This window comes from Rickettsiales bacterium (assembly GCA_035765535.1).
In the GTDB taxonomy this organism is placed as follows: Bacteria; Pseudomonadota; Alphaproteobacteria; order Rickettsiales; family JABCZZ01; genus JABCZZ01.
In genome coordinates, this window is sequence record DASTXE010000004.1 from 288,357 (window position 1) to 338,646 (window position 50,290).

Below are 50,290 nucleotides of genomic sequence, written 5' to 3' on the forward strand. Positions count from 1 at the left end.
TCACCGGCGGAGCGATGACCGTGCCGCTGAACCGGATCACCCAGGCCTCGCAAAGCACCATGCAGAACATCATGAACCAGCTGGATTATGAAAAATACCACCTTGCCAGCTATCTTCCCGACTGGCTGAAGAACATTATCGTCATGATTTGCAATGGGTTCTCCATATTGTTTGACACTATGGCCGATGAATTCCACCAGTGGTTCGACTAGGCCGTAATCCCCTTTAAATGCATATTTCCAAAACAAGGGCTTACGGAAAGCGCCGCTTTCGTGTAGAAAAGCGGTAAACTTACCGTAAAACCTGCATTTATTTTACAAAACTCATATGTTTAATTCCCTTTCCACCAAAATAAACGGTGTATTAAATAAATTACGCGGTCGCGGTGCATTGACCGAAGCCGATATCGACGAAGCACTGAGAGAAGTCCGCATCGCGCTGTTGGAGGCCGATGTCGCCCTGCCCGTCGTGAAACAGTTCACGCAATCGCTCAAGGAAAAAGCCGTCGGCGCGGAAGTGGTAAAGAGCATTTCGCCGGGCCAGATGGTTATCAAACTCGTGCAGGACCACCTGACCGAGTTGCTGGGCAGCGAATCCGCCGAACTGAATCTGGCTGCCACTCCCCCGGTCGTCATCCTTATGGCAGGTTTGCAGGGTTCCGGTAAGACCACCAGCACCGGCAAGCTCGCCCTGCGCCTGAAAAACCGCATGGGCAAGAAAATCCTTCTGGCCTCGCTGGACGTGTACCGTCCGGCAGCGCAGAAGCAGCTTGAAGTCCTCGCTCAGCAGGCAGGTGTCGGGTCTCTTCCCATCGTGGAAGGCGAGAAACCGGAAGCCATTGCGCGCCGCGCACTCACCACGGGTAAGCAGGAAGGCTATGACATCATCATGCTCGACAGTGCAGGCCGCCTGCATATCGACGACGAGTTGATGGACGAGCTGAAGAACGTGAAACAGATCGCCAATCCTCTGGAAACCTTGCTGGTGGCGGATGCGCTCACAGGTCAGGACGCAGTCAATATCGCACGCCAGTTCCATGAGAAAATCGGCGTGACAGGCATTATTCTGACGCGTCTGGACGGTGACGGGCGCGGCGGCGCGGCGCTCAGTATGCGTTCGATCACAGGCCAGCCTATCAAATTCGCAGGCGTCGGCGAAAAGCTCACCGATTTCGAGGAATTCCACCCGGCGCGTATCGCCAGCCGTATTCTGGACATGGGCGACGTCGTTTCGCTCGTAGAACGCGCGGTCGAAAATATCGACAAGGAAGAAGCGGAGAAGATGGCCGCCAAATTCCAGGAAGGTTCTTTCGACTTCGACGATCTGCTCTCTCAGCTGCGTAACATGAAAAAGATGGGCGGACTGGGCAGCCTGATGGGCATGCTCCCCGGTATCGGCAAGATCAAAGATAAAATGGGCGAGGCAAATATTGACGAGAACATTCTTGCGAAGCAGGAAGCCATCATCATGTCCATGACGAAAAAAGAGCGCAAGAACCCGAAACTCCTGAACGGCTCACGCAAGCTGCGCATCGCGAAAGGCTCCGGCACGACCGTGCAGGACGTCAATAAGCTGTTCAAGGCCTGGCAGCAGATGGAAGGCATGATGAAGCAAATGCGTAAACTGGGCAAGAAAGGTTTCCTGCGCTCCGGGGGACTGAAAAACTTCCTCCCAATGTAAAATCCTGCCGCAGGATTGGCAGAAATATTAGGTTATCTTAACAAAAACAATTATATTGATTGAATATTCTATATAATAAGACAATCAATAATATATTTTTGCATACCAGATTCCGGCCGTCACAAAAAATTCACTACGCCCGCATACCCGCGCCGTGCTACCCTTTTTGCTTATCCATTGGCGCGCGCGGGGACAAAGATGTTCCACTATTGCTTATGCGTTCCGCCAATTGCGGCACGACGTAATGCAAGCACGACGCGCCACATATCCAAGCCACGAGCAGCCGCTCAAGGCTTTGATGCACCGGGAGGTGACAGAGTGTCCCGAGAAGTGCGAAAACATGCACTGGCAGCAGTCGCAAGGTACGATGGGACGCGCGAAGCGGTAACAGAAGCATTCAACCGCTTCGCCCAAGAGTCTGGAAAGGCCCTGGGCAGCGTGCGCCACGCTGTCAATGGCCACGCCTTCGACCTCGCACGTGCGGGCGACCAGGCGACGGACTACACCCAACGTCTCAGCGCAGCACATGCGAAGCTCGCTGTGATCACGGAAGCCTTGGAGGCCGCGCTGGGCAGCGCTGCCGACGAGGAAACCAAGGCGGGCGATACCAGACTGTGGCACGCCCGCATGGAACTGCTGGAAGAACTCTGCGGGATATTGGGAGTCGATCCCAGCATCCTCGCACCGCCGGAGGAGGAGGCCGAAGAGGCCGACGCCACGGCGGTACCAGCAACGGGTGAGCCTGCGGCACGGCGCACCCAGCCCAGGCGCCGCACTCGCAGACGCAGGCGAGGGCGGAGGTAGTAGCCTGCCGGTCCCCTTTGCTCCCCTCGTGGGTCAGCAGGGGGGACCGGCGCGTCTCTCATAACATTCCACATTCACCGACTAACGCAAGAATACAAGACTCCTGAACGGGTCGCGGAAGCTCTGCATGGCAAGGGGCTCCGGCACGACAACCGGACAGAACGTCAATAAGCTGTTCAAGACCTGGCAGCAGATGGGAAGGCATGATGAAGCAGATGCGTAAACTGGGCAAAAAGATTTTCTGTGCTCCGGTGGACTGAAAACCTCAGTCCCGATATAGCACAACCAACATAAGCATCTATTATTTATAAGAATATACTTAAAATAAATCTATTATAAAATTTACCTCAACTAGTAGTTGACAAGAGGACATCATATTCAACATAGTGGCGCGCTACTTTTTCAACAACAATCTAGGAGCGAAACTATGGCTAACGTCGTCAACCACGGTCAGGTTCTTCAAGCACTGACTACCAGCGGTATCATCAACAAAGGGATCACAGTTGATCAATTAACTGCTGCAAGCCAGCAGATCGCCAGCTTTATCGGCGACAAAGTAGCCGACTGGACCTTCGTCTCTCCGAACTATGTCTATAAAGGCAGCGATATCGCCGGCGTTGTAGTAAGCCAGGAAGCACAGGCAAACGTGTTCAAATCGCTGACTGCAAACGGCATCATCAACAAAGCCATCACGCTGGAACAGATCGTTGATGCAAGCCAGCGCGTTTCAGCTCTGGGCGTCGCAGCGGCGAAGGGCGACTGGACCTTCATCTCGCATAACTACGTCTACAAAGGCAGCAACGTTGCCGCTGGTGACATTGCCACGCATATCGCAGGCAGGTAGTTAGTTAACCTGGTGGCGCTCTTCCGCCGTTGAGGGAGAGCGCCATTTCCTTATTCATACCCCGGAATTGACATGAACGTATTGCAATCGATCTTTAAGACCATCTCCGAAAACCTGTCCTTCTTTTCCTTTGAAGAGGAATTCAGTCAGAATCTCTACAAGCGCTTTTCTGAGCTGGCTATTTTCATGCATTACGCGTCGATGGACAAAGACTGCCGCTCCTATGAGGGATACGCAGAGACAGTTGAGCATCTTGCCGCAAAGATGAAATGCATTACCCCGGACGATGTATTCAAAAATTTCTATACGTCCTACCACATCATCATGCCGTATGTATTCATCCGCCCGCACCACCGCATAGACACGCTCGAGAAGACACTGGCAATCGTGTGTGACGGTGAGTTTTATTCCTCCGAAATTCCACCGCACCGCCAGATGGAGTGGAATCTGATGCTCTATAAGCTTGGGCGAAAGAAAACCCTCCAGGCAGAAAAAAGCTCCATCCTGCTGCGTAACCATTATTTACCATTCGTGGACCGCGACCTCGTCTACGCCCTCACACATGCGGTCTTTTACCTCACCGATTTCGGCTTCCGCCAAAAAGCCCCGGCCCGGATCGACATCGACGGAACCGCCTTTCGCATCGCCTGCCTCGTCGCAAGATTTCGCGCAGTGCAGGATGTGGATGTCGCCCTCGAACTCATCATCAGCTTCCTCGCGCTCTATCCCTTCATGCAGGACCGCGCATTGGCAGAAAACCTGCTGGTCGATAGCTGCCTGTTGGCAGACGCACTCCTGCGCGAAACAGATTTCCTGAACCTGATGCCACAAGGCGAGGAAACCATGGAAGAACTGCTGGATAAAAAATACCACACGCTATTCGTGCTCGGCATGCTGCATGCATTGCTGAAATGCCAGGAGGCAAAGACTCCCTTGCCACAGCAAATCAAAGAAACCCTGCTCTTTGCAGATGAAGCCACTCCTGTGCCCACCGTTGTACTGGATGAGCTTGCACCGGTAAAAGCATCTCAGATTATAGAAGCGCTGAAGGCCAAAGCCTACGCCAAAGAATCTTACCATGAATACCGGGATAATTTTGGCCGCTCAGAGCATTTAGAGAAAGAAATCACCTTCTACCTGCGCATCCTGCAGAAACGTAATCAGGAAGGCATTTTGTGGAATAATGAGTTTGAATTCCTCGCCGTGCCCGCTGAACAACAGGCCGCTCTGCAGGTAGACTCACACACCGATCTGGAAGCCAAGATGTGTTACGCCTGAGTCTGGCAGGCAAAATTACTTTTTAGGAAGACCGCAGCTGTGATCCAGCAGTTCCTCGCCATTGGCAAAATCCGCATGCAGCGGGGAGATATGATGGGAAAGCAGCACGAATCCGGAAGTTCCATCCGTCAGGGTAATGCCCGTTACTACCAGCGTTTCACGCCCCATATCGGGGTGCTCTGCTGCAAGCAAGGCAAACAGATTGGTTCCTTTCAGGCTGCCGGACTTAAGCAGCATCGCCTCATATTCATGCCCTTGCAGCCGGACGGGCAGCCTTGTCCATGCCGTGCCGATTTCGTCTTTCACCGCAGCAAGCAGCCCGGTTACTTCCGGTTTCATGCAATCGATATGAATATGCAGCTGGTCCTGCGTGCGACCCAGTGAGGAATTAACCGCCATCCCCACTCCATCGCGCGGGAGCGGATGGCCGAGTTTGCGAAATACATATTTGCGCGCATCCCATGCCGCCTGCCAGTAATTCGGCGCATGATCGCCGAGAATCGCCGGGTCTTCAATACCGGATACGCGTTCGGTCGGCATCAGCAGATACTGCGCTGGACCGACACGGTCCTTAAACAGCGCATAGCCATCCTGAAGATCGACATACGTGCAGGGGTGGGGATTGTCATGTTGCTCTTGCCCGGCTACACACCGGTCATGCACGATACGCCACAGAATCTGGCGGTCGCCCGCCTCTTTCTGACCCGCGCAGGAAAGCAGCAGCGCGCAAGCGGCTACAACCAGGTAGGCAACAGAAAACAGGGAACGATCAGTTGCTGGCATGGACATCATTTTTAAGCTGCCGCACCGTATTTTACAACTGAATCTTTACGAATTCACCATCCACATCGCTTTTTCGCAATGAATGCGGAAAAGCTCCCGGAATTCTTCAGAACCTCAGGCTGCCGTCTGCAATAACGGTTTCAGATACTTGCCTGTCACGCTGCTTTTGCTCGCGGCAACCTGCTCCGGCGTGCCGGTGGCAACCACCTGCCCGCCTTTATGGCCGCCTGCCGGACCGATATCGATAATCCAGTCCGCGGTTTTGATCACGTCAAGATTATGCTCAATGACAACGATTGTATTACCCGCATCCACGAGCTTGTGAATCACCACCAGCAGCTTGCGGATATCTTCGCTGTGCAGGCCGGTCGTCGGTTCGTCAAGAATGTAAAGCGTGCGGCCCGTGGAGCGTTTGGAAAGCTCCTTGGCAAGCTTGATGCGCTGCGCTTCACCGCCCGAAAGCGTGGTCGCGGACTGGCCGAGCGTAATATAGCCAAGCCCCACTTCCTGCAGCGCCACGCATTTTTCAAGCACGGAAGGATTGGATGCGAAGAACGGGACGGCTTCATCCACCGTCATATTGAGCACATCCGCAATGGACTTGCCGCGATACTTAATTTCCAGCGTTTCACGGTTATAGCGGTTGCCATGGCATTCGTCGCACTTCACATACACGTCCGGCAGGAAATGCATTTCGATTTTGATCATGCCGTCACCCTGGCAGGTTTCACAGCGCCCGCCCTTGACGTTGAATGAGAAGCGACCGGATTTATACCCGCGCGCAGCCGATTCCGGCAACGCCGTGAACCAGTCGCGGATCGGTGAGAATGCGCCCGTGTAAGTCGCCGGATTCGAACGCGGCGTGCGGCCGATGGGAGACTGGTCGATCTCGATGATCTTATCGATATATTCCATGCCCGTGATGCGATCATGTGGCCCGGCCTGCTCCTTGCTGCCATGCAGGGTGCGCATAACGGCCTTATAAAGCGTTTCGATTACGAGGCTCGACTTGCCGCCGCCGGAAACCCCCGTTACGCAGCACAGCACACCCAGCGGAATATCCACATTCACATTCTTGAGGTTATTGGCACGCGCACCGGTAATCGCAATTTTTTTGTTTTTCGATACAGGCCGCCGCTTGGCCGGAACGGCAATCTGCTTTGCGCCGCTGAGATATTGCCCGGTGATGCTGTCCTTGTTCTTCATCACTTCCTTGGCTGTTCCTTGCGCGATGATTCTGCCGCCATGCACGCCCGCGCCCGGCCCCATATCGATCAGGTAATCGGAATGGCGCATCGTGTCTTCATCATGTTCGACGACAATTACCGTATTGCCCAGCTCCTTCAGGTGCTGGAGCGTGCCGAGCAGGCGCTCATTGTCGCACTGATGCAATCCGATGGAGGGTTCGTCCAGTACATATAATACGCCGGAAAGGCCCGAGCCGATCTGAGAGGCAAGGCGGATACGCTGCGATTCGCCGCCCGAAAGCGTGCCGGATTCGCGCGCAAGCGTCAGGTAATCCAATCCCACATTGATGAGGAAGCCTAGCCTGTCGCAGATTTCCTTGAATATCTTCTCGGCGATCTGCTGATGCTTCTTGCTGAGTTTCTTTTCAATTCCCGCGAACCAGTGCGATGCCTGTTCGATCGTATAGCTGCAGACTTCGCCGATATGCAGCCCGCCTACCTTCACGCACAGCGCCTCTTCATTCAGGCGATGGCCGTTACAGGCGCTGCAATGCGTGATATTCTGGTATTTCGCCAGTTCTTCACGGATATATTCGCTTTCCGTCTCGCGCAGGCGACGCTGCAAATTCGGGATCACACCCTCGAACGGCTTGGTCGAAACGAACGAACGCGTGCCGTCATGATAGGGAATCTTCACATTCTCATCGCCGGAACCGTGCAGGATAATCTGGCGGATTCGCTCCGGCAGATCCTTAAACGAGGTGTTAATGCTGAACTTATAATGCTTCGCAAGCCCATCGAACGTCTGCATGAAATATTTGGATGTCGTGCCCGCCCACGGCGCCACGGCTTTTTCATACAGCGACAATGTCGGGTCAGGGACGACCAGTTCTTCGTCGAACACCATTTCCGTACCCAGCCCATCGCACACTTTACATGCGCCGAACGGACTGTTGAACGAGAACAGACGCGGCTCGATCTCACCGAGCGTAAAGCCGGAAACCGGACAGGCGAATTTGGAGGACAGCGTAATAATTTCGTGCTCTTCGCCCTTGCCCAGCACTTCCACGAGCAGCAGCCCGTCGCTCAGGCGAAGCGCGGTTTCAATACTGTCAGGCAGGCGGTTACCCAGATCGTCGGACACAACAAGGCGATCCACCACCACTTCAATATTATGCTTCTTGTTTTTGTCGATCTCGGGCAGTTCGGACAGCTCGTAGATCTCGCCGTCGATCTTAATGCGCTGGAACCCTTCTTTCTGCAAGCTTTGCAGTTCTTTGCGATGTTCGCCCTTATGCCCGCGCACGATCGGCGCAAGCAGGTAGATCTTCGTTCCCTTGGGAAGTTCCAGAATACGATCCGCCATCTGCGAGACGCTCTGGCTTTCAATGGGCAGGCCTGTGGCAGGCGAATACGGAATGCCGATACGCGCATAAAGCAGACGCATATAATCGTAAATCTCGGTAACAGTGCCGACGGTCGAGCGCGGATTGCGCGAAGTGGTTTTCTGGTCGATCGCAATCGCCGGAGAAAGCCCGGTGATGGATTCGACATCCGGCTTGTCCTGGATATTCAGAAACTGACGGGCATAGGAGGAGAGACTTTCCACATAACGCCGCTGTCCTTCCGCGTAAATCGTGTCGAACGCGAGCGAGGATTTACCCGAACCGGAAAGGCCGGTAATAACAACAAGCTGATTGCGTGGGATGTCCACATCGACGGATTTTAAATTATGCTCTTTCGCCCCGCGTACGCGGATAAAATCATCCGTATTCATCATTTCTCCGTTTTTTAGACCCGAAACTATAGCGGATTATTAAGGAACATGTAACTATATTTTACATGGAATTATGGGGTTTCTCGCGGCTAGGGTCCTGGGGCAGGGCACTTCTCAAGGAAGTTAGCGCACGAATATTACAACTTCTACGCGGCATTTAATAAAAAATTAATATATTTCTTATAGCATAACGATATTGCCTGCCTTAAAATGATTACAGCAGTAATTACCGGAAGTTACCCCCTATGCGCTGCCTTTATTCCCTTCTGCTACTGGGAGTTACAATCTGCGTGCTGATTCCTCCGTCCGTCCGGGCCGCAACCCATAATCGACTGGAAGGTGTCAGCCTTGCGGGATTGGAAATGCCCCAGGGGACATTCCCCCCAACCGCACAGGAAGCAGATTATTATGCCGCCGCCGGCATGAATATCCTACGCCTGCCCTTCATGTGGGAACGCCTGCAACCCACTTTATACGGTCCGCTGGATAAAACCTATCTCGGCCATATCCTTTCCTTTGTAAAAGCCGCAAATGCTGCCGGGGTAAATGTGCTGATCGACTGCCATAATTACGCCATGTATAATGGCTGGCAGCTTGGCTCGCCACGCCTTCCCGCAAAAGCACTGGCCGATATGTGGCAGAAACTCGCCACCGCCACCAAAGACATGAATGTTTCCTTCGACATCATGAACGAGCCCTACCACCAGAACGGGCAGCAATGGCGAGCCGTGCTGGACGTGGTCATCCCCGCCATCCGCGCGACCGGGGCTACCAACACTATTTTCGTTGAGGGAGTCTGGTGGGCGAATGCCGCCCTCTGGCCGGAGCGCACCGGTCCTTATTTCACAGGCATAAATGACAATAATTATATCTTTGAAGCGCACCAGTATTTCGACTCCGACGGGTCGGGAACCCATACGGACTGCACAAACGGCGCTGCTGCCATCGCCAAAATTCAGCCTTTCGTGACCTGGCTGCGGCAGAATAAAGCGCATGGGTTTCTCGGGGAATTCGGCCTGACGGCAGATCCAGGCTGCACGCAGACACTGGCGACAGTGTTGCAATACTTGCAGGACAATGGGGATGTGATAGATGGCTGGGCTTACTGGGCGGCAGGTCCCGCCTGGGGTAACTATATGTTCTCGATAGAGCCGCATTTTAATAAAACGCCTGCGCAGGAAGCCGTGCAGATGCAAACCCTAAAACGGTTCCTGCCCCATGGCTAAGCACACAGGAACATCCGGTTTCACACTGATCGAGCTCAGTATCGTGCTGGTGATCATCGGCCTGATTGTCGGTGGCGTACTGACAGGGCAGAATTTAATCCAGTCCGCCGCCATCCGCGCCCAGATCGCCCAGATCGAGAAATTCAATGTCGCAGTCAATGCCTTCGACAATAAATACGGCGCCATCCCCGGCGATATGGGCCTGACCAATGCCAGCAATTTTGGCTTCACCACGACAGGCTGCACGGGCGGGGAAGGCAGCCGGGACGGCAGCGGCGTTATTGAAGGGTATTTTGGCGGCGTACGCATTCTTGAATACGGAGAAGCAACACTTTTCTGGTCGGATCTGAGCCAGGCAGGGCTGATAGAAGGTGCATTCCCCACCGGAAACAGCTACTCATCCGGCTGCGGCATCACTGCCTCCAACTGGACATTGACATCGGGCGCTACTTATATCGGCAATTACCTTCCTGCAGCGAAGATCGGCAACGGCAACTTCATTTATGTCTATGACAGCGACACGTATGAAGGCGGCATCGACAGCAATAACTGGTATGGGCTTTCCGCTGTAAACTCCGTGCATACGGATGGAAGCATGGTCTCTACTCCCGCTCTCTCGGTGCTGACTGCTTACCGGCTCGACCAGAAAATGGATGACGGCAAGCCGGTCACCGGCAGCGTGCAGGCGCTATTCATTACAAGTTACTGGATCAACCAGCCCAATGCTCAAGCCAGCGACAGCGCCACTTCCTGTTATAATACGACATCAGGCACTTATTCGGTGGGAATCAACGGGGGCAACGGCGTAAATTGCGCCATATCGTTCAGGCTGCAGTAGGCTCGCTAATCTTTATGACTATCAGTATGGACTGGAGGAGCAAAGCGACGACTAGCCGCACTGAGCGGCGCAGCCCGCGTGGCGCCAAGGCGCGAAAGCGCCTGAACGCAAAGCAAAAACTCTAGCCGTCTTCGAGATGGAGGAGCAGCCCGCCGCCAAACATCATCGCGATCATGGCTGGAGCCCAGGCCGCAAGCGTGACCGGTATCTCGCCGGATTGCCCGAAAGCAAACACAAGCTGCGTCAGCAGATGCACGAGGAACCCGGTGACGATCCCCGCCACCACCAGCAGCATGATGCCACCGCGGCGCGGCAGGCGGAGCGAAAACACCGCGGCAATCAGGATCATCGCACATAGCAGCATCGGGCTTGCCAGCAGCGAATGCCAGTACATGCGGTGACGCATGGCGGAAAACCCGGCACGCTCCAGCGTATGGATGAACGAAGGCAGCTGCCAGAAAGAGAGCGTGTAAGGCAGAGCGAAACTATCCTGAATCTGCCCGGGCGTGAGGTCCGTATCCAGCAGCAGATCGTCCTTATGTTCGGGGAACTGGCCGGGCCGGTTGATCGTTACATCGTGCAGGTGCCACTTGCCGTCTTCCAGGCTCGCATACGCCGCATCGGTTCGGCTGATAAATTTGCTGTTCGCGCCGAATCCGAACACGATCACATCCGACAGCTGAATGCCTTCCTGCTCCACTTTCATCGCATGGAAAATATTCTCTTTGATTTCCCCGCCGCCATGCTCCACCTGACGGATCCATAAGCCCGTGGAAGAAACCGCAAGCATGCTGGTCTGTCCCGTCACGTACTTTGCCTCCAGCTGTTCGAAGCGCGAGAGCATCGCTGCCGAGATCGGGTTGAAGATCGTCACAAAAATCCCGCCGAGCGCCAGCACGAGCACCAGCGCGGGCATCAGGAACTGCCAGACCGAAACACCGGCCGCGCGCACGACCACAAGCTCGTTGCTGCGCGTGAGCCTTGTCAGCGCCACCATGCCGCCGATCAGCACCGCAAACGGCAGAATGCGCGAGCCGGTATCCGGCACTTTCAGCAGCAGCATCTCCAGCACGATGGGAAAGCCGACTTTCACATCCGACGTACGGCGGATCAGTTCCACCAGATCGCCCAGCGCCACGATCACAAGCATGATGCCCAGCACCATCGCAATGGAGGCCAGGAACTGTCTGCCGATGTAAAACGATAATGTAAACGGAAGCCGCATGCTTCTTCCTGAAAGGTTAACAACACTTCCATATAATAACAGCGGCGCAAAACCGCCAGTTATTTCTTCTTGTTTTGCCCCTGCAAAAGCCTGCTGGCTTTTGCAATGAGCCTGACGCCTTCGGCGACTGAAGGGGTGCGGCCTGCTGACCGCGCTTCTTGTTCCCCTGATAGGTTAGTCTCCCTTAAACATCGCAATCGCCGCTTCCCTTGCCTGCCCATGCTCGACCATCGGCGGGTAATAGGAGCATAGCAGCCCGGCTTTCCACGGCGCATGGATATAGCGTTTGTCTGCATCCTTCAGCTCCGGCACGTAGCGGCGGATATAAGTTCCTTCCGCGTCGAACTTCTCACCTTGCATGACGGGGTTGAACACGCGGAAATAAGGCTGTGCGTCCGTGCCCGTCGAAGCCGCCCATTGCCAGCCGCCGACATTGGAAGCCATGTCATAATCCATGAGATACTGCGCAAAATGCTGCTCGCCCTCACGCCAGTCTGTACGCAAATGCTTGGTCAGGAAACTCGCCGTCACCATGCGCAGGCGGTTATGCATCCAGCCTTCCTCAAGAAGTTGCCGCATTCCGGCATCCACGAACGGATAACCGGTCTTGCCTTCTTTCCATTTCGCAAGCCAGTCCGCATTACGTACCCAGTCCAGCTTGCCCCGGTATTTCGGATTCCAGTTTTCCGTCACCGATTCCGGGAAATGGTACAGGATCATTGCATAGAATTCGCGCCAGATAAGCTCATTCAGCCATGTCTCCGCTCTTATTTCCAATGCCATCTGCACGCATTCGCGGATGGAAACCAGCCCGAAACGCAAATAAGGTGAAAGACGGCTGGTGCTATCCTGCGCCGGGAAATCACGCGTATCCGCGTAACCTGTCGCCTTCTTCGCCGCAAAGCCGGTGAGCCAGCCGCTGACATCCCGCGGCTGCCACAACGGATCGGGCTTATAGACATAGCCTATCTGCTCCAACACGGCCTGTGCACCGCCGGAAAGGTTAACCTGTTTCATATCCGCGGGCAGTACCGGCTTGCTCATCCAGCGCTCAGTATAAACATAAGTATGCGGGTGACAGCAATCCGGAGTAAACCGTTTGCGCCATGCATTTGCGTAAGGTGTATAAACCTTATAAGCCTCCCCGCCCTCCCGCAAAATTTCGCGCGGGTTGAAAATCACCTGATCCTTGACGAACCGCACCCGCGCCTTTCCCTCCAGCGCTGCCGCCACTTCCTTATCGCGTATCATGGTTTGCGGCTCATAATCCTCCGCCGCATAGACCCCTGTCACCTGAAGCGCTTCAGCCAGCCTCGGAATCAACTCCTTCGCGCTGCCATGGAGCACGAGTAGCTGCCCGCCCGTCATGCGCAGCTTACGATCCAAAAGGCACAGGGTTTCTGCTATAAATCCCACGCGCCGGTCATAAGGGCCTGGAAATGCGGCCAATATATCGGTATCGAAGATGAACACAGGCTGCACTTTACCCTCCGCCGCAAGCGCGTGGGCCAGTGCGGTATGGTCGCTAAGACGCAGGTCGCGCCTCAGCCAGACGAGGTTACAGGCGGGAGAATCCGGCATAAGAACTTGTCAAATCATTGGAAATGAAATAATCATGTAGCATATTTAACAGCCTGAACGCAATCAACTATGGAAACCGTCAATCTCTCCGGCCCGGAACAAAAACCTGCTTCCGGCCAGCCTCCCAAACATCTGGTCATTCTCCTGCACGGCTACGGTGCGGATGGTAACGACCTGATCGGCCTTGCCCCCATGCTGGCTCAAAGCCTGCCGGATACGCATTTCATTTCCCCCAATGCGCCCTTCCCCTGCGAGATGGCGCCGTATGGCCGCCAGTGGTTTTCACTGCGGGACTGGTCACCCAAATCGATGCTGCGCGGCGCACAGGAAGCAGCCCCGGCGCTCAATATGTTCATCAGCCAGCAGCTCCAGCGTTTCAGCCTGACGGACGACAAACTCGCCCTGATCGGCTTCTCGCAAGGCACGATGATGGCGCTTTACACGGCGCTACGCCGTCCCACACCCTGCGCGGGCATCGTGGGTTTTTCCGGCTCGCTGATCGGCGAGGAAGGTATGGTAAGCAAACCGCCTGTCTGCCTCATCCATGGCGATATGGACAATGTTGTCCCGTTTGGCGCGATGGCGCTGGCCGAAGCCGTGCTCAAGCATGACGGTATATCGGTGGAAACCCATAAACGCCCCAGCCTCGGTCACGGAATCGATCCGGAGGGGCTGGACATCGCCGTCAAATTCCTGAAAGCGAACCTGAAATGAGCCACGCCTCTTACCCCTCCACGCGCCTGCGCCGCAACCGTAAATATCCCTGGCTGCGCGAGATGCTGGCTGAAACGCGCCTCGCCCCGCAGGATTTTATCTGGCCTGTCTTCGTGCAGGAAGGCAGCAACGAGCGCGCGCCGATTGCCAAAATGCCTGGCGTCTTCCGCCTGTCGATCGATCTGCTCGTCGCGCAAGCAAGACACGCGCAATCACTGGGCATTCCCGCCATCGCCATTTTCCCGGTCACGCCGCAGGACCGCAAAACCCCGGAAGCCGAAGAAGCTTTCAATCGGGATAACCTCGTCTGTCGCGCCGTAAAGGCCGTGAAGGATGCCGTGCCGGATATCGGCATTATCTGCGATGTGGCGCTCGATCCGTTTACCTCGCACGGCCATGACGGCGTCGTCCGAAATGGCGATGTCGCCAATGATGAAACCATTGCGGTGCTGTGCAAACAGGCCGTCGTGCAGGCCAGGTCAGGCTGCGATATTATTGCGCCGTCGGATATGATGGACGGGCGCGTGGGCCAGATCCGCGCCGCGCTCGATGCGGAAGGGTTCGATCATGTCGCCATCATGGCCTATGCCGCCAAATACGCCTCCGCTTTCTACGGCCCCTTCCGTGACGCGGTAGGCTCAGCAGTCAATCTCGGCAAATCCGGCAAGCGCACCTACCAGATGGACCCGGCCAACCGCACCGAAGCTTTGCGCGAAGTGGCGCTCGATATCAGCGAAGGCACGGACATCGTCATGGTCAAACCCGCTCTGGCCTATCTGGATATTATCCGCGAAGTGAAAGACGCTTTCCCCGTGCCCATCACCGCCTATCAGGTGAGCGGCGAATATGCGATGCTGAAACTGGCGGGCGAAGCCGGAGTGCTGGATTTCAACGCCGTGATGACCGAAAGCCTGCTCGCCTGCAAACGTGCCGGCGCGAATGCGATTCTCACTTACTCTGCACTGGAAATCGCCGAGCAGTTATAATTTAGCCTTCTATGACAATTCCCGTCTTCGGCGTGAACGGCATATTCAGCCCATGCTTTACGAACCCAACAGCCATACAGGCTTCTTCCGCTTTGCGGCAGGTATTCACACTATCTTCCAGCACAAGAATCTGTTCCGGCTTCGCGCCATACATGGCTGGAAGGTGATTGAGCAGGAAATCAAGCTTGCGCTCCGCTATCGGCAGGCTCTGATTGGGGAAATTATCGCTGGTATGAAGTGCGCTGAATAAATCACGCGTTCCCCAGAAGGCAAGAATCGCTTCTATCACCGGCTGCATATTGTTGGAAACGATGACGGGCTTCATCTTCCCCCGCTCCGCAAACTCCCGGCAGATACCGTGGACCACTGCATTGGGTTTGAGTCCCGTCGAAAACACCGACTCCAGAAAAATGGTTTCGCGCTCCTGCACCAGTTCTGTGACGGGCGGCGTAAGCTTATATTCTTCGCGCAGCACTGTCAGGTTATGCACCGCCGTATTGCCGATCAGTCGCGGGGCAATATCCGCAATCGCAACCTCCACGCCAGCATGCTTCTTAATGATAGTGAGATAGGCTTCCATCTGAAGCCCCTCGGTAAACCCCTGCACCCCGTCAAAATCTGAAACGCAAAGCGCATATTGCTCGTAAATCTTTTCCAGCATCAATTCCGAATCTCTCTTGATTGCTTGCGTGGTCAGGAAGACCATACCCTTCAGTCGCCGAAGGCGTTAGGCTCATTGCGAAGGCCAGAAGGCCGAAGCAGGAGCAATTTACATGAATTGTTCTTTAATAATCCGCTCTTCCAGATTGTGCTCGCCGTCGAACAGCAGGGTAATACGTGTCCGCTGATCTTCATGAATGGCAACGGAAACCACGTCGCGCACTTCCGTGAAGTCCGCCACGGCGTTGATGGGGCGTTTGATGGGGTCGAGCGTCTCGAACATGACAGAGGAATTATGGTGTAAGAGCGCTCCCCTCCAGCGCCTTGGCCTTGAAGGCGAAAGCGGCGTAATGGCGATGACGTTGGAGCCCAGCGGAATAATCGGCCCGCCTGCCGAACTGTTATAGGCCGTGCTGCCTGCGGGCGTCGCAACCAGAATACCGTCCGCCACCATCTCGGCAATACGCACAACATGATCAACGCTGATGCGGATCTTGGCGGCCTGCCTGCTCTGGCGGAAGATGGACACTTCGTTGATCGCAAGCATCTCGTAAGTTTTACCCTGGATATTGCGCGCATACATGCTGAGCGGATGCAGCACATGCCTGCGCGCTTCCTGGATGCGTTCCATCAGCCGGTCCGGGCAGTAGCTGTTCATCAAAAACCCGACCGTACCGCAATTCATGCCGTAAAACGGAATTCCGCGCGCCATGTATTGGTGCATGGTCTGCAGCATGAAGCCGTCCCCGCCGAGCACGACGATAATATCGGCCCCTTCAGCACCTCCGCCTTTGCGCTTGCGGGCAACCTCAACCACTTCGTAACGGCGGGTGATTTCTTCCAGCGCATTCTGGGCAAGCTTGGTATTGTCGGCAATGCAGGCTATGCGAGGCGCGTCACTCATAATAAGGTTACTTTTCTTCCTGAGCGGCGATGGTGAAGCGGCAATACTGGAAGCCCTCGTTCCATCCACTGTTATAAAGTTTGTTTTCCGCCATTTCCGGCCGCTTCTTATAACCGTATATTGCGCGGTAGAGATATCCGGTATCACCGGCGGAAAGCCCCGTGTCGCAACCATCCTGCCAGCCGAGCCGGTATTCCGGCGGACCGTCCGGCTGGGAGTACATCAGCACCAGCGGCTTGCACCCCGAAATCAGCAATACGACCAAGACTAATACCTTGCGCAAATACATCTCCATTGGACAATCGTACTATTTATATACTAACATATAATAAAATAACTTGAAAAGTTGTTTTTGATAGATAGGTTTTATGAGAGTCTCATATAGATGAACATGCAATCGCCTTCCTCGCGGAATGCGGTAGTCATACAGGTCGGTGCCTATGCCTTATTATAAATATTCCGCCATCAATGATGCGGGACGCACGATTAAGGGCGTGGTTACGGCGGAAAACGACGTCGACCTTGAAGATCGCCTGAAGCAGCTCGGCCTGGATCTCATCAATTACAAAGAGTTACGCGAAAAGAAGGGCAGCAGCTCCGGCAAGGTAAAAATCCAGGATCTGATTGTCTGCTGCCTGCATCTGGAGCAGTTGGGTCGCGCGGGCGTCTCCCTGCTGGAAGCGATTGCCGACGTGCGCGACACGACCGACTCCCCCGTTCTTAAAAATATCATGGCGGGCGTATACGAATATATCAAAAACGGTGAAATCCTCTCTAAAGCGCTCGCCCATTACCCGCATGTGTTCAACGAAGTGTTCGTAGGTCTCATTGCTGCTGGGGAAAAAACCGGTAACTTTTCCGAAGCGTTCCTGCATATCGCCGATCATTTGAAATGGACGTCTGACCTGCGCCGTAAGGTGAAGAAAGCCGTGCGCTACCCGCTGGCGCTGCTGCTCGTCATGAGCGGCGTGATTTCAGTGCTGATGGTGTTCGTGGTGCCTAAGCTTGTGGATTTCATGGTCGCGCAAGGATTCGACCTGCCGCTGCACACGCGCGCACTCATCGCTTTCTCTCATGCCTTCGTGAATTACTGGTACCTGATCTTCGGCCTGCCGATACTGGCGGTCGGCGGGTTCTTCCTGCTTTACAACACATCCGAACCGTTTGCCTATAACGTGGACGGGTTTGTGCTCAAAATCCCTGTGCTCGGCTCTGTAAGCCGCAAGATAAATCTTGCTCGCTTTACCCATTTCTTTTCGGTATTGTTCAATAGCGGGATCGGGATATTGGAATCGCTGCAGGCGGCGAAAAACGTTGTGGCAAACCGGGTGTTGCAGGAATCGGTGGACATGATGACGCGCAGCGTTTCCGAGGGCATGTCGCTGACGGCGGCCATGCGTGTGTCCAACCAGTTCCCGAGCCTTGTGGTGCGTATGTTTAAGATCGGTGAGGATAGCGGCAACATGACCGAATCGCTTGAGAACGTAAACTTTTTCTATGAGCGCGAAATCAACGACGCCGTAGAAAACGTGGTCGGGCTGATTCAGCCTGCGCTTACCATCGTCATGGGCCTATTGATATTCTGGGTAATCGCTGCGGTGTTCGGACCTCTGTACCAATCCTTCAGCAAGATGAACGTATAACGGGCGGGCATGAAGGCAAAGAACGCAAAAAACAAATATTCCGGCCAGAGCACGTTCACCATGATGATCGGCGATGAAGGCGCGGTACTCGTACAGCTGCAGCACGGAGCCGTAGTCAGGAGGCTGTTTGCTGCTTCGCCCGACCCGGCTCAGGTGCGCGCGATTGATGAGGCGCTGAACAATTCGCCCAATTCCCCTATTACGGTGCTGTTCGACATCATGGACCAGTCCTATGTCCGCCAGACCCTGCCGCCGGTATCGTCCTTCAGCGTTGGCAAGATCATTTCCCGCCGTCTCGCGAAGGACTTTTCCCCGGACGACATTAAGGGATTTGTTATTCTCGACCGGGATAAGGCAGGGCGGCGCGACTGGAATTACATGATGGTGTCGCTTGCCAATACGGCGATACTCCAGAAATGGATGAATTTCATCACGGAGCGTTCCAATCCCTTCCGGGGCATGGGGCTGCTGCCGATGGAAGCCCAGAATTTCATGCGCGCGCTTGAGAAACATTTCCAGCGCAGCAAAAGCAAAGACAGCAAGCCGATGGAATGGCAGATCCTGGTCAGCCACCACAAGGTGGGCGGGTTCCGCCAGGTCGTCATGCGTAACGGCAAGCTTGTGTTCACCCGCATGGCACTGCCGTTCGGCGAATCTCTGCCGGACGTGATTGCAGGCAATATCGAGCAGGAAATGATCAACACGCTCGAATACCTCAAGCGCTTAGGGCTGCAGGACACCGCTTTGATCTCCATCACCATCATCTGCTCCGAAGAGATCAAGCAGGCACTCGATCCCAAGAATATCAAAGCCGGGGAACACCATTTCCTGACGCCTTATGAAGTGGCGAATATGCTTTCGCTGAAAGATGCCGCGGGCGACGGCGATCATTTCGGCGATATTGTCCTCTCTGCCTTTATCGCCAAACAGCGCAAATTGATCCTGCCGCTCTTTACGGATTATACCCGTAAATTGCGCAATCTTTCCATGTTCGCACTTTATACCAAGCTGGGCGGTGCGCTATGCGCGCTGGCCGTACTGGGGTGGATAGGCTCAAGCGCCTGGAGCATTTTTGAAACGAAACAGGCGATCAGCGACCTGGAAATCAAACACCACACGCTGACCGAAAGCCTGAACAAGATCAAAGTCACCGCGGAAACACTGCCGAAGAACGTGAACCTCTACAGCGATATCATGACCATTTCGCAGATGTTCAATAAGCCGCAATACGACATCATACCGTTTATTGAACAGCTCTCCACAGGGATAAGCAACACCGCGATGGCATCTTCTCTCCATTGGGTGCTGCAGGGAGTTGACGGGATAACGAAAACCACCGATAGCCGTACCATCACTTCCGAAGTGGAGTTGAAGCTCATTACTACGCCAGAGACCAACGCCCAGATGCGCGACGCTATGAAGAACCTGCAGGATGTTGTGAAGAAGGCAATGCCGACATTCAATATATCCTACGAAGACACATCCAGCGTACTTTCAGATACGAAAGAACTGAAAACCGTCATCGGCGATGCGGGCGCTGCCAAGGAAGATACGACACAATTGCAGAATGCCGTGCTGAAGATGAAGATCGACGGACCGATTGACGAGAAGAAGCAACCCGGAAGGGGGCCCAGATAATGGCAGCGATGATGGGAACCTCTAAAGAAAGCCGGTTGAAAAAGCTCCTGATACGCAACGCAGCAGTAGCGGCAGTCGTCCTGATGGTGCTGGGCACGGGCGGTATATTATTGTCTAATTACAGCGACGATACGCTCGCCGACCAGAGCACGCGCACCGCACAGAACAACATGATTTCCTCGCAATACCGTGAGATTGAGACAACGCTTGGCAGGCAAAGCGAAGTCGCCGGATACTATGATACTTACGCCAAAAACCATAACAGCAATTTCACGATCAACCGCGAAACCATGACCGGAATGCTGGCAAGCTTGCGCAAGACCCACCATCTTACGAGCCTTGACGTGACCATTTCCTCGATTGCGGATGTGCCCCAAACATCAATAGCGCTCAAAAGCGGACATGCGGTTAAAAGCACGGTGCATATCGTACTGGGCGCACTGACCGATAATGCTGTTTATAATTTCATTTATGATCTGCAGCACACGCTTCCCGGCGTCGTTATAATTTCAGATCTCAAAATTACCAGAACCGGGGCACTCACCCGGGAAACGGCGTTGAGCGCCATAAACCAGCACACGATCATCCCACTGGTGACGGGAGATTTGTCCTTCACCTGGGTCGGGATCGTCCAGGAGGAAAACGCAGCCTCACATGCCAACGAACATGACAGGCCACCCTATGCAAGGTAAGTTCCGTTTATATATAATGGCATTGCTTGCGGCCTGCGCATTTCTCCCGCTGCCTTCTGCGGCGCAGCGCAACATGCCTCCGCATCAGCCCGACAGCAAATCTCAGGAAATGCTCGATCTCCCGATTGTACCGGGCGGCACGGTCGCCATCACGCCCCCTCCCCCCAAATCTCCTTTACCGGCTGGGGACATGCATAATCCGACCGCCAAACCTTTACCGTCCGAAATACCGCAAATTGCCCCCGCCGCTGCAGACAAAAACGCCGTGTCTGTCGTCGTTGCGCTTCCTGTTGCCGCTCCCGCGCCGCACACGAAAGCAACGCTGATGTTTAATACCGAGGAAATGGCAATCGTGGACCAGATTATCAAGGCCTATGACAGCTATATCCCGGGGAAAGTGGAAAAGAACCTGCTGCCGAAAGAGAACCTGCCCAGCATCCTGACCGGCCTGCAGCCGCCGCCCGTGCAGGTACAGGGGCCGAGCAACGTGTACCTTCAGGGAATCGTCTATTATTCGCCCAGCAAATGGCTGGTCCGGCTGAATGACGGCGTGATTTCCAGCTCGACCAACATTCCGGCCAATGAGTTCTTTGTAAGTAAAATATCGCGCAGGGAAATCGAACTGGTCTGGAAACCCGCACAGCCCGATGAACTGATCAACAACTGGAACAGCGCGACAGATGGCGGAAAGAATCCTGTGCCGGGCGTCCGGGTGGCAAACAGTGTGGTAACATTGCGGCTGCATCCGAACCAGACATTCCTGGTGAAATCCATTGCCATTCACGAAGGAATTATCAAATCCAGTAATCCGGCCGGCTCCGCCCAGGCTCCTGTGACAACACCGGCTGCGACACCAGCAGCAGAACCCGCCGCAACACCAGCCATTCCGCAATCTCCCCCTGTGCGTGACGTGATTCCTGAATCTCCGTCCAATATCATACGCCCGCCAGGCTGAGCGCTCCCTAACCTTAACCGACCAACAGAGTTTGATATGCAATCCCCTCTCGATATCCGCAATCTCACAAAACGCTATGGCAGCAATCTTGTGCTCGATAATGTATCGCTCTCTTTAAGCGAAGGGGAACTGTTCGGCCTGATCGGCCTGAACGGCGTGGGCAAGACCACGCTTATTAAAAACATTCTCGACCTGACGCGTCCGGATTCGGGCGAAGCCAGCATCTTCGGTGTTCCCTGCGCAAACGCACAGGCGCGCCGCAGCATCTCTTACCTGCCGGAAAAATTCCAGCCGTCGCGTTACCTGCGCGGCCGCGAATACTTGGAACTCTCACTGTCTTACTTCGGAAAACCATTCGATATGGAACAGGCGCGCAAGGAAGCCATGAACGTGGACCTGAACCCGGATGCGCTGAACAATAAGGTAGGTTCCTACTCCAAGGGCATGGGCCAGAAACTCGGGCTGATCGGCGCGTTTCTGATCGACGCCCCCCTGCTGATTCTGGACGAACCGATGAGCGGCCTGGACCCGCGCGCACGCATCATGCTGAAGGAACGCCTGCTCGCAAGCAAAAAAGCGGGAAAAACCATCTTCTTCAGCTCGCATATTCTTTCCGATATCGATGAAATCTGCGACCGCATCGGCGTGATCAGCAACAGCAAGCTCATCTTCGTAGGCACACCACAGCAATTCAAGCAGGCCAATAAAGGCGAAACGCTGGAAAAATCCTTCCTGAGTGCCATTGCCGCCTGAGAACAACCGAAATTATAGATTTACTTCTGCGCCACCTGCGTAGTGGGGATAGTGGCTAACTGCCCGTCCAGCTGGTGAATCTGCTGCTTGAATTTAGCCAGCTCATGTCCCTGCAGCATCTGGCCGGTGCGGAATTTCACTCCGGCAGGGTTGACCTGGGCATTGTTCACGAGAATTTCGTAATGCAGGTGCGGCCCGGTGGAGCGGCCGGTGCTGCCGACATAAGCGATCACCTGCCCCTGTTTCACATGCTTGCCCGGACGGATGCCGGCGGCAATACGGCTCGCATGGCCGTAAGCCGTGCAGTAACGGTTGCTGTGCCGGATCTTCACGTAATTACCGTAACCGCCCTTATGCCCTGCCTCCGCAATTACCCCATCGCCAGCAGCATAAATGGGCGTTCCCATCGGCGCGCCGAAATCGATGCCCTTATGCATGCGTGAATAGCCCAGCAGCGGATGCATGCGCATACCGAAACCGGAAGTAATATGGGCGCCGTTGATCGGCGTGCGCAGCAGCGCTTTGCGAACCGATTCGCCGTTGCGGTTATAATACCCCGAAACCCCGTCTTCCGCCGTATGGTGATAAAGCGTCATCGTCTTATCGCCCAGCACGAGCGAAGCATAAAGCACATTGCCGTAACCCGTGGTCACATTCTGGTCCGTATGCATTCTTTCATACACCACGTCAATCTTGTCGCCCGGCTGGATGTCGCGCTGGAAGTCCACGTCATAGCTGAGCGCGCTGATAATTTCGTAAATCATCTGCGGCGGCACGCCGGAATCGATCGCCGTCTGGTAAAGGCTGCTGGTGATTACACCGCCACCACGCGCGAGGCTCTTGGTGACGTTCGCCTTAATTTCTTTGACCGTATAGGAATTGTCCGCCTGCGAACGCGCAAGCTTAATGGTTTTCACCGGCGAAACCGGAATCGAGAGACCGCTCACGGTAGGTTTACGCGCATCTTCTATGCTTTTATCCAGACGCAGCTCCAGCGATTGCCCTACCGTCAGCATTTTCGGATTATAAATTCCTTTGAGGCTTTCAACGATGCTGGAAGCTTCATCATAACCGATGCCCTTTGCAAGCAGCACCGACATCATTGTATCGCCGGGGCGCACGGCCACGGTCAGAATACCCGGAAATACCGGCCCGACCTTTACGGCCGTCTTAACCGGAAGCGCCTGCTTGGGCGGAACCGCCGCAGGCGGCGGCGCAACGGGAACAGTGGAAGGCTTGGAAAAACCGAGTCCCGCATATTTGAGCATGTTGCCGCGGCGTTTGCTGTATTCATCATGCGCATGCACGGCGGAAAAAACGGAGCAGGAAGCAATAGCGCCGAAAAGCACTCCCAATACGAACCATGCAATGCGCACCCGTTTGAGCTTACGTGGCGCAACCGGCCGCATAACCACGGAAAGGGATTCGTTTGAAGCTGTGTCTTTTTTCAAATAAACCACGTCTTTACCAGTTACCTAAAATCTCTCCATAAGGACAGGAATGCCCTTCTGACTACAACAAATGGTGTTCTGGCAGAGACCACCCGCTACATCTATGCGGGTCTTTTTCATAAAGATATCCACATTTACAGCGTTGCTGCAACCAAAAAATGCAACCAGATTCCCGATAATATACTAAAAACATTAGCAAATAGTTAATTTCGTGCTTTTTTGGATAAAGGCCTATACAACTCAGTTGTTGCATGTGGATATCCGTTATTTTTTGCTCTCTGTCTCCTGCACTCGCCATTTGTTACTCGGCTGACTTCCTATACGCGCCGCTTTCTCCTGTCGAATATTTTATTTGGCATAAATACGCTATTCGTCATTGACAGCAGGAACATGAATCTGCCCTGCGCAAAAAACATCAATCTTGCATAATCCGTCAATTATGCGATGTTTGCGCTATGCCTAAAAAACTATACCTGATAGACGGCTCCGGTTTTATCTTCCGCGCCTACCATTCCTTGCCGCCGCTCACACGCGCTGACGGCACTCCCACCGGCGCGGTATACGGTTTCGTCAACATGATCATGAAGCTTGTGGAAGGCGCGCAGGCCGACTATATGGCCGTCATTTTCGATGCGGGCAGACAGACCTTCCGCAACCGCATCTATCCGCAATATAAGGCCAACCGCCCGCCTGCACCGGAAGATCTCATTCCGCAGTTTCCGCTCGTGCGCGAAGCAACCGAAGCCATGAACATCCCTGCCATCGAACTGGCGGATTATGAAGCGGATGATATCATCGCGACCTATACGCGCCAGGCGCGCGAGAAGGGCCTCGAAGTCGTCATTGTCTCGTCGGATAAAGACCTGATGCAGCTGATCTGCGAAGGCGTAAGCATGATGGACGCGATGAAAAACCGCGCCATCGGCGCTGCCGAGGTTCTGGAAAAATTCGGCGTACCGCCGCAGAAGGTGCATGACGTGCTGACACTGATCGGCGATACGTCCGACAACGTGCCGGGCGTACCGGGCATCGGGCCGAAAACCGCAGCAGAACTGATCCTGCAATACGGCGACTTTGAAGGCGTGCTGGCGAACGCAGCGCAGATCAAACAGCCCAAGCGGCGTGAAGCTTTGCTGCAGAATGCCGATCAGGCTCGCATCTCCCATTCGCTTATCGCCCTGAAGAACGACGTGGTGCTGCCGCACACAATTGACGATCTCATTCTGCGTGAACCCGATGCCGCCAAGCTGCTGGCCTTCGCCCAGACGATGGGCTTCAAATCCCTCGTCGGCAGGCTGGAAGCGAAGCATGGCCTGAAAGCACCCGTGGTCAAAGAAGAAGCTATACCGGCAGGAGCCGTGTATGAAATGGTGACCGACCTTGCCACGCTCGATCGCTGGATTGCTGCCGCAAAGGCTAAAGGCTACGTGGCATTCGACACGGAAACCACCTCACTGGATGCCATGCGTGCGGAGCTCGTGGGCTTTTCGCTCTGCATGGAACCTGGCAAAGCATGTTACGTTCCGCTGAACCATGTTACCGCAGAAGTGGCAGCTGCTCCTCAGGGCAACCTGTTCGGCGGCGAAGCCGCACATGCCGCTGCACAGGCAAAAACTTTTACAAGACTTGCCAATCAGATTGATCCCGTTCTGGCGCTGCAAAGATTGATTCCGCTGCTTTCCGATCCTTCCATCCTCAAGATCGGCCATAATATCAAGTACGATATGCTCGTGCTGAAAAAATACGGCGCGGAAGTAACACCGCAGGACGATACGATGCTGCTTTCCAGCCTGCTCTTTTCCGGAATCCATAACCATAATATGGATGACCTGGCCGAAAAACATCTGGGAATCAAGACCATCACCTATGACGAAGTGACCGGCACCGGTAAAGGGCGCATCAGCTTCGCGGAAGTGACGCTGGAAAAAGCGCTTGCTTATGCCGCTGAGGATGCCGACGTTACCTTGCGCCTCTGGCAGAAACTGAAGCCGCAGGTCATAAGCCAGAAATTGCTGACGCTCTATGAAACCGTGGAACGCCCTCTTGTGTCCGTCATCGTGGCCATGGAAGAACGCGGCGTGAAAGTGGATCGCGCTCAGCTTGGAGCCCTCTCGCAGGATTTCTCACAGCGTATCGAGGTGCTCGGCAAGAAAATCTGTGAAGTGGCCGGATGCGAATTCAATATAGGCTCCCCGAAGCAGCTCGGAGAAATACTGTTCGACAAAATGCAGCTTGGAGGCGGGAAGAAAGGCAAGACCGGCAGCTACGCCACAGGAGCGGACGTGCTGGAGGATCTTGCGGAAGCCGGGCATGAAATTGCACAGCTTATTCTCGACTGGCGGCAATTATCCAAGCTCAAGAACACCTATACAGAAACGCTCGGCGAAGAAATCAACCCCGCCACAGGCCGCGTGCACACCTCTTATGCAATGGCCGCAACAACGACGGGCAGGCTTTCCTCCAATAGCCCGAACCTGCAGAACATTCCCATACGCACTGAAGAAGGCCGCAAAATCCGCACCGCCTTTGTGGCAGAGCAAGGCAATCGTCTGATCTCGGCGGATTACTCGCAGATCGAGCTGCGCCTGCTCGCCCATATCGCTGATATCCCGACACTGAAACAGGCATTCAGAGATGGCAGCGACATCCACGCGATCACCGCCAGCCAGATGTTCGGCGTCCCGCTGGCTGAAGTCACCGGCGACTTGCGCCGCAAAGCCAAAACCATCAATTTCGGCATCATCTACGGCATCAGCGCGCACGGGCTGGCCACACGGCTTGGCATTGGCCGCACGGAAGCCGCTAATTACATCGACAGTTATTTCAAGCAATATCCCGGCATCAAGGATTACATGGAATCCGCCAAACAGCAGGCGCGCGACCATGGCTATGTCACAACATTGTTTGGTCGCAAATGCCATTTCCCGGGCATTAACGACAAAAATCCCTCCATGCGCAGCTTCTCGGAACGCGCCGCCATCAATGCTCCCCTGCAGGGTACAGCAGCGGACATCATCAAGCGCGCCATGATTGCTGTGGAGCAGAACCTGCAAGGCACATCATCCAAGATGCTGCTACAGGTGCATGACGAACTGGTGGTTGAAACTCCGGAAGCTGACGCCGAGAAAACTTCTCAGATCGTGCGGCATGCCATGGAAAATGCCGCGCATTTAAGCATCCCACTGACGGTTTCAACCCATTTCGGTCACAACTGGAACGAGGCACACTAATGGATACTTCCCCCACCCTTTGGCTTGGTTTCTTCGCAATCATCGTGCTGCTGCTCGCATTCGATCTCGGGCTGCTGCACAAGAAAGACAGTGAAATCAATGTAAAGCAAAGCCTGAAGCTGAGCCTGGGCTACTTTATCATCTCCCTGTGTTTCGGCCTGTTCGTCACGCTGCATATCGGCCAGGATGATGGCTCCGACTTCTTCACTGGTTACTTCATCGAAAAAAGCCTGTCGCTGGATAATATCTTTATTATCGCTATGGTTTTCGAACATTTTGCCATTCCGCAGCGCTTTCAGCATCGCGTATTGTTCTGGGGTATCCTGGGCGCAGTGATCATGCGCGGCCTGTTGATTCTGGGCGGTGTGGAGTTAGTGCATCTGTTCCACCCCATCCTCTATTTATTTGGCGCGTTCCTGCTGTTTTCCGGCTTAAGAATGCTGTTCATGAAGGAAAGTGAGCAGAAGACCGTGGAGGAAAGCAAGCTGCTGATCCTGATTAAGCGCTTTATTCCTGTAAGCGATGAGCTCCACGGCAACAAATTTCTGATAAAACAGAACCGCAAATGGATCGCTACGCCGCTGCTGATGACGCTGGTATTTATCGAGCTGGCGGATGTTATTTTTGCTGTCGACAGCGTTCCTGCCGTACTTGCCGTCACGACCGATACCTTCATCGTCTATACGAGCAATATCTTCGCCGTGCTGGGCCTGCGCGCACTCTATTTCGCGCTCGCCGCTGTGCTGCATCGCTTTGAGTATCTGAAATACTCCCTGGCACTCGTGCTGATGTTCATCGGCAGCAAGATCTTCCTGCACCCGATCTATCCGATCTCCTCACCCGTTTCGCTGAGCGTCACGCTCGCGTTGCTCGTGGGCGGCGTGGTACTATCGCTACACAAGACGAAGCATAAATAAGCTTTAGATTATTAGTGGCCCTTGCCGTTTCCGCCGCCGCGGTTGACGAAGGCCATCGTGGCAAGATAGGCCACGAAGCTTGGGGTGGTGACATAGGTAGCGGTTCTGGACACATCCTTGGCGTGGTCGCGTTTCATTCCGCACTTCTCAAGAATATTGGCTACGCCGTCTTTAACATTTTCCGCGATAGGCGAAAGCAAAGTCATGAATGCGCCGATCGTGAGCGCATGGGCGCCTACGTCAATGGCAACGTTCGCATAAGGATTGACCTTCGTGCCCAGCACTTTGTTCAGCACCATTTGGGAGCCTAGTGCCGTGCTGCCTTCTGCCGCAAACCCTATGCTCGTCTTGGTAAGAATATCTGCAATCTTGTAGGAACGCTCGCGCTTGGATAATTCCTTATAAGGCTTCTGGGGTAGATCCGGATCATTTTTCTGCAGATGCGAAAAGTCATGCTGCTGATGGACATCGTAGGCCTTGAATACATGGCCGCCTATTTTCTCAAACAATTGCAGATGCGGCTCAATAATGCACTCTGCGACGAACTTGCGGAATCCTTTTTCCTCCGAAGGCAGCAATTTATCGGCGAGCGTCACCGCTCCCAGCGAAACGAGGGGTCCAGCAGCCAGTTCCGAAATCGAAACGTTGAGGGATTCTTTTCCCTTGAACTCTGGTCTTATGTCCATAATCTCCTTTTCGCGCCAGATTCTGGTTTACGCACGTCTGCCAGATTATATACTAACATCTTTCATTCCGCTTATTTATGAATATTCTATTACAAATATGAGTCTTTTCCTTAAGAAATGCGAGTTCGTCATGGGTGGGGCGGATCTTGAATCCCTGCCGGCAACCACCTGGCCGGAGATCGCGTTCGCAGGCCGCTCCAATGTCGGCAAATCCAGTATTGTCAATGCCTTGACCGGAAGGAAAACGCTTGTCAAAGTCTCCAATACGCCCGGCCGCACGCAGCAGATCAATTTTTTCCTGCTGGCCGAAGCGCTTATGCTTGTGGACCTGCCCGGTTACGGCTATGCCAAAGCCCCCAAGAAGGATGTCGCCCGCTGGACACGGCTTGTGAAAGCCTATCTTTCAGGCCGCCCCAATTTGCGCCGCGTCTGCCTTCTGATCGACTCGCGTCACGGCATTAAGGATACGGATGTGGAAATCATGAAAGAGCTGGATAAGGCAGCCGTTAACTATCAGATTATTCTTACGAAAGCCGATAAGATCAAACCGGCAGAACTTGAAAAAGTCACCGAGGAAGCTTACGCCAAAATCAAGCGCCACCCTGCCGCACATCCGGTTATTATTCAGACCAGCTCGGAAAAGGGATTAGGTATCGAAGCCCTGCGCGAAGAACTGGAAGCATTTGTATGACAACACGCGCCGACCATATCCGCAACCTCCTCCAGACCACTCTAAATCCACAAAAACTGGAAATCCGGGATGACTCCGCCAAACACGCCGGTCATGCAGGCGCAAGGCCGGAAGGAGAAACCCATTTCCGTGTGGAAATCGTTTCGGATAAATTTACCGGGCTTTCGCGCGTTGCCCGCCATCGGCTGGTGAATGAAGCGCTGGCCCCGCTTTTCCCCCAAGGGCTGCACGCGCTTGAAATTATTGCAAAATCCCCTCAGGAATAAGAGATGATAGAAACGATCGGCCTGCTGGCCGCCATTTTGACCACCGCCTGCTATATCCCGCAAGCCTTGCATGTCGTGCGCTCCCGCAATACCGGCGGCATCTCGCTGCTCGCCTATACGACCCTGTTTATCGGTATTGCGCTGTGGTTCATCTACGGCCTGTTCCTGCATGACCTGCCGCTCATGCTCGCCAACGGCATCACGCTCCCGCTGGTCGGCCTGATCATTGTCATGAAGTTACGGCACAAATAGAGCCGCTTAAATATCGGAAGACGTGAGCTTATATTTCCGCGCAAGCCGGTAATAATATAGCACGCCCACAGGCAGGCTCAGGCAGTAAAGCAGCCCGCCGACCGTAAACATCAACCAAGGCTCAATAATCACGCAGACGATAATAAGCCCTACCACAAGCATGATCGGCAGCACCCATTCATGCGTGATAATGAGTTTCTTAGCCGCAATCGTCGGGATACGGCTCGCCATCAGCACGCCCACCAGCGCCAGCCAGATCGCGCATAGCGGGGCATGGGTCCAGATGCCGTTGCCGACATAGAAGCTCGCCACCAGCGGCATGAGACCGAGCATGGCCCCGGCGGGCGCAGGCACCCCGGTAAAGAATTTCTTCTGCCAGGGTTCAATCGTTTCATCTGCCAGATTCGTGTTGAACCTTGCAAGCCGGAGCACACAGCAGACGGCAAAAAACAGCACCATTGCCCAGCCGATGCTTTTAACTTCGTTCAGGCGCCACAGATACAGCACCATGGCCGGTGAAACCCCGAAACAGACAAAATCGGACAGGGAATCCAGATGCGCGCCGAACGTGCTCGTGGAATTAAGGAACCTTGCAATACGACCATCCATGCCGTCAATGACCGCTGCAGCCACGAGTAACGTCACCGCCAGCTCGAACTTCCCGTCAATGGCAAAGCGCATGGCCGAAATACCGCAGCAAAGCCCGGCAATCGTCACCATGTTAGGAAACAGCCTGCTGACGGGGAATGCCAGCAAACGCCGTTTACCTGATTTCTGCCTGTTCATGGGAATTCCTGCAAATGCGCGCTTGGTTTATATGGCGGTAGCAATCCGGGCGGTTTCCGCGGACTGCAGATCTGCCAGCACCGTTTCACCGCCTACAGCGCGCTGCCCTGCACAAACCAGCGGCTGGCTGCCGAGCGGGAGGTAAACATCCACGCGGCTGCCAAAGCGGATAATGCCGAAGCGCTCGCCGGCTTTCACCACCTGGCCGTTTTCGAGGTCGCAAAGGATTCTGCGCGCAATCAGCCCCGCAATCTGTACGAAGCCAACGGTCTTGCCGTCTTCCGTCGTCACGGTGGCGTACTGGCGTTCATTCTCTTCACTGGCCTTGTCAAGCGATGCATTGAGGAATGCGCCCGGATGGTAATGCAGCGCGGTTACCTTCCCGGCCATCGGCACGCGGTTGACATGCACGTCGAATACATTGAGGAAAATGCTGATGCGGGTGCGTTCTTCCTGCCCGAGCCCAAGCTCCGTCGGCGGGATGACCTGCGTAATTTTCTGCACGAGACCGTCTGCAGGGCTCAGCACCAGGCCGGAGCGTGCTGGCACGGCGCGGATGGGATCGCGGAAGAAATAGGCGCACCATACGGTAAGCACAATGCCGATAAACAGCAGCGTGGAAGACATCAGGCCAACGATGGCGGTGACGACAGCGAAGATCGCGATGAAGCGCCAGCCCTCGCTGTGAATGGGAGGAATGGTTTTGCGGATCGTATAAAGTATGTTATCTTCCTCGAGCATGATTCCCCCTCGTAAACTAATCTGGCTGAGCCGGAATTTAAACGCCACAACTGCGAAATGTCAATGAGTTCCACAAACGACAAAGACAGGGCCCTCCCGGACGTTATCCTGATCGGCGCATTTCCTGAAAGCCGCACGCTGATCGAGGGCAGCGAACAGGCCGCCGTTTACGGGCTGGCGCACGCACTGCGGGCGCGTAACGACATTGCTTCGTTTCAGGTAATCGCTCTGCCACAGTCCCCTTCCACCGACTTTGCCACTGTTTCCGGAGAATGCGACGGCATCCGGGTGACCTGGCTTCGCCGCAAGCGTTTTTCTTCCGGCCTGAGGCATTTACCTTTTATTGTGCGGCAAATCCGGCAGGCACACATCCCGGTCGTGCATGTGCATGGCACAGGACTGCTGCAATGGGCGGTACTGGCTTACGCAAAACACAAACGCTGGCGAAGCGTGTGGACCTTATACGGGCTGAAAACCGAAGAAACGCTCGATGCCTACAGCCTCGCTCCCACGATGACAGGCCTGTTTCGCCATCTGTTTTATAAGAAGGTCGAGACACTCTGCATGAAAGCAGCCCCCGCGATTATTGCGGATTCACCTTATATGGCGGAACAGATCGTTCATAAAGCCGGTATCTCTAAAGAAATGATCCGCATTGTTCCTCACGGCATATTCACCGCGCAATTCCGGCCTCTGCAGAACCGGCAAAGCGCAGAACCGCAGGTCGTAAGCGTGGGAGCGCTCGTGCCGCGTAAAGGCCACCACCTGACGATCGAAGCATTCGCCCAGATGAAGCAGCGTCTACCGGATGCCCGCTTGTTTATCGCCGGCGAGATGCGCTCAGCAAGTTACTACCGGCAGTTATTCACGCTGATCGAGAAACAGGGAATGGCAGAAAGTATTGTAATCGCTGCCAATCCCTCCCGTACGCAGGTACTGGAAGCGCTCGGCAATGCCCGCATTTTCGCGCTGCACTCTAAGGACGAATCCCAGGATATGGCATTATGCGAAGCGCTGGCCGCAGGCCTGCCAGTGGTCGCCACAAAGGTAGGCGGCATTCCCTGGGTCATCGAGGACGGAAGCGACGGGCTGCTCGCGCCTTACGGCAATGTGGAGACTTTCTCCAGTCATATGCGCGCCCTGCTTACGGACAATGCGTTGCATGCGCGCATGACGGCTGCAGCAAAAACCTGTAGCCTCAGATTTGACTGGAAAAATATTGCCGATGAAGTTATGAAGGTTTACAGCAGCTTGAGGCCGTAATACACGCCCCACTTGCAGCAACCGGCACTTAAACAAGGGTTCACCATGACAAGGATCGGCTATTTCCTGTTCAATCTGCTGCTCGTCGTTGTCATTTACGCGATGGTATGGCTGAACCCCAAACCGCAGGATGCGATGCTTTATGCCATACAGAACTTTTCCGTACCCTATATCGTCCTGACCTTCCTGATGGCCTTCGCCTCCCTGCTCAGCTATTTTATCGCACACAATGATGACGTGGCCAAACAGGGGATGACATTCCTCCATGGCTGCTGGATGTCCGGCCTGGCTACCTTTATTGCTTATAAACTCATCAGCACGCACGATCTGGCGCACCTGTTCTCGCACCTGCGCTGATTCAATTCGGCAGCGTAAAAATATGGATTCTTTATAGTTGCTGCTATATCAATAGTATATTGATGTCTTGTATAAGGAAATCGCCGCGTATGATGCAGAAGCCCTGCAGCTGTAAAATCACCGCTCTGCTTCTGCTGTTATTTTCAGCAGGTCCGGCGTTCGCAGCCGATCCGGTATTGCGCCCGGAAGACGATAAGGGCATCTGGACGCTGGAATATGAAAACGACATCTTCACAGGCACCGACAGTAATTACACGAACGGCGAGCGCATGGCTTATCTCTCGCCGGAAACCACGGTTCCGGACTGGATAGAGGATATGGCCGACAGCATGCCCCTTTTCTCCAAACAGGGACATAAGCGCTGGGAAGCCGCCCTTGGGCAAAGCATGTTCACGCCCCGCGACCTGCAACACATCGCAGCGCAGGCAAATGATCGCCCCTTCGCGGGCTGGCTTTACGCAACTGCGGGGCTGATGTCAGATACGGGTTACAAGCTCGATAACCTGCAATTGACAGTCGGCATGGTCGGTCCGGCATCGCTCGCCCAGCAGACACAGCGCTGGATTCATAAAAGCGTCGTCAACGACCCGATTCCGCAAGGCTGGGCCAACCAGCTGCGTGACGAACCCGGCATTATTCTTTCCTATGAGCGCAAATGGCGTAAGCTTTATGAATCTACGCCTTTCGGCATTGGCACAGATATCACACCGAGCATGGGCATTAATCTCGGAAATATCTATACGGATGCCTCTGTCGGCGCCATGCTGCGCGTTGGCTATGACCTGCCCGCCGATTACGGCCCGCCGATCATTACCCCCAACCTCACCGGCTCGGATTTCTTCGTTCCCCAGAAAGATTTCGGCTGGTACCTGTTCACGGGCGTGCAAGGCAAGGCCGTGGGTCGCAATATCTTCCTCGACGGCAATACATTCGTCAACAGCCGCAGCGTGGATAAATATCCGTTCGTGGGCGAGCTGGAAGCCGGTATCGTCTTTACCTTCAACAGCCTGCGTGTAGGCTATACCCAGACCTTCAACACCAAGGAATTTGTCGGCCAGAAACAATATAACAATTTCGGCGCTGTTACTCTGTCTTTGCGGTATTAAGCGGAAGCAAATTGATATTTTAAACGCATAACCGTCTTCTGGAGGAAATTCACCGTCACGAGTTCCGGCGCAATAGGTGCTCCGCAAATTGCCTGCACGCGCTGCGGCATGATGCGAGGCAGGAACCGGCGTATTGAGCCGATATATTTGCGGCTGAATATGCTGCCCCACAATCCGTTAAGCGCAACCGGATAAACGGGAACGGGGTCGCGCTTGATGATAGATTCGATCCCCGTCTTGAACCTGCCCAGGCTGCCCGTATAGGTGAGTTGCCCTTCCGGAAAAATACAAATAATATCCCCCGCCTTGAGCCCGGCGGAAATCTCTTCCAGCGCGCGCGTCACGCTTTCGCGCGTCGGATCGATGGGAATAGCCCGGTTATATTTCATGAGGTAGTGGATGAAGGGCAGCTTGTAAATCTGGCCGTCGATCACAAAACGCACGGGACGCTTGCACCCCGACGCTATGATAACCCCATCAACATAGGAAACATGATTGCTGATCAGCATGGCCGGACCTGATTCCGGCAGCTGCTCGAATCCCGTATATTCAGGCCCGTAAAACGCATGGCAGAGCGTTCGAATCACCATACGGTAGAAAGGCTCGGGATTGAAAGCAAAGGGTAAATGCAACCGCGGTTCCTTTTCATGAGAGCTGATTTCCCATTTCGCCGCAGCGCAGCGAAACCGGGCACAGCATCCTATAACTACCAGAGAATTCTACACTATTTTCGAGAACCCTGCAAGCCGCGCAATGAACGTAAAATAAGGAAATCTTTGCTTTTCTTGGGCTGCTATTTATCCAGCCTAAAGCGTAATGCCAAACCTACCCAGCAGCCACAGCATCAGGAAATAAAGCGCTATGGTTACACCGCAGGAGATGGCCAGGGCCAGATAAAACCCCACACCATTACGCAATAGCACGGGCAGCAGCAGAAACATCGGAAGCGAAGGCAGCACCATCCAGAAAGTGGATTGCGCATAACCGGCCAGGCGCTCGCTATCCTTGGTTTCCTGCCACAGCCAGACCATCGCGAGCACGGAAACAAGCGGAAGCGAGGCAAGCAACGCACCTGCCGTGGTGCTGCGCTTGGCAATCTCGGAGACCGCCATAATGATAAGTCCCGACAGCATGGATTTCAGCAATAGGTGCCACATATCACATATCCTGTTGTTTCTTGTGATGCTTGTGCTCACCGTGCTGCTGTCCTTGTAGCTGCGGCTCTTGCGATGGAATCATAATTTTCGCATCTTCGCGTAGATTATCGCTGCCATCGACCACGACCATATCACCCGCCTGCACACCATCCGAAACCGCCACCGTTTCGCCTTCCGTAGCACCGAGCGTCACCTGCCGCACTTTCACGGTATTATCCGGCTGTACGAGGTAAACGAAAGTACCCTGCGACCCGTGCTGCACCGCCGCCAGCGGCATCAGCAGCACGTCTTTCTTTGTGGCGACATGGCAACGCACATTCACAAACTGGCTGGGAAACAACGCATTGTCCTCGTTAGGGAATTCCGCACGTAACTTAACCGTACCCGTGGCCGGGTCAACCTGGTTATCCACCGCTATCACAGTCCCGTCCGCAAGCTTCTTCCTGCTTTCCCTGTCCCAGGCCTCCGCCCCGATCTTCTGGTCACCCTGCGTCCGCTCCATCACCTGCGGGATATTGTCCTCAGGCACCGTGAACAAAGCCGTAATCGGCTGAAGCTGGGTAATCACGACAATGCCGTTCGCATCCGACGCATGCACGATATTGCCCTGATCCACCTGCCGCAGCCCCACCCTGCCCGAAACCGGGGCCGTGATACGCGAATAAGTAATTTGCAGTTTGGCATTATCCACCAGTCCCTGATCGTTCCTGACCGCGCCTTCATACTGCTTGACCAGTGATTGCTGCACGTCAACCTGTTGTTTTGCAATAGAGTCCTTTGCAAATAAGGCCTTATAGCGTCCGTAGTCGATCTTCGCCTCGCTAAGCAATGCCTCATCGCGCATCATCTGGCCCTGCGCCTGCAGGAGCTGCGCCTCAAAAGGCCGTGAATCGAGCTGGGCAAGCAGGTCGCCTTCCTTCACATACTGGCCTTCCTTGAAGAAAAGCTTCATCAGCTGCCCGTCCACGCGCGTGCGTACGGTCACGGTATTGGGGGGCGTAATATTACCAAGCCCGGTAAGATAAACGTCAATATCGCCTTTTTTGACCGCAACAACGGCCACGGCTACCGCCCCGCCTCGCCTTGAGGCATCGGACTTTCCGCTCTGCTCATGATGGTAAAACAGCCAGCCTGCTCCCGCAACTAAGAGCACCGCCGGTATGACGCGAGAAAGACGCATAGATCTCCAAATGACAGTTTCGTATATAACTGATACGCAGCGAGCGTATAATATATTTGCCGGGGAAGGAAATAAACTTAAACTCTAATATCGCGGGCATAAAAAAACGCGGCCTTTTGAGCCGCGTTCTTGGTAAGCTTATGCCTTTTAGGCAGTTTATTCGTCTTCGACGTATTGTTTTTCCATCTTTTCGTGGCGCTCCTGCGCTTCGATGGTCATCGTCGCAATCGGACGGGCTTCCAGACGCTTGATGCCGATTTCTTCGCCGGTTTCTTCGCAGAAACCATAGGTGCCATCTTCAATACGGCCCAGAGCAGCGTTGATTTTTTCAATCAGCTTCAGGTAACGGTTGCGCGTGCGCAGCTCGACCCCTGCATCCGTCTCCAGCGACGCACGGTCGGAAATATCCGGCTCATGCCAGTTTTCTTCCTTTAAGTGGTCGATCGTTTCGCGGGATTCGTCAATCAGCTGTTTGCGCCAGTCGATCAGTTTCTGGCGGAAATATTCCAGCTGTTTGGGGTTCATGTATTTTTCATTCTCGGTCGGTTTATATGAAGCGGCAGCCTTAGCATTCATATCCGTTAACTCCTCAAGTGATAAAAAGGACGGTGACTTATAAAGATTCTCTTGCAAAAATGCAACAAATTAAATCCAAATGCAAAAATCCCGCCGTAACCGTAAATCCGGGGTACGACGGGAAAGGCAAGTCAGGCATTCGTCATTAATGCGCTGCGATGCGATGCTTGTAGAAGCCGAAGAGGCTGATGAGCAACCAGGCTACAAGCACATAGAAGAGCGGCAGACTGCCGCCACTATGCAGCGTTATGACAACGAACAAGGCGCCCAGCACGTTAAGCAGCAGGTAATGCGTGTCCGTGACTTTCAGCTGGCCGATCACCAGCATGAAGTAGCCAAGCAGAAGGAACACGACGCCTACATAACCCATGAGGCCAATGAACGATTCCATAAAACTAATCCTTTCCTATCATTTGAGGAAGAAAGCCTTCTTCCTTCCCCTGAAGACGGGGTGGTCACCCACCCTGCTCCATTGTTGTAAATATAGCACAGTTGTCCCATAAAGTCACGGAAAATGTTGCAGTGCAGCATGGCTAGGATACAGTTATCCATTGCGCTGAAAAACTGGCCTTTGGAACTATCTGCAAAATACAGTAATTTCAGTTCTATCTATCCCTGCTCTCCAACCCGGAATTTCCAGGTGCGCGGACTGAGCGCCCTACCCAGCCTGCATCCGCCTTGCCGGTTGCCGCAGCATGGGAAGCTTCGAGCAGCGCATAACGGTCTTCCGGTAAAACACTGCGCCATTCCCCAATCTCAGAAGCAGTGGGCATACGGGTGCGCTCATTGGCCGTAAGCGATTCCTCCCCTGTCTCTCCGCCCAGTTCCCTGCGCAAAGCACGGATGCCCACGCCTTTTTCCATCCGCAACAAGTGAAGCAATCTATGTACGTCCGGTACTTCGCCACGCTCAATCATTCCTTCTATTTCCGCCGTAGCCTGTCCCGGGGGCATCCGGCGCGCAATCACGCGTGGCGCATGAGCCGTCCCGGCTTCGACCGCTTCAAACGCCTCCCGGAGCGCAACAGCACGCTCTGGCAGTGCTGCGCATATCCCTTCCTGTTCCGAAGGTAGCGCCCTGCCTTTTCCGCGTTCAATATCCGACAACCTCGCCTGTGTTGTAATGCCAGGATCACCACCGGAAGCCTGTATATGGCTTTTCACTTTTTCACCCAGCTCTCTCTGTGTTATTCCCGCCTCAAGGCGCGCAAGCCCCAGCAGTTCCCCAACCGTATTATATCCGCCCTCTGCGCCTTTTCCTTTTTCAATTCTTGTTTTGGCTTGCGCTGCTGTCAGGGTCCGAACCGAAACCGCAGACGCGGCTGGTCGTTTAGCAACTGTATCCTCGCCTGCAGCCTCCTCATGGGCTTTATCCCTTCTTTGCCGTTCTGCCGCAAATTGCGCCCGTATCAGCGCCCCCCTCGCCGGCGACAGCCGCACATATTCATCCTCCGCCTTCGGATTCACGGGAGGGCTTGAATTCTTCTCCCGGTTGCTGACAATGGAATTGGAAATGCCGAGAACAGTTCCTGCTTCCGTCTGGGATAATCCCCTCTCCTCACGAAGCAGCCGCAGAAAGTCCCCGAAGGAAGAAAATACTCCTGTATCAAGCATTACTGTGGCTGCAGCCATTTCTGCCGTCTTCTGCACGTCTGCCTGCGTAACATGCGCTGCACGTTCCGTATCCCACACACGCTCCAGATGTTCATAGACCACATCCGAGCCTGTCAGCTCCCGTAAACATGTGCTGAGCGATTCTATACGGTCGCGCGGTGGGAACTCCAGCCCCCTGCTCCAGTGATAAAAACTTGACTTGGATATCCCGGAAATTTCATACAATACCGCCAGGCTGCGCGGATAAGAATCGCCTAATGTGGTCAGAAATGTTGCAACGCTGGTAGTGGCCGTGACATCGTCTATAAACCCATCCGGCATTTTCGGGTATTTATAAAGATGGTCAAAATGCGCTGCGATATCTTCGCCGTAATTCGTTCTGAGATAGCCCAGAATATGTTTTTGGGTATCAAACTGAAAAGTGGCTTTCTCAGTATGGCCTTTAAATCCTCCGCCGACCTTCAGCACCTTGCCGAGCGTCTTGGCCGGTAGTCCTGTCAAAGCCGGCAGCAAGCCCAGAAAACTCTCCAATGTATCCGTCTCCAGCATACGTGCTTTTGTTGCCTGCACGAGGTCTTCACGCGTAACAGTAACTGCCCCAGTTCTGCCGGATGAAGCAGGCCTGCCTCTCCCCCCGCCGGGAACCGGATGACTTCTGCCGCCCGAGGGAGGCTGCGCTGCAACCCTCGCTGCCCGGGCTACTTCCCTTTCCCTCTCCACCTCTTCCTTCCGTGCTGCTGCACAAAGTCTTTCAAAATTACGCGTGACAAAAAAATGCGCCCCCACTTTTTCCAAATAATCATTGATGCCGCGCATGGTAGTCCGGCTTACTGGCTGCCCCTGTGCAATCGCTACTCTTTCCGCCGCAGATTGACCAAATGCCGCAACTGGTGTGCCGGAGAGCCTTGATAATCCTGCATAAAACTCCGGAAGCGTTTCACTTTCCATCATGACCGTGAAGGCGGTGTCGCGCCGTAACCATTCCCGCAATGCCGCTTCCTGATTATCCAGCCGCGCATTATCCTCATAGACGGAATGATCCGCTTCGCTTTGCGCCTCATCTTCGGGAATGACGCCGCGATTTCTGGCTTCATCATATCTTTTCCACGATGCTTTTTCCTGGTTTCTTCTTACCCTGTCAACCGCCTGTCTTTCCGCGATGCGTCTTTGATGCTGCTGCTCTGCCACAACTGCAGAGCATAATACATGAAAATTGGTCAGCACCGACTCCCGGTGCTGATGCCCTCTGAGATACTGACCAATAGCGTCCAGCGCATCCATGGAAGGTAAATCTCCATGCCTCAGGGCGGATTTATCCGTCGCTTCCCGGGCAAAAGAGATGATGGGGCGGTCGCTGAAAGCATCGAAATGTTCATAAAACTCCCCAAGCGTTACACTCCGTGACATCCCCGTCAGCGCATTATCGCGCCGTATCCAGTCCTGCAACCCTGCCTCTTCCGCATCCAGTACGGCATTATAGGCTCTTATCTCCAGATCGGTCTGCCGATCTAATTGCTTTTGATCCGCCTTTTCTAGTGCTTCAACCTCACGCCATATATTCTTGGGTTTCGTTTTTCTGCTCTCTGCTTCATGCTTGCGCCAGGTGCTTTCCGCTTCCCTTCCTATTCTCGCCGCAACTCGTCTCTCTTCCTGCTGGCGTAGCCGCTCTAATCGCCGCTGCTCACGCTGCAATGCGCCATCCGCTCGCGTGTCTCTGCCTGCAGGCACCTCCTGCTCCGCAGAAAGCTCCGTTTGTGAAAAATTTCGGCGGTATTCAGCCAGCATATCTTCCGTGAATACCATAACAGGAAGATCACCGCGCCGTTCATAAGCCGCCATAGCTGCATTATATAATCGTTGGCCCATTCCCGAATTGGCATAAGCTATTTCATCACGCAGAAATTCTGCAAAGGCGGGGGAAGGAACCATTTTACCTTTTTCAATCATCCATAGCTCAGTCCGCTTGAACTTTTCCAGTTCCCTGAGATGGTGACTGCGCGCAAACTCCAGATGATCTCCATTCAAAAGCTCGCGCATCATGCGTATGAAATTTGCAACGCGGAACTGTGCCAGATCTTCATCACCGAAATGAAGGACGGGACTGTCATTACGCGCTTCGTAACTCGCCATGGCTGAACGGAAAACACGTTCGCCTGTTCCCGAAGACTTATAAGCTATTTCATCACGCAGTAATTCCGCGAAGGCAGGAGATGGAACCATTGTGCCATTTTCGACTTGTTCCAGTGTTTCCCAGGGAAATGAAATCACGTCAAAATGATGCCGCCGGGCAAAGCCCGCATAATCCCCCTCTCCTCTCAGAGTCGCGAGTAATTCCTTAAAAGCCATAAAAAGCTATGCACATTCGGGTACATAGCCATCGTAGCTTACAACCGTTAAATTTTGATTAAGCTATTGCTCAGCAGGATGAGGGAAGAGGCGTTGTGCCTCTTCCCTGCCCGTGCCTAGAAATCGTGAGCCACGATGAACTTGAACAGAACCGGCGGAGTCAGCTGGTTACCATTCACGTTCTGATAAACCGGAATGCCCACATCGCCGTATAATTTCAGGCTATACAAGTCATATTCAACACCTGGCGAGACGACCAGCCGCGTATAGCCACTATTATCCGGATCGGAAGCGCCGCCGCTGTCGCGTTGCCGGTCGGAGCCGATAATCTGTAAAAGCGGGGAAAACTTACCATACCCTGCGATACTACCGGCTTCATAATAAATTCCCGCTGCCGCGCTGAATTCATCTCCGGGCCGGTAATCGCTCTGCGTAAGAAATGCATGTTCCCACTGGCCGTTGACGAACCAGGAGAGTTTCTGGCTGAACGCAAAGCGGTCCTGATGATAGGCCCCAAGCAACAAATCCGTGCTGCCGGAACCAATCGCCGTATCCCGGTCGAACCCGGTGACGCTATGATCGCCGGTGGGTAGCTTCAGGCCGAATTTCAAACCCGTGGACATATCGTCTGAAATTCCGGTGTAGATGCCTTCGACCTTGATATCCCCCAGCCCATCATCTTTGAAACTCTGCATGGCTCCGCCATCCTCTGTCCGGTAATAACGACGGACATAAGGCACGGTTGTCTCCACTCCCCAGCTGCGGTTGAACATATATTCCGCACCCGCCGTATAATACTGCGTGCGCAGGCGCTTGTCGTCATTACCCGCTTCCGGGGCGACTTTGCTGCCGCTCCAGTTGATTTCCTGGTTCATGAAATCATATTCGAGCCAGGCTCGTCCGCCCTGCCCGTCCGGCAGCATCGATCCGGTTCCGACCTCAAACACTCCGCACCCGCAGGCACAGGCCATCGCCATGCCGGGAACCGAAGCCAGCATGAGCGTCATCAACGATAATTTCTTCAACATGAATTTCTCCTGAAAATTCAATAATAATGGAAATACACATGCCGTTTCACTGACATGCGTCATATATTTTCAGATTCAGGAGAGGAATGGGGGCGAGCGCGGTGAAACATTGGCAAAAACTGCCTGCCTGCCGGAAGGCGGAACATAAAAAGGCGTAATCTCTGCCGGAATATAAACCGCTTGCGGTGCTAAAACTGGCAAGGCAGGAGAAAATGACGCTATCGCGCCGCTGGCGAACGGACATAATTCGTGAAGAACCGGTTTATTACCCTGCCCGTCTTCATGATGATGGTGGTGGTGATGTCCGCTTGCAGCCTCATGCGAAAAGCCATCGCATGCAACAAGAGGAAATATACCCCTGCCCTGACCAGAGAAATCCGGCATATAGCCAACGGGGATCAGGCTGCGTGTGACCACCGCTAAAAGCAGCATCCATAGCAAGAATGTGCCAACCAATCTGCTTGTATTCAGGAAAGAATTGCGGTCAGCAGGCCGCATCCCTTTAGTCGTCGAAGACGTCAGGTTCATCGCGAAGGCCAGCAGGCCGAAGCGGGAACGTCTTAACATTTACTTCATCAACTCCTTGAATGCCTCACCCAGCCCATCGATCCGCTTGCGCACCGTATCTCCCAGCAGATCCTGCGATTCTTCATTGAAGGCCACTTCCAGCCTTCCCTTCCTGAGCGCGAGCGACACATTATTGAGATTCCCTGCCATAGCGCCGGAAAGCTGGAATGCAAGATTGGCCGCAATGCCTACCGTCCTTGCCCATGCCCTATCCTTCTCTTTTATCAGGGAAACAATCTGGGAGTTATTCTTGAGTTTATGCTGGTAACGATGATAAAGCGCAAGTGCGAGCGTCACGCGTTCCGGATGGGAAAGTCCGGTGATTGTAGATTGAATGATACGGTTAAACGCCCACTCCGCCCGGTAATCCGGATGGATGCGCCACGCAAGCTCACTCAGGATACAGGCTGCCAGCCTCAAACGTTTCTCGCTGTCGCTTTCGCGCCCGAATATCGGTGACATCCAGTTGAACAGCTCGCGCGCATAGCCCGGAACCCTGCCATTTTGCGATGCAAGGTCCGTACAGGATGCAATCAGGGAATCTTCATTACGCACATAAGGCGTGAGCCTTTCATAGAGATACCCTTCCCTGATGCCGCTTGAGCAGAACACAACATCCGCCGGATGGGTAATCTCTAAAATACGGTCCAGCACCTGTGCTGCGGGCACGAGCGACTCCACGCGCTTGGCCGGTGCTCCCGGCATTTTTGCCAGTACTTCCGGTGATGCGTGAATAATATCTTTCAGGAATTTGCGCATCGCTGGTGTCTTGACCGTATAATGGTGCACGATCTCCAGCGGATAATCCTGCCTGCGCATATGGATATGGGCAAGCGCACGGAAACTGCCTCCCACCGCATAAAAATGCTTCGGCTTAAGACCCGGGAGCCACGTTTCTTCATCCAGCGCTTTGGCAATAATTTTTCCGGTTTTTAGCCTGTCTTCCTTGGCTGTGTCGAGCAAGCGCAACGGCCCGATAGGAATAGTCGTCTGCTCGCCGATAAGACCGTCATCCACCCCGATCAGCTCAATACTGCCGCCGCCCAGATCACCGGCAAGGCCGGAAGCTTTATAAATGGAAGAAAATACGCCCGCAGCTGCAAGCTGCGCTTCCTTGCGACCGGAAATCACGGTAATATTCAGGCGATATTTGCGCTCCAGGCTTTCCACGAATTCCGTGCCGTCGGACGCATCACGCACGGCTGCTGTGGCAATGACCTGCAGTTCCACCACATCCATAATACGCACAAGCGCAAGAAAACGCTTGATGGAAGATTCCGCCAGTGCCTTGCCTTCCGGGTTCAGCTTTCCTGAAATGGCAAGCCCTTTGCCCAATCCGCACAATATCTTCTCATTGAAAATCGGCAGCGGTGTGCGCTTGATCGCATCGTAAATCACCAGCCGTACGGAATTAGAGCCGATATCGATAACCCCCAGCCTGCCCTCATGCGGCATTTCCCCGGAATGGCGTCTTGTGTCCTGATGATAAGGTATATGCATTTTTTACTCCGCCTTATGTCCGTCCAGCTGTTTATCCATACGCTCATGAAAATACTGGATGATCGTCGCTGCCGTTTCTTCAACCGAACGACGCGTGACATCAATCACCGGCCATTTATTTTTGTGGTATAGCCTGCGCGAAGCCAGAATTTCTTCCTGCACTCGTTCGGAGTCCACATAATTCGTATCTTCATCCTGCTTGAGCGATTGCAGGCGCGAGCGCCGTATCTGGATAAGCCGGTCAGGGCTGATCGTGAGCCCGACGACTAACGGTTTGGTTAGCCCTTCAAGATCGGCCGGTAAAGGACACCCGCCGACAAAAGGCACATTCGCCGCCTTGAAACCGCGATGCGCCAGATATACGCAGGTCGGCGATTTGGAAGTGCGCGATACGCCGACCAATACGATATCCGCTTCCTGCAGATCCCATGTGGCCTGCCCGTCATCATGCGCAAGCGTAAAATTAATCGCTTCCACGCGGGAGAAATATTTTTCATCCAGCTCATGCTGACGGCCCGGCAATAATGAGCTTTCAACGCCAAGATAAGAAGTAAGTTCGGAAAGTATCTGCGCCAGGATCGGAATACACGGCAGAGAAAGCTTCAGGCATTCCGCCTTCAGACGGTCACGTAATTCTTTATTCACCAGCGTATACATGACCACGCCGGGATTGGCGCGGATACCTGCAATCACTTTATCCAACTGGGCCGGAGTACGCACAAGCGACCAGATATGCTCATCCGCTTCCACGCCATCAAACTGGACGATGGCCGCGCGCGCCACGCTGCTGACAGTTTCTCCGGTCGAATCCGAAACCAGATGCAGGTGAAATTCTTTCATATCCACAGCCTGTGTATAAATACCGTTTTCCGTTGATAAGTCCTGAAACAGCCTTACCCGGAATTTCTTATACACATTTCCCCTTATTTCATAAATACAATTATCCACCTGTGTATGGAAAAGCGTAACGGTGCATTAATGGCGTGGATAAGAAAATCCTGTCAGTTTTCCGCAAATTTATTAACATCAATAACAGTTATATTGATCAATAATTTAGGGAAACAATTATCATAATTATCCACAGGATTTCATAGCGCATAATTCTGTGGATAATATTGTCAGGAAATAGGGGATAGAAAATAATCCCCGTTGCGCCTATAGATAATCTATCTACTACCACTTTAAGAATTATTTTTTATATTTATGTTAGACACACTTATGCACCGTGCCATCAGGCATGAACAGATTCCTCATTTTCCTTTTTGGCTCATGCGGCAGGCAGGCAGGTATTTACCGGAATACCGTGCTATCAGGGAAAAGGCAGGTGGTTTTCTCAATATGTGCTATAACCCGGATATGGCATCGGAAGTCACGCTTCAGCCAATCAGACGTTTCGACATGAGCGCAGCCATTATCTTTTCCGATATTCTCGTCATTCCCCATGCCATGGGAGTAGATGTCAGGTTCGAACAGGGTGAGGGACCTAAGCTTCAGAAAACGCTGGAATACGATAAGGCAAAACAACTCAATACCGACATTGCCAAACATATTGAACCTGTTTGCGAAGCGCTTCGAAAAACAAGAGCGCAGCTGGATAAATCCAAATCACTGATCGGGTTTTGCGGAGCACCCTGGACGGTTGCAAGTTATATGGTGGAAGGCGGTGGCAGCCGTGACTATGAAAATGTACGTGGGTTTGCAAGGCGGGAAGAAAAAACTTTTGCATTAATTATTGAAAAAATAGTTGAAAGTTCAATATTTTATATTTCAAGTCAGGTGAGGGCAGGAGCGGATATCATCCAGATTTTCGATTCCTGGGCGGGAGTATTATCCGAAGACGAATATCAAAAATGGGTGATTGCGCCGACTCAGAAACTGGTGAATAGCTTCAAGGCACTGCATCCAGATATTCCGGTCATCGGTTTTCCGCGCGGTTCAGGAGTTAAATATCAGGAATTTGCCGAACAGGTTCCGGTCGATGTTATAGGCATCGATGTCCAGACACCCCTTAAATGGGCTTTAAATGCCATCAGGAAGCCTTTGCAGGGTAATCTTGACCCGGTGGTACTCATGCATGATAAGAACACGTCTGTGGAGCAAACAAAACGCATTCTGGATGAAATGCAGGGCAGGGCGTTCATCTTCAATCTCGGTCACGGTATTTTACAACATACGCCGATTGAAAATGTCGAAGCGATCTGTGAAACGATTAAAAATCATTCCAGCTAATTGTTTATCGAACATGCATAGCGAGGCAGTAGCCGAGCCTCTTTAGTCGCCGTAGGCGTCAGGTTCATTGCGAAGCCAGCAGGCCGAAGCAGGAACGAAACAACAAATTACTACTTTGGATTCACGACAGCTGGCCGGTTAAGACCCAATACGCCATCGGTCTTATATTCCAGGAAGTTATACGTGCTAAGCAGAAGAATGGCCGACCATAAAATGGCAATGGCCGGAAAAAGACTGCGCTGGAAAGAAAACGCATCCGCGATTTCCTTTTCTTCCTTTTCGTCGTGTATTTCCCAGTCTTTGAAGATGAAATAACTTTCAAGCTCCTTCATAAGCTCATAGTCCTTGAGTGCCTTGATTTCCTTGTAAAGTGCTTTTTCCTTCATATGCCAGTCATGCACAATGACTTCCGCCTTGCGTACGGCACTGGTGATAATATTGGCAAAGAACATGGCAGTCGTGGAAAAAATCACCGTCAGCAACAATACGATCTGCGGATCCTTGTAGGTGAAAATAATAGCAAAGGCGATGACGAGCGAAGCTTCAATGATGATAAGCCAGAGCATGCGGGCGCTGATAAGGCGGGATTCATGGACATCTTCACTGCGATAGTGATGAAGCCTTGACAAGAAATGCGCTCTGATGTCATCCATAATGGACCTGCCTTCCCTTTAAAATACCAAGAAATGTAATTAAAATCAATGCGCAAGAACCCTACCATACTGATTACCAATGATGACGGAATCCAGGCTCCCGGCCTGAAAGTGCTCGAAAAGATCGCCGCTCAGCTCTCGGATGACATCTGGGTTGTGGCGCCGGAAGTGGAGCAGAGCGGGGCAGGGCATTCGCTTACCATCAACTCGCCTATGCGCTACCGGAAGGTCTCAGCCCGGCGTTTTGCCGTAAGCGGAACTCCCACCGATTGCGTGCTTATGGCTACCTGCGAGATCATTCCGGAAAAAGTCGATCTAGTGCTTTCCGGCGTAAACCGCAGCAAAAATATCGGCGAAGATGTGACGCATTCAGGAACCGTGGCAGGTGCGCTGGAGGGGACATTGTGCGGTATACGCTCGATCGCGCTCTCGCAATCCATGGATTTCATGAGCCCGGATGCCAAGGTTCACTGGAAAACCGCTGAAGAACATGGGCCAAAACTGATCAGGAAACTGCTGACCCAGGAATGGGAGCCAGATACGCTTTTCAACGTGAATTTCCCCGACTGTGCGTCGGAAAAAGTAAAGGGAATCAAATGCGTGGCCCATGGAAAACGCCATGTTCCCAAACAGCTTACGAAGAATATCGATCCGAAGGGACGGCCCTATTTCTGGCTGAACTGGCCGGAAGAAGGGGCCGATCCTCGCCGTCCGGATTGCGATATTGAGTGGTTGAGGCAGGATTATATTACGGTCACGCCGATATGCCTTGATATGACCAACTATAATTTGCTAAAAAGGCTCAAAAACACGCTGGAAAAATGAACTCCTCCGATACATTGCCGGAACGTATCCGCCTGTTGATGAAGCTGCGCACCAGCGGTGTGACGGATACGCGCGTTCTTTCGGCCATCGAGCATATTCCCCGCGAAATATTCGTTTCCGAAGCCTTTCGCGATAAAGCTTACGAAGATACGGCACTGCCGATCGATTCCGGCCAGACCATCAGCCAGCCAAGCATTGTGGCATGGATGACCTGGGCGCTGCAGGTCGGCGACCGCATGCGTGTGCTGGAAATCGGCACAGGCTCAGGCTATCAGGCGGCGGTACTCTCCAAACTCTGCCGCATGGTGTATTCCATCGAACGCCACCGGGACCTGCTTGCCGTGGCGGAAGCACGCTTCAAGGAACTGCGGATCAGCAATATCATGACGCAGGCAGGGGACGGCTCCAAAGGCTGGAAAATCGCGGCTCCGTTTGACCGTATTATCGTCACTGCCGCCGCCCATGCCGTACCTGCTGCACTGCTCGACCAGCTGGCGGAAGGCGGTATCATGGTGATTCCGGTAGGTAGCAGCACAGAGCAGATTTTATTGCGCATTGAAAAGACACCGGAAGGCATCCGCCAGCAGCATCTGATGTCGGTACGTTTCGTGCCGCTGATCGAAGGCGGAATCCCGCAGGGAAAAACGAGCCGCAGTCTGCCTCCGGCTGCGTAAGCATTATCTTATCGGCCACGTCTGCGGGATCCGGAAGAATCCTGGGAATTCAGTATATCATGTGCGGCATTTATGATATCTGCCAAATTCCATGCGGCACGAATGTCTGCCTCGGTCGAGGTCCTATCAATGGGACGCATTTCCCTGTATCGCTGAGCAAATGATTTTCCACCCATTTCTTCCGCATAATGCCCTACGCTCAGTGAAAGTTCTATAGCTCCTCTGTCGCCCAGAGGCATGTTGTCCACTTCCAGTTCACCCGTTGCATTGCGTGTAGCGACACGATGTGTGCCATTCGGGCCGATCATATCGATATCCAAAGGCGTCAGATCGGGTTTTCCTGTATTCGGATCATACCGCAATACCAGAACTTTCGGACCGGAAAGATGATAGGTAATCTCACCGTCTTCCTGGCCGGGATTGGCGGTAACCCGCAATTCATCCGTAAACTGGAAAGCACGCACAGGGTTATCCAGCCGTGTATAACGTGTCGCTTCGGTAATCCCGGTCAGAATAGCATCCGCAATCTGTTTGCGTTCTTCACGACCCGGGGGTTTAAGGGGCACATCCTGATCGGAAGTATCGCGGAAAATATGAAGATTATCAGTAAGGTAATCCAGTAGCTCCCTACGCTCCGCATCGTTCAGCGATGTAAGATTGCGCCGCGCCGATGCTATGCCGGACTGCGGATTTGCTGTATTATCGAGGGTATTGGTACTGTTGAATAATTGCTCGCGCTGCTGTGCCAGTGCAGCGGGGTCCTCACCTTCAGGGCTAAAATTGCCGCTACTTCCAAAAGGGTAAACATCTATTTTGGCTAATATTTCTTTCAGTGCGTCCAAACTTTCCGCATGCTCGATATCCCGTATATTGCCAACGCATATTCTGGTTCCCGCCGGAACATTTTTATGCGGCATTTCCGCAGTCTTGAAACCGGACATCCAGTAAGGAACATCAACGGAAAGCTGGAAGACATCCCTTTGTTTTCCATAAGAAACCAGGGTAACTCCGGCATCATCTCCAAGGGCCTCCAGCGCAGCGATCATGGAATCGCGTTTAATCGTCAGCATAACATTTCACATTCAGGTTATCTGACTATGAATATCACAGAGTGATTAATTATGTGTTACTGGCGGCCGCAGAAGAATGCCGGAACGCCATCAGAACATGAAGGGTTTGGGCATGCGGAATGCAGGAATCAGCGGTGCACTGGCATCATGCAGGACATTGCGGTATAACATATTGTTAAGCTTACGATATTCCACCAGCTTGCCAAGTCCTGCCTGGCCTGTTTTGCCCGGAACCACATGCTCCAGTGCCAGCAACCTTCCGCCTTCGCGCAACTGGTCGCTGAAGCTTTGGGGAATGAACTCGACAGCGCCTTCCACAATAATCACGTCATACGGTGCGCGCACGGAAACACCTTCAACGAGCGGTGACTGTACGCATTCGATATTGCTGTAGGAAGCAAGTAAACCTTTGGCTTTGCCTGCAAGTTCAGCATCTTCTTCCAGTGCTACAACCTTTTGAGCCAGCTTGGAAAGCACAGCGGAGGAATAACCGGTGCCACAGGCGACATCCAGCACGGTCTCGTTCTTGCCGATCTGCGCGTATTTCAGGATGCGTGCAAATACGAGCGGTTCCATGAGGAAGCGGCCGTTGCCGATGGAGATATCCTCGTCCACATACGCTACCTGTTTGAAGATTTCCGGAACGAAAAGCTCACGCTCCACGCTTTCCAGCGCCACAATGATTTCCTCGACGTTCACGTCACCCGTCATGATCTGGCCGGTTATCATATGGCCGCGGGGGTTATTCTGCTGCGATATTGTCATAAGCACCTCTTTTACCCCATTCTATGGCACAGGCCCGGCGCGTTTGCAACGTACATGGTGTGATTGCGGGCGAGTATTTTTTCGAGTACAACCTGCATTGTTAGGATTTTTCATAAATATTAGCACCTTGTAGGGAGAACGCAATGACACATTTTGTAGCTGTAATGGCATATTATGTAGGTTTGGACGTATC

Annotated in this window: 49 protein-coding genes (1 of these 49 running past the window's edge); 24 read left to right on the plus strand and 25 right to left on the minus strand. The window is 53.5% G+C overall.

The features are described from left to right. Both VFT64_07270 and ffh read left to right on the plus strand, forming a co-directional pair. Positions 1 to 212: the 3' portion of a hypothetical protein gene (locus VFT64_07270; GenBank protein HEU5047625.1), read on the plus strand. It extends 352 nt beyond the left edge of the window; only the last 212 of its 564 coding nucleotides appear in the window; its start codon lies beyond the left edge, outside the window; the stop codon is at positions 210 to 212. A 115-nt stretch (positions 213 to 327) separates the two neighbouring features. Next, a complete protein-coding gene (gene ffh / locus VFT64_07275; protein ID HEU5047626.1) occupies positions 328 to 1,680 on the plus strand; it encodes a signal recognition particle protein in 1,353 nt (450 codons plus the stop codon). 500 nt (positions 1,681 to 2,180) lie between these two features. Here the strand turns inward: ffh and VFT64_07280 are convergent, their stop codons facing one another. Beyond that, positions 2,181 to 2,456, minus strand: a complete 276-nt coding sequence (locus VFT64_07280; GenBank protein HEU5047627.1) for a hypothetical protein — start codon at positions 2,454 to 2,456, stop codon at positions 2,181 to 2,183. Between the two features lie 455 nt (positions 2,457 to 2,911). Here VFT64_07280 and VFT64_07285 point away from each other — a divergent pair, with 455 nt between their 5' ends. After that, positions 2,912 to 3,328: a hypothetical protein gene (locus tag VFT64_07285; protein ID HEU5047628.1), complete on the plus strand. Its 417-nt coding sequence runs from the start codon at positions 2,912 to 2,914 to the stop codon at positions 3,326 to 3,328. Between the two features lie 72 nt (positions 3,329 to 3,400). Continuing rightward, positions 3,401 to 4,606 (plus strand): hypothetical protein, encoded by a 1,206-nt coding sequence (locus VFT64_07290; GenBank protein HEU5047629.1) that lies wholly within the window; start codon positions 3,401 to 3,403, stop codon positions 4,604 to 4,606. Positions 4,607 to 4,621: 15 nt separating this feature from the next. On the opposite strand, the gene VFT64_07295 is transcribed toward VFT64_07290, so the two are convergent. Together VFT64_07295 and uvrA are read right to left on the minus strand one after the other, a co-directional pair. Beyond that, entirely contained in the window at positions 4,622 to 5,389 is a 768-nt protein-coding gene (locus tag VFT64_07295) for a CDP-diacylglycerol diphosphatase (GenBank protein ID HEU5047630.1), read from the minus strand. Positions 5,390 to 5,503: 114 nt separating this feature from the next. After that, the gene (gene uvrA, locus VFT64_07300; GenBank protein ID HEU5047631.1) at positions 5,504 to 8,353 is read right to left on the minus strand and encodes an excinuclease ABC subunit UvrA; all 2,850 of its coding nucleotides are present in this window, start codon (positions 8,351 to 8,353) and stop codon (positions 5,504 to 5,506) included. Between the two features lie 245 nt (positions 8,354 to 8,598). On the opposite strand from uvrA, the gene VFT64_07305 reads away from it, so the two are divergent. Both VFT64_07305 and VFT64_07310 read left to right on the plus strand, forming a co-directional pair. Continuing rightward, positions 8,599 to 9,579 carry a glycoside hydrolase family 5 protein gene (locus tag VFT64_07305; protein HEU5047632.1) on the plus strand — a complete coding sequence of 327 codons (981 nt, stop codon included), beginning with the start codon at positions 8,599 to 8,601 and terminating at the stop codon, positions 9,577 to 9,579. Continuing rightward, positions 9,572 to 10,417, plus strand: a complete 846-nt coding sequence (locus tag VFT64_07310) for a type II secretion system protein (protein HEU5047633.1) — start codon at positions 9,572 to 9,574, stop codon at positions 10,415 to 10,417. Before VFT64_07305 ends, VFT64_07310 begins: the two co-directional genes overlap by 8 nt. A 121-nt stretch (positions 10,418 to 10,538) precedes the next feature. Here VFT64_07310 and lptG read toward each other — a convergent pair whose 3' ends face one another. Beyond that, positions 10,539 to 11,642, minus strand: a complete 1,104-nt coding sequence (lptG, locus tag VFT64_07315) for an LPS export ABC transporter permease LptG (GenBank protein HEU5047634.1) — start codon at positions 11,640 to 11,642, stop codon at positions 10,539 to 10,541. Between the two features lie 174 nt (positions 11,643 to 11,816). Next, positions 11,817 to 13,223, minus strand: a complete 1,407-nt coding sequence (locus VFT64_07320; GenBank protein HEU5047635.1) for a deoxyribodipyrimidine photo-lyase — start codon at positions 13,221 to 13,223, stop codon at positions 11,817 to 11,819. A gap of 69 nt (positions 13,224 to 13,292) precedes the next feature. Here VFT64_07320 and VFT64_07325 point away from each other — a divergent pair, with 69 nt between their 5' ends. Both VFT64_07325 and hemB read left to right on the plus strand, forming a co-directional pair. After that, positions 13,293 to 13,937, plus strand: coding sequence for an alpha/beta fold hydrolase (locus VFT64_07325; GenBank protein HEU5047636.1), 645 nt, complete (start codon positions 13,293 to 13,295; stop codon positions 13,935 to 13,937). Then, a complete protein-coding gene (hemB, locus tag VFT64_07330; GenBank protein HEU5047637.1) occupies positions 13,934 to 14,923 on the plus strand; it encodes a porphobilinogen synthase in 990 nt (329 codons plus the stop codon). Before VFT64_07325 ends, hemB begins: the two co-directional genes overlap by 4 nt. 1 nt (position 14,924) lies before the next feature. Here the strand turns inward: hemB and VFT64_07335 are convergent, their stop codons facing one another. The 3 genes from VFT64_07335 to VFT64_07345 all read right to left on the minus strand — a co-directional run bounded on the left by VFT64_07335 (position 14,925) and on the right by VFT64_07345 (position 16,770). Further along, positions 14,925 to 15,629 carry a hypothetical protein gene (locus VFT64_07335; GenBank protein ID HEU5047638.1) on the minus strand — a complete coding sequence of 235 codons (705 nt, stop codon included), beginning with the start codon at positions 15,627 to 15,629 and terminating at the stop codon, positions 14,925 to 14,927. Between the two features lie 63 nt (positions 15,630 to 15,692). Beyond that, positions 15,693 to 16,487: an NAD kinase gene (locus VFT64_07340; protein ID HEU5047639.1), complete on the minus strand. Its 795-nt coding sequence runs from the start codon at positions 16,485 to 16,487 to the stop codon at positions 15,693 to 15,695. A 7-nt stretch (positions 16,488 to 16,494) separates the two neighbouring features. Next, positions 16,495 to 16,770, minus strand: coding sequence for a hypothetical protein (locus VFT64_07345; GenBank protein ID HEU5047640.1), 276 nt, complete (start codon positions 16,768 to 16,770; stop codon positions 16,495 to 16,497). A gap of 157 nt (positions 16,771 to 16,927) precedes the next feature. Between VFT64_07345 and VFT64_07350 the strand changes: the two genes are divergently transcribed. From VFT64_07350 to VFT64_07370, 5 genes are read left to right on the plus strand one after another with little or no spacing between them, the layout of a single operon-like run. Further along, positions 16,928 to 18,130 (plus strand): type II secretion system F family protein, encoded by a 1,203-nt coding sequence (locus VFT64_07350; protein ID HEU5047641.1) that lies wholly within the window; start codon positions 16,928 to 16,930, stop codon positions 18,128 to 18,130. A gap of 9 nt (positions 18,131 to 18,139) precedes the next feature. Next, positions 18,140 to 19,768 (plus strand): hypothetical protein, encoded by a 1,629-nt coding sequence (locus VFT64_07355; GenBank protein ID HEU5047642.1) that lies wholly within the window; start codon positions 18,140 to 18,142, stop codon positions 19,766 to 19,768. Continuing rightward, entirely contained in the window at positions 19,768 to 20,460 is a 693-nt protein-coding gene (locus VFT64_07360) for a hypothetical protein (protein ID HEU5047643.1), read from the plus strand. Before VFT64_07355 ends, VFT64_07360 begins: the two co-directional genes overlap by 1 nt. Next, entirely contained in the window at positions 20,423 to 21,415 is a 993-nt protein-coding gene (locus tag VFT64_07365; GenBank protein HEU5047644.1) for a hypothetical protein, read from the plus strand. The genes VFT64_07360 and VFT64_07365 overlap by 38 nt, the downstream gene beginning before the upstream one ends. 36 nt (positions 21,416 to 21,451) lie before the next feature. Beyond that, positions 21,452 to 22,168, plus strand: coding sequence for an ABC transporter ATP-binding protein (locus tag VFT64_07370; GenBank protein ID HEU5047645.1), 717 nt, complete (start codon positions 21,452 to 21,454; stop codon positions 22,166 to 22,168). Between the two features lie 20 nt (positions 22,169 to 22,188). On the opposite strand, the gene VFT64_07375 is transcribed toward VFT64_07370, so the two are convergent. Next, positions 22,189 to 23,619, minus strand: coding sequence for a peptidoglycan DD-metalloendopeptidase family protein (locus tag VFT64_07375; GenBank protein ID HEU5047646.1), 1,431 nt, complete (start codon positions 23,617 to 23,619; stop codon positions 22,189 to 22,191). Between the two features lie 455 nt (positions 23,620 to 24,074). Between VFT64_07375 and polA the strand changes: the two genes are divergently transcribed. Then, a complete protein-coding gene (gene polA, locus VFT64_07380) occupies positions 24,075 to 26,849 on the plus strand; it encodes a DNA polymerase I (protein HEU5047647.1) in 2,775 nt (924 codons plus the stop codon). Continuing rightward, positions 26,849 to 27,766, plus strand: coding sequence for a TerC family protein (locus VFT64_07385; protein ID HEU5047648.1), 918 nt, complete (start codon positions 26,849 to 26,851; stop codon positions 27,764 to 27,766). The genes polA and VFT64_07385 overlap by 1 nt, the downstream gene beginning before the upstream one ends. A gap of 11 nt (positions 27,767 to 27,777) precedes the next feature. On the opposite strand, the gene VFT64_07390 is transcribed toward VFT64_07385, so the two are convergent. Then, positions 27,778 to 28,452, minus strand: coding sequence for a hypothetical protein (locus VFT64_07390; protein ID HEU5047649.1), 675 nt, complete (start codon positions 28,450 to 28,452; stop codon positions 27,778 to 27,780). A gap of 97 nt (positions 28,453 to 28,549) precedes the next feature. Here VFT64_07390 and yihA point away from each other — a divergent pair, with 97 nt between their 5' ends. Genes yihA through VFT64_07405 form a run of 3 tightly spaced genes read left to right on the plus strand, consistent with a single transcriptional unit; the run spans position 28,550 to position 29,661 of the window. Beyond that, a complete protein-coding gene (gene yihA / locus VFT64_07395) occupies positions 28,550 to 29,143 on the plus strand; it encodes a ribosome biogenesis GTP-binding protein YihA/YsxC (protein ID HEU5047650.1) in 594 nt (197 codons plus the stop codon). Beyond that, entirely contained in the window at positions 29,140 to 29,409 is a 270-nt protein-coding gene (locus VFT64_07400) for a BolA family protein (protein HEU5047651.1), read from the plus strand. The genes yihA and VFT64_07400 overlap by 4 nt, the downstream gene beginning before the upstream one ends. A gap of 3 nt (positions 29,410 to 29,412) precedes the next feature. After that, a complete protein-coding gene (locus tag VFT64_07405; GenBank protein ID HEU5047652.1) occupies positions 29,413 to 29,661 on the plus strand; it encodes a SemiSWEET transporter in 249 nt (82 codons plus the stop codon). Positions 29,662 to 29,667: 6 nt separating this feature from the next. Here the strand turns inward: VFT64_07405 and pssA are convergent, their stop codons facing one another. Both pssA and VFT64_07415 read right to left on the minus strand, forming a co-directional pair. Further along, the gene (gene pssA, locus VFT64_07410) at positions 29,668 to 30,447 is read right to left on the minus strand and encodes a CDP-diacylglycerol--serine O-phosphatidyltransferase (protein ID HEU5047653.1); all 780 of its coding nucleotides are present in this window, start codon (positions 30,445 to 30,447) and stop codon (positions 29,668 to 29,670) included. A gap of 27 nt (positions 30,448 to 30,474) precedes the next feature. Further along, entirely contained in the window at positions 30,475 to 31,188 is a 714-nt protein-coding gene (locus tag VFT64_07415; protein HEU5047654.1) for a phosphatidylserine decarboxylase, read from the minus strand. Positions 31,189 to 31,251: 63 nt separating this feature from the next. Between VFT64_07415 and VFT64_07420 the strand changes: the two genes are divergently transcribed. From VFT64_07420 to VFT64_07430, 3 genes are all read left to right on the plus strand, one after another. Next, the gene (locus tag VFT64_07420) at positions 31,252 to 32,451 is read left to right on the plus strand and encodes a glycosyltransferase family 4 protein (GenBank protein HEU5047655.1); all 1,200 of its coding nucleotides are present in this window, start codon (positions 31,252 to 31,254) and stop codon (positions 32,449 to 32,451) included. A 45-nt stretch (positions 32,452 to 32,496) separates the two neighbouring features. Further along, entirely contained in the window at positions 32,497 to 32,808 is a 312-nt protein-coding gene (locus tag VFT64_07425) for a hypothetical protein (GenBank protein ID HEU5047656.1), read from the plus strand. An 89-nt stretch (positions 32,809 to 32,897) separates the two neighbouring features. Next, positions 32,898 to 33,914, plus strand: a complete 1,017-nt coding sequence (locus VFT64_07430; protein HEU5047657.1) for a lipid A deacylase LpxR family protein — start codon at positions 32,898 to 32,900, stop codon at positions 33,912 to 33,914. Here the strand turns inward: VFT64_07430 and VFT64_07435 are convergent. The 10 genes from VFT64_07435 to VFT64_07480 form a co-directional block, all read right to left on the minus strand. Continuing rightward, positions 33,911 to 34,546: a 1-acyl-sn-glycerol-3-phosphate acyltransferase gene (locus tag VFT64_07435; protein ID HEU5047658.1), complete on the minus strand. Its 636-nt coding sequence runs from the start codon at positions 34,544 to 34,546 to the stop codon at positions 33,911 to 33,913. The genes VFT64_07430 and VFT64_07435 overlap by 4 nt on opposite strands. A gap of 174 nt (positions 34,547 to 34,720) precedes the next feature. Beyond that, complete coding sequence (locus VFT64_07440; GenBank protein HEU5047659.1) at positions 34,721 to 35,071, minus strand: DUF3147 family protein; 351 nt, start codon at positions 35,069 to 35,071, stop codon at positions 34,721 to 34,723. A gap of 1 nt (position 35,072) precedes the next feature. Then, complete coding sequence (locus VFT64_07445; GenBank protein ID HEU5047660.1) at positions 35,073 to 36,251, minus strand: MdtA/MuxA family multidrug efflux RND transporter periplasmic adaptor subunit; 1,179 nt, start codon at positions 36,249 to 36,251, stop codon at positions 35,073 to 35,075. A gap of 156 nt (positions 36,252 to 36,407) precedes the next feature. Continuing rightward, complete coding sequence (gene dksA / locus VFT64_07450) at positions 36,408 to 36,827, minus strand: RNA polymerase-binding protein DksA (protein ID HEU5047661.1); 420 nt, start codon at positions 36,825 to 36,827, stop codon at positions 36,408 to 36,410. A 145-nt stretch (positions 36,828 to 36,972) separates the two neighbouring features. Beyond that, positions 36,973 to 37,218, minus strand: a complete 246-nt coding sequence (locus tag VFT64_07455; GenBank protein HEU5047662.1) for a hypothetical protein — start codon at positions 37,216 to 37,218, stop codon at positions 36,973 to 36,975. A 214-nt stretch (positions 37,219 to 37,432) separates the two neighbouring features. Next, complete coding sequence (locus VFT64_07460) at positions 37,433 to 40,786, minus strand: helix-turn-helix transcriptional regulator (GenBank protein HEU5047663.1); 3,354 nt, start codon at positions 40,784 to 40,786, stop codon at positions 37,433 to 37,435. Positions 40,787 to 40,902: 116 nt separating this feature from the next. Further along, positions 40,903 to 41,814, minus strand: coding sequence for a hypothetical protein (locus VFT64_07465; GenBank protein HEU5047664.1), 912 nt, complete (start codon positions 41,812 to 41,814; stop codon positions 40,903 to 40,905). Between the two features lie 75 nt (positions 41,815 to 41,889). Continuing rightward, the gene (locus tag VFT64_07470) at positions 41,890 to 42,381 is read right to left on the minus strand and encodes a DUF2946 family protein (protein ID HEU5047665.1); all 492 of its coding nucleotides are present in this window, start codon (positions 42,379 to 42,381) and stop codon (positions 41,890 to 41,892) included. Further along, on the minus strand, positions 42,382 to 43,881 hold the full coding sequence (locus VFT64_07475; GenBank protein ID HEU5047666.1) for a Ppx/GppA family phosphatase: 1,500 nt from the start codon (positions 43,879 to 43,881) through the stop codon (positions 42,382 to 42,384). It lies immediately after the preceding gene. A gap of 3 nt (positions 43,882 to 43,884) precedes the next feature. Continuing rightward, positions 43,885 to 44,721, minus strand: a complete 837-nt coding sequence (locus VFT64_07480) for a pyruvate, water dikinase regulatory protein (GenBank protein ID HEU5047667.1) — start codon at positions 44,719 to 44,721, stop codon at positions 43,885 to 43,887. A 363-nt stretch (positions 44,722 to 45,084) separates the two neighbouring features. Between VFT64_07480 and hemE the strand changes: the two genes are divergently transcribed. Then, positions 45,085 to 46,110, plus strand: coding sequence for a uroporphyrinogen decarboxylase (gene hemE, locus VFT64_07485; GenBank protein HEU5047668.1), 1,026 nt, complete (start codon positions 45,085 to 45,087; stop codon positions 46,108 to 46,110). Between the two features lie 110 nt (positions 46,111 to 46,220). Here the strand turns inward: hemE and VFT64_07490 are convergent, their stop codons facing one another. Continuing rightward, positions 46,221 to 46,763, minus strand: coding sequence for a hypothetical protein (locus VFT64_07490; protein HEU5047669.1), 543 nt, complete (start codon positions 46,761 to 46,763; stop codon positions 46,221 to 46,223). 48 nt (positions 46,764 to 46,811) lie between these two features. On the opposite strand from VFT64_07490, the gene surE reads away from it, so the two are divergent. Both surE and VFT64_07500 read left to right on the plus strand, forming a co-directional pair. Continuing rightward, positions 46,812 to 47,588, plus strand: coding sequence for a 5'/3'-nucleotidase SurE (gene surE, locus VFT64_07495; protein HEU5047670.1), 777 nt, complete (start codon positions 46,812 to 46,814; stop codon positions 47,586 to 47,588). Then, positions 47,585 to 48,262, plus strand: a complete 678-nt coding sequence (locus VFT64_07500; GenBank protein HEU5047671.1) for a protein-L-isoaspartate(D-aspartate) O-methyltransferase — start codon at positions 47,585 to 47,587, stop codon at positions 48,260 to 48,262. Before surE ends, VFT64_07500 begins: the two co-directional genes overlap by 4 nt. An 8-nt stretch (positions 48,263 to 48,270) precedes the next feature. On the opposite strand, the gene VFT64_07505 is transcribed toward VFT64_07500, so the two are convergent. Together VFT64_07505 and VFT64_07510 are read right to left on the minus strand one after the other, a co-directional pair. Continuing rightward, positions 48,271 to 49,332 (minus strand): hypothetical protein, encoded by a 1,062-nt coding sequence (locus VFT64_07505; GenBank protein HEU5047672.1) that lies wholly within the window; start codon positions 49,330 to 49,332, stop codon positions 48,271 to 48,273. 90 nt (positions 49,333 to 49,422) lie between these two features. Then, positions 49,423 to 50,097 carry a protein-L-isoaspartate O-methyltransferase gene (locus tag VFT64_07510; protein ID HEU5047673.1) on the minus strand — a complete coding sequence of 225 codons (675 nt, stop codon included), beginning with the start codon at positions 50,095 to 50,097 and terminating at the stop codon, positions 49,423 to 49,425. Positions 50,098 to 50,290 lie beyond the last annotated feature (193 nt).

Excerpts from the sequence above, each read along its gene's own strand:
- ffh (HEU5047626.1), top strand. The coding sequence starts at position 328 with ATGTTTAATTCCCTTTCCACCAAAATAAACGGTGTATTAAATAAATTA.
- VFT64_07285 (HEU5047628.1), top strand. The coding sequence starts at position 2,912 with ATGGCTAACGTCGTCAACCACGGTCAGGTTCTTCAAGCACTGACTACC.
- VFT64_07290 (HEU5047629.1), top strand. The coding sequence starts at position 3,401 with ATGAACGTATTGCAATCGATCTTTAAGACCATCTCCGAAAACCTGTCC.
- VFT64_07295 (HEU5047630.1), bottom strand. The coding sequence starts at position 5,389 with ATGCCAGCAACTGATCGTTCCCTGTTTTCTGTTGCCTACCTGGTTGTA.
- uvrA (HEU5047631.1), bottom strand. The coding sequence starts at position 8,353 with ATGAATACGGATGATTTTATCCGCGTACGCGGGGCGAAAGAGCATAAT.
- VFT64_07305 (HEU5047632.1), top strand. The coding sequence starts at position 8,599 with ATGCGCTGCCTTTATTCCCTTCTGCTACTGGGAGTTACAATCTGCGTG.
- VFT64_07310 (HEU5047633.1), top strand. The coding sequence starts at position 9,572 with ATGGCTAAGCACACAGGAACATCCGGTTTCACACTGATCGAGCTCAGT.
- lptG (HEU5047634.1), bottom strand. The coding sequence starts at position 11,642 with ATGCGGCTTCCGTTTACATTATCGTTTTACATCGGCAGACAGTTCCTG.
- VFT64_07320 (HEU5047635.1), bottom strand. The coding sequence starts at position 13,223 with ATGCCGGATTCTCCCGCCTGTAACCTCGTCTGGCTGAGGCGCGACCTG.
- VFT64_07325 (HEU5047636.1), top strand. The coding sequence starts at position 13,293 with ATGGAAACCGTCAATCTCTCCGGCCCGGAACAAAAACCTGCTTCCGGC.
- hemB (HEU5047637.1), top strand. The coding sequence starts at position 13,934 with ATGAGCCACGCCTCTTACCCCTCCACGCGCCTGCGCCGCAACCGTAAA.
- VFT64_07335 (HEU5047638.1), bottom strand. The coding sequence starts at position 15,629 with ATGGTCTTCCTGACCACGCAAGCAATCAAGAGAGATTCGGAATTGATG.
- VFT64_07340 (HEU5047639.1), bottom strand. The coding sequence starts at position 16,487 with ATGAGTGACGCGCCTCGCATAGCCTGCATTGCCGACAATACCAAGCTT.
- VFT64_07350 (HEU5047641.1), top strand. The coding sequence starts at position 16,928 with ATGCCTTATTATAAATATTCCGCCATCAATGATGCGGGACGCACGATT.
- VFT64_07355 (HEU5047642.1), top strand. The coding sequence starts at position 18,140 with ATGAAGGCAAAGAACGCAAAAAACAAATATTCCGGCCAGAGCACGTTC.
- VFT64_07360 (HEU5047643.1), top strand. The coding sequence starts at position 19,768 with ATGGCAGCGATGATGGGAACCTCTAAAGAAAGCCGGTTGAAAAAGCTC.
- VFT64_07365 (HEU5047644.1), top strand. The coding sequence starts at position 20,423 with ATGCCAACGAACATGACAGGCCACCCTATGCAAGGTAAGTTCCGTTTA.
- VFT64_07370 (HEU5047645.1), top strand. The coding sequence starts at position 21,452 with ATGCAATCCCCTCTCGATATCCGCAATCTCACAAAACGCTATGGCAGC.
- polA (HEU5047647.1), top strand. The coding sequence starts at position 24,075 with ATGCCTAAAAAACTATACCTGATAGACGGCTCCGGTTTTATCTTCCGC.
- VFT64_07385 (HEU5047648.1), top strand. The coding sequence starts at position 26,849 with ATGGATACTTCCCCCACCCTTTGGCTTGGTTTCTTCGCAATCATCGTG.
- VFT64_07390 (HEU5047649.1), bottom strand. The coding sequence starts at position 28,452 with ATGGACATAAGACCAGAGTTCAAGGGAAAAGAATCCCTCAACGTTTCG.
- yihA (HEU5047650.1), top strand. The coding sequence starts at position 28,550 with ATGAGTCTTTTCCTTAAGAAATGCGAGTTCGTCATGGGTGGGGCGGAT.
- VFT64_07400 (HEU5047651.1), top strand. The coding sequence starts at position 29,140 with ATGACAACACGCGCCGACCATATCCGCAACCTCCTCCAGACCACTCTA.
- VFT64_07405 (HEU5047652.1), top strand. The coding sequence starts at position 29,413 with ATGATAGAAACGATCGGCCTGCTGGCCGCCATTTTGACCACCGCCTGC.
- pssA (HEU5047653.1), bottom strand. The coding sequence starts at position 30,447 with ATGAACAGGCAGAAATCAGGTAAACGGCGTTTGCTGGCATTCCCCGTC.
- VFT64_07415 (HEU5047654.1), bottom strand. The coding sequence starts at position 31,188 with ATGCTCGAGGAAGATAACATACTTTATACGATCCGCAAAACCATTCCT.
- VFT64_07420 (HEU5047655.1), top strand. The coding sequence starts at position 31,252 with ATGAGTTCCACAAACGACAAAGACAGGGCCCTCCCGGACGTTATCCTG.
- VFT64_07425 (HEU5047656.1), top strand. The coding sequence starts at position 32,497 with ATGACAAGGATCGGCTATTTCCTGTTCAATCTGCTGCTCGTCGTTGTC.
- VFT64_07430 (HEU5047657.1), top strand. The coding sequence starts at position 32,898 with ATGATGCAGAAGCCCTGCAGCTGTAAAATCACCGCTCTGCTTCTGCTG.
- VFT64_07440 (HEU5047659.1), bottom strand. The coding sequence starts at position 35,071 with ATGTGGCACCTATTGCTGAAATCCATGCTGTCGGGACTTATCATTATG.
- VFT64_07445 (HEU5047660.1), bottom strand. The coding sequence starts at position 36,251 with ATGCGTCTTTCTCGCGTCATACCGGCGGTGCTCTTAGTTGCGGGAGCA.
- dksA (HEU5047661.1), bottom strand. The coding sequence starts at position 36,827 with ATGAATGCTAAGGCTGCCGCTTCATATAAACCGACCGAGAATGAAAAA.
- VFT64_07455 (HEU5047662.1), bottom strand. The coding sequence starts at position 37,218 with ATGGAATCGTTCATTGGCCTCATGGGTTATGTAGGCGTCGTGTTCCTT.
- VFT64_07460 (HEU5047663.1), bottom strand. The coding sequence starts at position 40,786 with ATGGCTTTTAAGGAATTACTCGCGACTCTGAGAGGAGAGGGGGATTAT.
- VFT64_07465 (HEU5047664.1), bottom strand. The coding sequence starts at position 41,814 with ATGTTGAAGAAATTATCGTTGATGACGCTCATGCTGGCTTCGGTTCCC.
- VFT64_07470 (HEU5047665.1), bottom strand. The coding sequence starts at position 42,381 with ATGTTAAGACGTTCCCGCTTCGGCCTGCTGGCCTTCGCGATGAACCTG.
- VFT64_07475 (HEU5047666.1), bottom strand. The coding sequence starts at position 43,881 with ATGCATATACCTTATCATCAGGACACAAGACGCCATTCCGGGGAAATG.
- VFT64_07480 (HEU5047667.1), bottom strand. The coding sequence starts at position 44,721 with ATGAAAGAATTTCACCTGCATCTGGTTTCGGATTCGACCGGAGAAACT.
- hemE (HEU5047668.1), top strand. The coding sequence starts at position 45,085 with ATGTTAGACACACTTATGCACCGTGCCATCAGGCATGAACAGATTCCT.
- VFT64_07490 (HEU5047669.1), bottom strand. The coding sequence starts at position 46,763 with ATGGATGACATCAGAGCGCATTTCTTGTCAAGGCTTCATCACTATCGC.
- surE (HEU5047670.1), top strand. The coding sequence starts at position 46,812 with ATGCGCAAGAACCCTACCATACTGATTACCAATGATGACGGAATCCAG.
- VFT64_07500 (HEU5047671.1), top strand. The coding sequence starts at position 47,585 with ATGAACTCCTCCGATACATTGCCGGAACGTATCCGCCTGTTGATGAAG.
- VFT64_07505 (HEU5047672.1), bottom strand. The coding sequence starts at position 49,332 with ATGCTGACGATTAAACGCGATTCCATGATCGCTGCGCTGGAGGCCCTT.
- VFT64_07510 (HEU5047673.1), bottom strand. The coding sequence starts at position 50,097 with ATGACAATATCGCAGCAGAATAACCCCCGCGGCCATATGATAACCGGC.